The following is a 54,472-nucleotide window of genomic DNA, read 5'->3' as shown; positions in this document are numbered from 1 at the left end:
GCAGTGACGCGCTCGACCACCAGCGCCCGCCATGCCTTGTAGCCGCCCTCGATGCGCCCGACCCGCCAGCCGATCTGCTGGAGGATGGTGGCAAAGGCGCCCGAGCGCTGCCCGCCGCGCCAGCAATAGACCAGCGGCCGCCAGCCACCGCCGAAACCGGCCAGCGGCCCGGCGATATGGCGCGCGGCATTGGCGGCGACCATGGCACCGCCCAGCTTGCGGGCATCGAAGGGAGAGACCTGCTTGTAGATCGTGCCGACCTGCACGCGCTCCTCGTCCGAGAGCACCGGCAGGTTGATCGCGCCCGGCAAATGATCCTCGGCGAATTCGAGGGGCGAGCGCGTGTCGATGATGGTGTCGAACCCGGACAGCGCCGGATCCGACAGCGATTTCAGGCGGATGTCCACTTAGTAGACATAGACCGGCGTGCCGATTGGCACCTGCTCGAACAGGTCCATCACCGCCTCGTTGCGCATGCGGATGCAACCGTTCGAGACGGCGCGGCCGATCGAGTTCGGCTCGGTCGTGCCGTGGATGCGGATCGAGGTGTCGTTGCCCTTGGCGTCGTAAAGATACAGCGCCCGCGCACCCAGCGGGTTGGTCGGGCCGCCCGGCATGCCGTCCGCCCAGCGGGCATATTGCCCGGGATTGCGCTTGATCATCGCCGGCGTGGGGGTCCAGCTGGGCCATTCGGTCTTGCGCCCGACGGTGGCGCGGCCTTTCCAGACCAGTTCAGCCTTGCCGACGGCGACGCCGTAGCGGACCGCCCGGCCCGGTGCAACGACGTGGTAAAGGAAGAAGTCCTTCGAGACCACGACGATGCTGCCGACCTCGAAATCGTTGCGGATCGAGACTTCGGTCGGGGCATAGGGGTCGCGCTTGGGCTCGGCCTGCGTGGTCAGCGCCGCGGGCTGCGCCTGTGCCAGAGCCAGCGAGGGCACGGCCACCAGCGGCAAGGCGGCCATCAGCATCTGTCTGCGGTTCATCTGTCCGTCCTGAATCCTTGCGTTTCTTGATCATGCGCCTAACCGCTTGGGCGCCCGGGATCAACTCAAAGCGCCGTGACGCGGTTGAAACGCGCGGCAAGCGTGCCTAGCTTGCATCGGGAAAGGACCCCCCGCCATGACCTGTGCGACCTGTGCCGCCATTCCCCGCCCGCCGCGCCGGGCCGCCACGCGCGCCCCGCATCTGTGCCGGGGCCGGGGCGGGCGCGGGTGCCGCTGCCATGTCGCGGCCCGTCCGCATCTGGCCCGCCCCGTGCTGGCCGGCGACGGCCATCCGCTGCGCTGGCGCCGGGAACCAGGCGACGGGCCGCAGCCCGGGCAGATCCTGCACCATCCGCCGCAATATCCGCAGGCTCCGCCGATCCCTGTCTGAATCGCGTCTTTTTCGCCATTCTGACAGGACAATCCGATGAAACATCACCAGAACGATGCCGAGCTGACCGTCACCGGCATGAGTTGCGCCTCTTGCGTGGGCCGCGTCGAAAAGGCGTTGGCCGCCGTGCCGGGCGTCGAAGAGCCGCGGGTCAACCTGGCCACCGGCCGGGCGCATTTCCGCCTGACCGCGCCCGAGGCCCTGCCCCGCGCCGTCGAGGCGCTGGCGGGCGCCGGCTATCCCGCCGCACCGCTTGAAACCCGCCTGAGCATCGAGGGCATGAGCTGCGCCTCTTGCGTGGGCCGCGTCGAAAAGGCGCTGGCGGCGCTGCCCGGCGTGACCTCGGCGCAGGTCAACCTGGCCACCGCCAGCGCCACCATCCATCATTCGCCCGGCGTCTCGCCGCAGGCGCTGGCCGATACCGTGACCGCCAAGGGCTATCCCGCCGAGCTGCAGGCCGAGGCCGGCCATCACATGCACGACCATGGCGGCGATGCGGCGAGCATGAAGCGCAACTTCCTGGTCGCGCTGGTGCTGACCCTGCCGGTCTTTGTCGCCGAGATGGGCGGCCATGCCTTTCCGGCCTTCCATCACTGGCTGCACATGGCGCTTGGCCAACAGACGCTCTGGGTGCTGGAGTTCCTGCTGACCACCGCCGTCCTGGCCGGGCCGGGACGGGTGTTCTTCCGCGTCGGCTTTCCCGCGCTCATGCGCCGCGCGCCCGAGATGAACAGCCTTGTCGCGCTTGGCGCCTCGGCGGCGTGGCTTTACTCGACCGTGGCGACCTTTGCACCAGGCGTGCTGCCGGCGGATTCGGTGCATGTCTATTTCGAGGCCGCCGCCGTCATCGTCACGCTGATCCTGCTGGGCCGCTGGCTGGAGGCGCGCGCCAAGGGCCGCGCCGGCGACGCCATCCGCCGGTTGATCGAACTGGCCCCCGACAGCGCCCATGTCCAGCGCGACGGCCGGATCGTGGAAATCCCGGTGGCCGAACTGCGCCCCGGCGACATCGTGCACCTGCGCCCCGGCGAACGGGTGGCCGTGGACGGCGTGCTGACCGAAGGCAGCGGCGTCATCGACGAATCCATGCTGACGGGCGAGCCGGTCCCGGTCGCCAAGCAGCCCGGCGACACGGTCACCGGCGGCACGGTGAACGGCAATGCAGCACTGGCCTATCGCGTGACCGCGACCGGCGGCGACACGGTGCTGGCCCGCATCATCCGCATGGTCGAGGACGCGCAGGCCACCAAGCTGCCGGTGCAGGCGCTGGTGGACCGGATCACCGCGGTCTTCGTCCCGGTGGTGATCGGGTTGGCGCTGCTGACCTTCGTGCTGTGGATGATCTTCGCCGGCTCGCTGGGACAGGCGCTGGTCGCGGCGATCTCGGTCCTGATCATCGCCTGCCCCTGCGCCATGGGGCTGGCGGTGCCGGTTTCGATCATGGTCGGCACCGGGCGCGGCGCCGAGTTGGGCGTGCTGTTCCGGCGCGGCGACGCGCTGCAAAGGCTGGCCGAGGCGCGCATCGTCGCCCTGGACAAGACCGGCACGCTGACCCAGGGAGCACCCGCCCTGACCGCCATCGAGGCCGAGGACATCGAGCCCCTGGACGCCCTGCGCCTTGCCGCCGCTGCCGAGGCGCGTTCCGAGCATCCGCTGGCGGCCGCCATCGTCGGCGCCGCCCGCGACAAGGGGCTGGACCTGCCCCCGGCCGAGGCGGTTCAGGCCGCGGTAGGGCGCGGACTTTCGGCGCGGGTCGAGGGGCGGGCGCTGCTTATCGGCAATGCCGCCGCGCTGACCGAGGCCGGCATCACCCCCTCGCCCACAATGATCGCCGCGGCCGAGGGCTGGGCGGCGAACGGCGCGACCCCCGTGCATCTGGCAGTGGACGGCCGGCACGCCGCGGCCATGGCGCTGGCCGATCCGATCCGCCCCGAGGCGGCAGAAACCATCGCCGCGTTGCACGCGCTTGGCCTGCAAACCGCGATGATCTCGGGCGACGTGCAGGCCACGGCCGAGGCGGTCGGGCGCAAGCTGGGCATCGACACGGTGACGGCGGGCGTCCTGCCCGAAGGCAAGCTGGCCGCCATCCGCGAGATGGGGGGCGGCACGGTCTTTGTCGGCGACGGCATCAACGACGCCCCGGCGCTTGCCGCGGCCGAAACCGGCATCGCCATCGGCACCGGCACGGACGTCGCCATCGAATCGGCCGAGGTGGTGCTGGTCGGCGGCGATCCGATGGGTGTCGCGCGGGCTATCCGCCTGTCACGCAGCGTCATGCGCAATATCCGGCAGAATCTGTTCTGGGCCTTCGGCTACAATGTCGCCCTGATTCCCGTGGCCATGGGGGCGCTGGTGCCCTTTGGCGGGCCGCAGATGTCACCCATGCTGGGGGCCGGGGCGATGGCGCTTTCCTCGGTCTTCGTGGTCAGTAACGCGTTGCGATTGAGGCGTGCCGCATGATGCTGAGAACCCTTGTCCTGATCCTGGCCCTTGCGGCCATGCCGGCGGCAGCGACGCCGCTGCGCATCCTGGCCTTCGGCGACAGCCTGACCGAAGGCTACGGCCTGCCCCGCAAGGACGGGCTGGTGCCGCAATTGCAGGACTGGCTGAGGGCACGCGGCCATGACGTGCTGGTGCTGAACGGCGGGCTCTCGGGCGACACCACGGCGGGCGGGCGGGTGCGGATCGGCTATTCGCTGGCCCGCCACAAGCCCGATGCGGTGATCGTCGAGCTGGGCGGCAACGACCTGCTGATGGGCTTTGCCCCGCAGATGGTCGAGGGCAACCTGGATTCGATCCTGGGCCAGGCCGGCAGGGGCGGCCGGCCGCTGCTGCTGGTCGGCATCGCCTCGCCCGACCACGACGACCCCCTGCGCCGCGACTGGGCCGGGATCTGGCCGCGCATGGCCACGCAGCACGATGCCCTGCTGATGGAGAACCTGTACCAGCCGCTTTTCGACCTGCCGGGCGACGGCTACAAGGCCATGCTGCAACCCGACGGGCTGCATGCCTCGGCCAAGGGCGTCGGCCTGATCGTGCGATCGCTGGGCCCCAAGGTCGAGGCGCTGATCGAAAAGGCCGAAGCCCGCCGCTAATGCGCGTGGCCGGGCATGCGCTTGTTGTCCACCGGCAGGTGGGCCTGAACCTCGCCGCAGGAACCGAAATCCAGCGTCAGCGCCAGCTGATCGCCATCCGCAAGCGGATGCTTCAGTCCCATCAGCATCACATGATCACCGCCCCGCACCAATTCGTGCCGGGCACCGGCGGGGATCTGGATCGGATCGGCCTTGACCATCCGCATCACGCCCCCTTCGTCGCGATGCGTGTGCAGCTCTGCGCGCTCGGCCGCGTCCGAGGCGACCGAGGAAAGCGTGCAGGCAGCGGCGCCGCGATTCTCGATCACCATGAAGGCGGCGCCGGATCGGGGATTGGCGGCGCGGGCATAGCCGTCATGGACCGCCAGCGCCGCATCCTGCGCCGGCGCGGCAAGGGGGATCAGGCCAAGGCAAAGGGCGGGCAGCAGCGGTTTCATCTCTTCATCCTCGCGCATCGGGCCAAGCCTAGCGCCGGATGAGGCCGGCCGCATCCCCATTCCGCCGCGAGGGGTGCGCGCCATGGAAAAGGCCCGCCGGTCGGGGCGGGCCTTGATGCGATGCCTTGCCGGGGATCAGAGGCGCGAGGCCACGTTTTCCCAGTTCACCAGGTTGTTCAGGAAATTTTCCAGGTATTTCGGCCGGGCGTTGCGGAAGTCGATGTAATAGCTGTGCTCCCACACGTCGCAGCCCAGAAGCGCGGTCTGGCCGAAGCAAAGCGGGTTCACGCCGTTCTCGGTCTTGGTGACCTTCAGGCTGCCGTCCTTGTCCTTGACGAGCCAGGCCCAGCCCGAACCGAACTGGCCGACGCCGGCCTCGGCGAATTTCTTCTTGAATTCGTCCACCGAACCGAAGGCTTCGGTCAGGGCCTTTTCCAGCTCGCCCGGGATGGCGCCGGGGTTCGGGCCCATCATTTCCCAGAACTGGGCATGGTTCCAGTGCTGGCTGGCATTGTTGAAGATGCCGTTCTGCGCCACGGCGCCCGACTGGTAGGTGCCCTTGACGATGTCCTCGAGGCTCTTGCCTTCCCATTCGGTGCCTGCCACCAGCTCGTTCAGCTTGTCGACATAGGCCTTGTGGTGCTTGTCGTGGTGGTATTCCAGCGTCTCCTTGGACATGCCGCCAGCAGCCAGCGCGTCGTGAGCATAGGGAAGATCGGGAAGCGTGAAGGCCATTTTCGATTTCCTTTCCAACGGTTTCGGATTGTTGTTCTGGCACAGCTGCCAAACGGGGAAAAGCCCTGTCGGCCGCTAAACGCCTTCAACGCGGCGCGGGTTCCTGCCCTATCCACCGCCGGGAGAGCCGCAGACCCCGGTTCCGGTCATGACGTTGTCGTAGCCAAGCGCCGTCGCCGTCACCCGCGCGCTGCCATCGGCCTTTTGCACCGTCAGCCGATAGTCCAGCCGGTCGGTCCGCTGCCCCGAGGCATTGCGCACCCCGGCCAGCGCCCAGCCATAGCTGCGGCTGGTGCGGTCGTCGGTGGTGATCCGCGCCTCGATCGGCTGGCCGACGAGCCGTTGCAGGATCGGGTCGAAAACCTCGATCCGGCCCTGGCGCGGGCCGGCGGTCTGGCGGGTCAGCATGATGAACTCGGGCACCCAGCCGGTGCCGCTTTCATCGACCATCTGGCACATCATCACCACCGGCGGCTCTTGCCCCCAGTCCTGCGCCCGGACGGCGGGAACCGGCATCACGAGGCCGGCAAGCAGAAGGGCGGGCAGAAGCAGGGCGGAACGCATGGAATCAACCGGATGGAATTTCACCCTCCATCCATACGCCGCCCTGCCGCAGCCACAAGCCCCGGCGCGGCCCTAGCGCGGGTCGAGCTGCGTGCCCGGCACCGCCGCGCCGGTCAGGATGCCGCGCAGGTAGTCGGTGACCGAGCGAAAGCCGATCAGCACATAGCCGTCCGCCTCGCGCCAGATGCCGCAGGCGACCTGCGCCGCGCGGGTGCGGCGCAGCCCGTCCTGGGGCATCGCCGCCAGATCGGCCGGGCACAGCTTCATCAGCACGTCCAGCGCCTTGGCGCCCTGGATGCGGAACACCGCGCGCATGTCGCTGACATCCAGCACCAGCGCATGCTCGGTCGCAAGCGCGTCCTGCAACGCGGCCAGCGCCTCGGCCGTCTCGGCCCGGGGCAGCACCAGCAACAGCTCGTCCGGCGACATCCAGCCCAGGGTCCGGCTGCCGTCGGTGGTGATGCGGCCCTGTCCGGGCAGCGCAACCCCTGCCGCCTCGGCGATGGCATCGCCCGCGCGTGTCAGGTCGGCGCGGATCTGGATCATGCCCCAGTCCTGCACCTGCGAGATCCTTGCCAGTGCCTCAGCCATTCGCCCGGCTCCCTTCCTTGTCGTAGAAGACCGGATCGACGATCCGCGCCTTGTAGCTTTCCTGACCCGCGACGGGGAACTCCAGCACCTCGCCCATGCGTTCGGGGCCCTGCCGCACCAGCCCCATGGCGATGGGCCGGTCCAGGGTCGGCGACATGTAGGTCGAGGTCACGCGGCCCTGCACCTTGCGCTGGCCGTTGGCATTCGCGCCCTGATCGACCGCATAGACGCCGTCGGGCAGCACCCGTCCATCCAGGCTTTCCAGGCCCACCAGCTTCCAGCGGCCGGGATCGGTCATAAAGCTGCGCTCTTGCGCGCGCTTGCCGATATAGTCGGCCTTCTTCTTGCTGATCGCCCAGGACATGCCCAGATCCTGCGGGATCACCGTGCCGTCGGTTTCGTCGCCGATCATGATGAACCCCTTTTCGGCGCGCATGACGTGCATGGCCTCGGTGCCGTAGGGAGTGACGTTCAGGTCGCGGCCGGCCTCATGCAGCTTTTCCCAAAGCTCCAGGCCCCGGTTCGCCGGCACCGCCACCTCGAAGCTGAGCTCGCCCGAAAAGCTGATGCGATAGACGCGGGCGGGGATGCCGGCGATCTCGCCCTCGATCCAGCCCATGAAGGGCAGCGCCTCGGGCGAAAGGTCGATCTTGCCGCCCAGCCGTTCCAGCAGCACGCGGGCCTTGGGGCCGACCACGGCGACCTGCGCCCATTGCTCGGTGACGTTGGCGGTCCAGACCTTCCAGTCCCACCATTCGCATTGCAGCCAGTCCTCGAAATGGCCGTGCATGCGCTCGGCGCCGCCGGTGGTGGTGTGGACAAGCCAGGTGTCCTCGGACAGCCGCGCGGCCACGCCGTCGTCGATGAGAAAGCCGTTCTCGCTGCAGATCAGGCCATAGCGGCACTTGCCGATGGGCAGGCTGGACATCATGCCGGTATACATCATGTCGAGGAACCTGCCCGCATCGGGCCCCTTGACGATGATCTTGCCCAGCGTCGAGGCGTCGAGCGTGCCGACCGAGGCGCGCACCGCCCGGATCTCGCGCGCCACCGCGTCGCCATGGCTTTCGCTGCCCTTCGGATAGCAATAGGGGCGGCGCCAATGGCCGACCGGCTCGAAGAACGCGCCCTGCGCTTCGTGCCAGCCATGCATGGGCGTCTTGCGCAAGGGCTGGAAGATCTCGCCCCGCGCCTCGCCGGCGATGGTGCCCAGGGTCAGCGGCGTATAGGGCGGGCGGAAGGTCGTCGTGCCCGTGGCCGGGATCGGCTGGTTCAGCGCATTGGACAGAACGGCGAGGCCATTGATATTGCTTACCTTTCCCTGGTCGGTCGCCATGCCCAGCGTGGTGTAGCGCTTGGTATGCTCGACGCTGTGATAGCCTTCCTGCGCGGCCAGTTCGACATCCGAGACCTTCACGTCGTTCTGGAAGTCGAGCCACATCTTGAATTTCATCTTGCGCGTGGCGTGGGCCGGCATGACCCAGACCGGCATGGTGGCCGATTCCGCCTGCGCGCCGGTCAGTTCCGGGACCAGCAGGTCGCCCGCCGCCGCACCCACGCAGCTTGCCATCGCCTTGCCGTCCGCGCCGGTCGGCGGGCGGTTCGGGTCCGGGGCGAACATCGACTGCGCGTCGGACCAGTTCAGCTTGCCGCCGCAATGGCTCCACAGATGCACCACCGGGGACCAGCCGCCGGACATGGCGACGCAATCGGCATCGATGGTTTCGGTGACCTGACCCGAGCCGGAATGCGCGCAAAGCTTGACCGCCTCGACGCCGTGGCCGCCCTTGACGCCGGCGATGGCGCTGCCGGTCAGCACGCGCACGCCCCGCGCGCGCACCGCCGCGGGCAATGCGCCCTCGGCCGTGCTGCGGGCATCGATCACCGCGGCCACGTCCAGCCCCGCATCCAGCGCCACCAGCGCGGTGCGATAGGCGTCGTCGTTATTGGTCACCACGACGATCCTGCGGCCCGGCGCGACGCCGTAATCGTTGATGTAGTCGCGCACGGCCGAGGCCAGGATCACGCCCGGCACGTCGTTGCCGGCAAAGCTCAGCGGCCGTTCCAGCGCGCCGGTGGCGACGACCACATGGCCGGCGCGGATGCGCCACAGGCGCTGGCGCGGAATGCCGGCGTTCGGGTCGTGATCGGCCAGCGATTCCCGCACCAGCAGATAGCCATGGTCGTAAAGCCCCGTCGCCTGGGTCGAGCGACGCAGGGTGACGTTGGCCATGCCCTGCAGTTCCGCCAGCAACGCGTCGACGCGGGCCTGGCCGTCGGCATGGTCGGTGGGGGTGCGGCCGCCGAAATGCGGGGTCTGCTCGACCAGCCAGACCGACCTGCCGGCGCGGGCCGCGTCGCGCGCCGCGGTCAGCCCGGCGATGCCGCCGCCGACGACCACGACATCCACATGGGCATAGGCCTGTTCGTATTTGTCCGGGTCGGCCTCGGTCGGCGCCTTGCCCAGGCCGGCCGAGCGGCGGATGATCGGCTCGAACACATGCTTCCAGAACGGGCGCGGATGCATGAAGGTCTTATAGTAGAAGCCCGCCGGGAAGAAGCGATAGAGCCAGTTGTTGATCGCGCCGATATCAGCGTTCAGGCTGGGCCAGGCGTTCTGGCTGGCGGTGACCATGCCGCCAACCAGCGGCGTGGTGGTGGCGCGCTGGTTCGGCTCGAACCGGCCGCCCTGGCCCAGGCCGAGCAGCGCGTTCGGCTCTTCGGCACCCGAGGCGATGGGGCCGCGCGGGCGGTGATACTTGAAGCTGCGGCCCATCATCAGCTGGCCGTTCGCCAGCAAGGCCGAGGCAAGCGTGTCGCCCGCGACCCCGCGCATCTGGCGGCCGTCGAAGCGAAAGGGCAACTGATAGGCGCGGTCGATCAGGCGGCCGCCGCGCGGCAGGCGAAAGGGTCCGGTCTCGGTCATGCGTTCAGGCTTTCGGCGGAAGTGTCAGCAGGGGTCTGGGTCGTGGGCTCGGCCAGCCAGTCGGGCTGCCAGTCCGGGCGATGCGCCTGGATGGCGGCGACGATCTCGGGCGTGGGATGCGGGGTCTGGGCGCTGTAGGTCCCAAAGACCTGAAGCGTCGCCGTGTCGCGCGCGGCCATGAACCACTTGCCGCAGCCATAGGCATGGCGCCAGCGTTCGAAATGCACCCCCTTGGGGTTCTTGCGGGCGAAAAGATAGGCCTCGAACTCCGCATCCGTCGAGCCGGGGCCAAAGCGCTTCAGATGCGCCTCGCCGCCGGGCTGGAGTTCGGTTTCCTCGGCCGCGATGCCGCAATAGGGACAGGTCAGGGTCAGCATGGATCACTCCTTGGGCGGCAGGTCGCGCAGGCAGGCCGGCGTCCCGATGGACGGCCGGACGCGCAGAAGGTCGATGGAAAGCTGGGAGGCGTCGGGAAACCCGCGGCCGGGACTCGCCCGCAGATACGCAAGGCCGCTGCGGCTGGCGCGGATCGCGGGGGCGGCTTGCGCAGGGGAATAGGGCTGCGCGTTCAGTCGCAGGGATGCCGGGCCCGGATGGCGGCGCGGCACGGCATGGCAAGGAACCGAGGGGCGAAACGCCCCCCGGCCCTCGGGAGAAGGGGCGTCCGAAGACGCCGGGACAAGCGCCTTAGTTGGTGGAAGGCGCCGCAGGCTCGGCCGGAGCCGGAGCAGCGGGATCAGCCGGAGCAGCGTCGACCGGCGGTTCGACCGAGACAGCGCCGTCGTCAACAGGCGCGGGTTCGGACGAGACGGCCGGCGCGGCCGGCGGTTCGGTCGCAGTCGGCTCGGTGCCCGAGGACACGAACCAGTAAATGACGACCAGCACGACGACGACGACGCCGACGATGAGCCAGAGGTTGCTCTTGTTCTGTTCGGCCATGAAGAAAGCTCCTTGGTCATGGTGACGTAACTAAACAATTCACCAAACAAGAAAGAGTTTCCCATAGGTTGCAGGGAATTTTCTGCGGCCGGAGCGGGATGGGCAAAAATCGGGCCAAAACCCGGGGTTGCCGGCAGGATCATGCCCGCACCGCCCATCAATGCGCCACCCCCGCGGCGACGCTTTCGTCGATGAAGCGGCCTTCGGCAAAGCGGCTGAGCCCGAAATCGGCGGCCAGCGGGCCGGGCTGGCCCTTGGCGACCAGCTCGGCCATGGCCCAGCCCGAGCCGGGGATGGCCTTGAAACCGCCGGTGCCCCAGCCGCAGTTGACGAAGATGTTGCCGACCGGCGTGGTCGACAGGATCGGCGAGCGGTCGCCGGTCATGTCCACGATACCGCCCCATTGCCGCAGCATCTTGAGCCGCGAGAGCATCGGGAAGGTCTCGATCAGCGCACGCACCGTTTCTTCGACATGGTGCCAGGAACCGCGCTGGGTATAGTTGTTGAAGCCGTCGGTGCCGCCGCCGATCACCATCTCGCCCTTGTCGGATTGCGACAGGTAGCCGTGGACGGTGTTGGCCATGATGACGATGTCGCAGCAGGGCTTGATCGGCTCGGAAACCAGCGCCTGCAGCGCCAGCGATTCGATGGGCAGGCGGAAGCCGGCCATCTCGGCCAGCACCGAGCTGTGCCCGGCGGCGATCAGCGCCAGCTTGTCGCATTCGATCCGGCCCTTGCCGGTGTTCACCGCGACGACCTGACCGCCCTGGGTCTCGACCCCCGTCACTTCGCAGTTCTGGATGATGTGCATGCCCATGGCCGAGCAGGCGCGGGCATAGCCCCAGGCCACGGCATCGTGCCGCGCGGTGCCGCCGCGCTCCTGATAGAGCCCGCCCAGGACCGGATAGCGCGGCCCCTCGATATTGATGATCGGCAACATGTCCTTGATGCGCTTGGGGCTGACCCATTCGGTCGCCACACCCTGCAACTGGTTCGCGTAGACCGTGCGCTTGTAGCCGCGCACCTCATGCTCGGTCTGCGCCAGCATCAGAAGGCCGCGCGGGCTGAACATGATGTTGTAGTTCAGGTCCTGGGACAGATTCTCATAGAGCTTCAGCGCCTTGTCATAGATCGCCGCCGAAGGATCCTGCAGATAGTTCGAGCGGATGATGGTGGTGTTGCGGCCGGTATTGCCGCCGCCCAGCCAGCCCTTTTCGATCACCGCGACATCGGTGATGCCGAAGTTCCTGCCCAGGTAATAGGCGGTGGCGAGGCCATGGCCGCCGGCGCCGACGATGACGACCTGGTATTTCTTCTTGGGCTCGGGACTGGCCCAGGCGCGTTTCCAGCCGGTATGCAGCCGCATCGCCTCGCGCGCGATGGCGAAGACCGAATAGCGGCCGGTGCTGGAACTTGCAGATGCGGGCATGGCGGAACCTCTTGCGACTCGACCCTTGCAGAGTGAAGCGAGGGCGGTTTTCGGGCAAGCCGCGTTGCGACGGGCCGATTGTCGAATTGCGTCAGAACCCGGCGCAGATGTCCCGCAGCCGGTTCGCGATTTGTCGCAGGGCTTTGACTTTCTCGCCCTGCCGAAAACCGCTATCACCGGGCCAGCCAAAGAGAGGAAGCCGATGTTCTGGATCATCTGCGCCGCACTGGCGGGGGTGGTGGCCGTGGCCATCGCCGCGCCGCTTCTGCGCCGGCAGGACGAGGGGGCTGAGCCCGCAGCCGCCTATGACCTGCGAATCTATCGCGACCAACTGCGCGAGGTCGAGCGCGATCTGGAACGCGGCGTGATCGACGCGGCGGATGCCGAACGGCTGCGGATCGAGATCGGGCGCAAGGTGCTGGCCGCCGACCGCGCGCTGGAACGCACCGGCAGCACCCGGCGCAGCGCCGGCGGCTGGGCGGCTCTGGTGGGGCTGGCCCTGCTGCTGGGCGGCGCCTTCCTGACCTATCAGCGCCTTGGCCAGCCCGACCGCCCCGATGCCCCCATCGCGGAACGCATCGCCCAGGCGCAGGCGCTTTACGACAGCCGCCCCAGCCAGGCCGAGGCCGAGGCGCAGACCCCCAGACCCGCACGCCCCGAACCGGACGCCGATTATGTCCTGCTGATCGAGCGGCTGCGCGAGGCGGTGCAGAAGAATCCCAACGACCCGCGCGGGCTTGAGCTTCTGGCCGAGCACGAGGAGCGGCTGGGCAATCTGGTCGCCGCCAAGGATGCGCAGCGCCGGCTGGTCGCCCTGCGCGGCGACGAGGCCAGCGCCGAGGACCTGTCGCGGCTGGCCGGCCTGACGATCGAGGCGGCGGGCGGCATCATCACCCGCGACGGCGAAGAGGCCGTGGCCCGGGCGCTGGCGCGCGATGCCCGCAATCCGCAGGCGCGCTTCATGGCAGGGCTGCTGCACCTGCAGAACGGCCGCCCCGACCAGGCCTTTCCGGTCTGGGCCCGGCTGCTGGCCGAGGGGCCGGAGGACGCGCCCTGGATCGCGCCGATCCGCGGCTCGATCCAGGACCTGGCCTGGTTCGCCGGCCACCCGGACTATACCCCGCCCGAACCCGCCGCCTCCGGCACGCCGGGCATGCCCAGCCTGCCCGCCATGCCCGGCCCGGATGCCGATGCCATGGCCGCGGCCGAGGATATGACGGCCGAAGAGCGCCAGCAGATGGTCGAGGGCATGGTCAAGGGGCTGGAGACCCGGCTTGCCACGCAGGGGGGCACGCCCGAGGAATGGGCGCGGCTGATCTCGTCCCTGCCGGTGATCGGGCAAAAGGACCATGCCGCCGATATCCTGGGCGAAGCGCGCAAGCTGTTCGCCGGCGACCCCACGGGGCTGGAGGTGATCGAGGCGGCGGCAAGACAGGCCGGGCTGGAATGATCTGCGAGAACGTCGAAACCTTCGCCGAGGCCCTGCCCCGCACCGGCGCCGTGGCCGGGCTGGACCTGGGCACCAAGACCATCGGCGTCGCGGTCAGCGACGGGCTGCGCGGCGTCGCCTCGCCGCTGACGGTGATCCGGCGCACGAAATTCACCGCCGATGCGCAGGCGCTGCTGAAAATCGTGCAGGACCGGGCGCTGGTCGGGCTGGTGCTGGGCCTGCCGCGCAACATGGACGGCAGCGAGGGACCGCGGGCGCAATCGACCCGCGCCTTTGCCCGCAACCTGGAGCGGCTGACGCCGCTGCCGATCACCTTCTGGGACGAGCGGCTTTCGACGGTCGCGGCCGAACGGGCGCTGCTGGAGGGGGATACCTCGCGCAAGCGCCGCGCCGAGGTCATCGACCAGGTGGCGGCCGGCTATATCCTGCAAGGCGCGCTGGACCGGCTGCGCTTCCTGGGCCGGACGGAATGAAGCCCTCGACCCCCTGCGTCGATATCTGCCGCATCGACCCGGCCAGCCGGCTTTGCACCGGCTGCCTGCGCAGCATCGACGAGATCGCGGGTTGGGGCCGCATGACCGAGGCCGAGCGGCTGGCCATCATGGCCGAACTGCCCGCCCGCCGACCGGCGGATTAACGCGTCACCACCCGCACCTCGCGGATCGCTGCCTTGAGCCGCACCCGCGTCTCGACCGGCTCGCGCGCCACGGCATCCAGGATCGCCCGCATGTCGCCGCGCAGCCCGTGCAACTGGTCGACCAGCGACAGCACCAGGGCCAGCGCCTCTTCGTCGAGATGATAGCCCTCGGCCAGATCGACGACCAGGTTCAGCCGCGCCAGGTCGATCTCGCGAAACAGCGGACCCTGTTCGGATTGCACCGGCACGACGACGCCGGCGCTGATATAGCGTTCCAGTTGCTCGGACGTCAGGCCCCCGACCGACTCCAGCGTCTGGGTCAGGGTGTAATGGGGCTGGGTCATTTTCCCCTCCTCGGATCATAGGCATGGTTCTGGCGCCAGTCCTCCATGAAGCGCGCCAATTCGCTGTCGATCTGGGGCGGCATGACGATCTTCAAGACGACATGCTGGTCGCCGCGCCGCCCGTCCGCGCCCTTGATGCCGCGCCCCTTCAGGCGCAGCTTGCGGCCGGAACTGGCGCCGCGCGGAACGGTCAGCATGACCGGGCCGTCGATGGTCTGCGCCTCGACCTTGCCGCCCAGCACCGCCTCGTCGATGGTGATGGGCAGCGTGGTTTCCACGTCGTTGCCGTCCCGGTGCCAGTCGGGATCCTCGGCCACGATCAGGGTCAGCAGCGCATCGCCCGGCTCGCCATTGCCCATGCCGGGGCCGCCCTTGCCGCGCAGCCGGATCACCTGGTCGTCATGCGCGCCCTCGGGGATCTTGACCTCCAGCACGCTGCCGTCGGGCATGGTGATCCGGGTCGAGCCGCCGCGCGCCGCGGTCATGAAGTCGATCTCCAGCGTGAATCGCTGGTCGGGACCGCGCATGTCGAAGCTGCGCGCACCGCCGCGCCGCCCTCCACCGCCGCCGCCGCGCCCGCCGAACAGGTCCGAGAACACGTCGGACAGATCGTCGAAACCGTGATGCTGGCGATAAGGATTGTCGCCCGATTCGGCATATTCGCGATAGTAATGCCGCTGCGGCTGCTCCTGCCCCTGGGCATCGATCTCGCCCCGGTCGAAACGGGCACGCTGTTCGGGGTCCTTGAGCAGGTCATAGGCCGAGGAAGCGGCCTTGAAGCGTTCATGCGCGGCAGGGTCGGGATTCAGGTCCGGGTGGTCGGTCTTGGCGATCCGGCGATAGGCCTTCTTGATGTCGTCCTGGCTGGCGTTCTTGCCCAGCCCCAGCGCCTTGTATGGATCGTCGGCCATGGCCGCGCCTTCCTTTCTTCACCTGTCGTCACGGGAACGCGGGCGCGCGTCCCGGGTTTCATGCCCGTCCCGGCCCGGTCGCGGGGCCGAGAAACTGCCGCCCGGCAGAAAACCCGCGCCAAGCGGCAGCGCCGCGGCCCCCAGCGTGCGGGCGCGGCGGCCAAGGGTTCCGGCGCGCACCTCGGGCAAGGTGACGCCGTGGTGGCGCATCGCAGCCAGGCTGGCGGCGGTCGCCTGGACCAGCGCAGCCCGCAGGGCGGCCGGCATGGCACCGTCGATCACCACCAGCGGCAGGTCCAGCACCGCCACTGCCCCCAGCGCCGCATGGGACAGCACCCGCGCCGATTCGTCCAGCCATTCCCGGGCGATGGCCGGCGGCACCTGCCAGTCGGCATCATCCAGCGGCAGGTCGCCGCCCAGCGCCGCCTCAAGCACCGAGATCGAGGCAACGTCCAGCACCTGCCGGCCGCCCGGCACCGGATAAGAGCCCATCGCGCCGGCATTGCGCGATGGCCCCATCCGCAGCCGCCCCTCCAGCACCACGCCGCCGCCGGCGAAATGCGCGATGTAGAAATACAGGAAATCCTGCGGCAATTCGTCGGTGCCGAACATCATCTCGGCCCCGCAGGCGCAGGAGCCGTCATTCTCCAGCCAGACCGGCAGGTCCAGCGCCTCGGCCAGTTCGGTGCGCAGATCGCGGCCGCGCCAGGGCTGCATCTCCTCGGCCCAGTCCCACAGGTAGAAGGGGCTGGCGATGCCCATGCCCGCCAGCCGCGCATGTTGCGCATCGGTCAGACCCGCCAGGATCTCGGCCACGCCGGCGATGGCGAAATCGCGAATCGCGTCGGGATGCGGATAGGCATGGGGCAGCATCCGGATCTGCCGGATCCGGCCGGCGAAATCGACCAGCACCAGTTCCGCCACCCGGCGCCCGACCTTGAGGCCCAGGAACAGCGCCCCCTCCGGTGCCAGCGCCAGCGGCAGCAGCGGCTGGCCCACCTTGCCGCGCCGACGCTCGCCCCCCGCATCCAGCAGGCCCGCGGCGATCAGCTCGCGCGTGATGTTGGTGACGGCCTGCGCCGACAGGCCGGTGGCCTGAGCCAGCGCGGCCCGCGGCATCGGTCCATTGCGGCGAATCAACCACAGGATCTGCCGCTCGTTCTGGCTGCGGACCCCCTGCGGCGTCGCCGCCGGATTGGTGTTCGGCATGATCGCTTCCTCCCCCTCCATATAAATCAACGAAATTGATTTATTGACAAGCCCCCGTTTCTTCGGCAGCCTTTTGCAAGGAGGCGGCGGTCAGACCCGCCCAGAGGAGGAAGGACATCATGACCAAGACCAAACTGCTGCGCGCGGCGCTGGCGGGCTCGGCCCTGACCCTGATCGCCGGCATGGCGCAGGCGGACAGTGCCTGTCTGATCACCAAGACCGACACCAACCCCTTTTTCGTGAAGATGAAGGAAGGCGCGCAGGCCAAGGCCGCCGAACTGGGGATCGAACTGAAATCCTATGCCGGCCGCATCGACGGCGATCACGAAAGCCAGGTTTCGGCGGTCGAGGCCTGCATCGCCGACGGCGCCAAGGGCATCCTGATCACCGCCTCGGACACCAAGGCCATCGTGGATTCGGTCAAGGCGGCGCGGGATGCCGGGCTGCTGGTCATCGCGCTGGACACGCCGCTGGACCCGATCGACGCGGCGGACGCGACCTTCGCCACCGACAACTTCAAGGCAGGCGAGCTGATCGGCCAATGGGCCAAGGCCACCATGGGCGACGCGGCGGCCGAGGCCAGGATCGCCCTGCTGGACCTGGCGATCTCGCAGCCTTCGGTCGACGTGCTGCGCGACCAGGGCTTCCTGCAGGGCTTCGGCGTCGAACTGGGCGACCCCGAGAAATGGGGCGACGAGACCGATCCGCGCATCGTCGGCCACGAGGTCACCTCGGGCAACGAGGAAGGCGGGCTGAAGGCGATGGAGACGCTGCTGGCCAAGGATCCCGACATCAACCTGGTCTATACCATCAACGAACCCGCCGCCGCCGGAGCCTATGAGGCGCTGAAGGCCGTCGGGCGCGAGGGCGACGTGCTGATCGTCTCGGTCGATGGCGGCTGCCCGGGCGTGGAGAACGTCAAGGACGGCGTGATCGGCGCCACCTCGCAGCAATATCCGCTGGACATGGCGTCGCGGGGGATCGAGGCCATCGCCGCCTTCGCCAAGGACGGCACCAGGCCCGAGCCGACCGAGGGCAAGGATTTCGTCGATACCGGCGTGCAGCTTGTCACCGACAAGCCCGCCGAGGGCGTCGAATCCATCGACAGCGCCAAGGGCACCGAGCTCTGCTGGGGCTGAGCCTCGACTGAACCGCAGGGCGGGACATCGTCCCGCCCTGGCCACAGGCAGCGGCGCCCGGCGTGGCGTCTTGCAAGGGAGGAAGACCGTCCATGTCATCCGACGCAAAGACGGCCGCCAGCTACGAGGAGGGCCTGCAAGGCGCCTCGGACAAGGTTGCCGAGTTCCAAGAACAGAAAACCGCCCTGAAGCGCCTGCAACATTGGTTGCACATGACGCCCTCGGCGGTGCCGATGATCGTGCTGGTCGCGGCGATCGTCGTCTTCGGCCTGCTGTCGCCGAACTTCTTCAAGGCGGTGACGCTGTCCACCATCCTGCAACAGATCGCCATCGTCGGCATCCTGGGCTGCGCGCAGTCGCTGGTGGTGCTGACGGCCGGGATCGACCTTTCGGTCGGCGCCATCGCGGTGTTTTCCTCGGTGCTGATGGGGCAGTTCACCTTTCGCTACGGCATCCCGGCGCCGCTTGCCATCGCGCTGGGGCTGGCGGCGGGCACGGCCATGGGCTTTGCCAACGGCTGGCTGGTCGCCCGCATCAAGCTGCCACCCTTTATCGTGACGCTGGGCACCTGGCAGATCATCCTGGCGGCGAACTACATCTATTCCGCGAACGAGACGATCCGCTCCTCGGCCATCGCTGCCGAGGCGCCGGCGCTGCAATTCTGGGGCTATTCCATCCAGCCCGGAGGGGTGAAGGTCCTCTATGCCGTCTTCCTGATGGTCGCGCTGGTCGCCCTGCTCGCCTATGTCCTGCGCCATACCGCCTGGGGCCGCCATGTCTATGCCGTGGGCGACGACCCGGAAGCGGCGGAACTGGCCGGCGTGCGCACCAAGCGGGTGCTGATCCAGGTCTATGCGCTGGCCGGGCTTTTCTGCGCCATCGCCGGCTGGGTGATGATCGGCCGCTTCGGCTCGGTCTCGCCTTCGGCCTCGACCGGGCAGCTGGGCAACATCCAGTCCATCACCGCCGTGGTAATCGGGGGGATCAGCCTGTTCGGCGGGCGCGGCTCGATCGTCGGCATGTTCTTCGGCGCGCTGATCGTCGGCGTGTTCGAGATGGGCCTCAAGATGGTCGGCACCGATCCGCAATGGACCTTCTTCCTCATCGGCCTGCTCATCATCCTCGCCGTGGCGGTGGATCAATGGATCAGAAAGGCATCGGCATGACCGCGAACATTTCCGGGGAACCGCTTCTGAAGGCCCGTGGCCTGGTCAAGCGCTATGGCAAGGTCACCGCGCTGGATCATTGCGACTTCGACCTGCTGCCGGGCGAGATCCTGGCCGTCATCGGCGACAACGGCGCCGGCAAGTCCTCGCTGATCAAGGCGCTTTCCGGCGCGGTCCAGCCCGACGAGGGCGAGATCACGCTGGAGGGCAAGCCGGTGCGCTTTGCCAGCCCGCTGGATGCGCGCGGCTATGGCATCGAATGCGTCTACCAGACGCTGGCCATGTCGCCTGCCCTTTCCATCGCCGACAACATGTTCATGGGGCGCGAATTGCGCAAGCCGGGCATCATGGGCCAGTGGTTCCGCAAGCTGGACCGCCCGGCGATGGAGAAGTTCGCCCGCGAAAAGCTGACCGAGCTGGGGCTGATGACGATCCAGAACATCAACCAGGCGGTCGAGACGCTTTCCGGCGGCCAGCGCCAGGGCGTCGCGGTGGCGCGGGCAGCCGCTTTCGGGTCAAAGGTGGTGATCCTGGACGAGCCGACGGCGGCACTTGGCGTCAAGGAAAGCCGCCGCGTGCTGGAACTGATCCGCGACGTGCGCTCGCGCGGCATCCCGATCATCCTGATCAGCCACAACATGCCGCATGTCTTCGAGGTGGCGGACCGCATCCATATCCACCGGCTGGGGCGGCGGCTCTGCGTGATCCGGCCGGACGACTATTCCATGTCGGATGCGGTGGCCTTCATGACCGGCGCCAAGCTGCCGGAAGAGGCGGCGACGGCAGCCTGAACCGCGCAAACGCCCTTATGCCTTCCCGGGGATATCTTGCATGGAAGAAATACTGGATCGGATTGCGGGACTTGGGCCCGGGCGGCGGGTGCTGGCGGTCCTGGGCGCACCCGGGTCGGGGAAGTCCACCCTGGCCGCGCAGTTGGCGGCGGGGCTCGACGATGCGGTGCTGGTGCCGATGGACGGGTTCCATCTGGACAACCGGCTGCTGGAGGCGGACGGGCTGCGCGGCTGCAAGGGCGCGCCCGAAACCTTCGACGCTGCAGGGTTCGTCGCGCTGGTGCAGCGGTTGAAGGCGGGGGGCGAGGTGATCCACCCGATCTTCGACCGCGCGCTGGACCTGGCCATCGCCGGCGCCGGCCGGGTCGAGGCAGAAACCCGGCTGGTGGTGGTCGAGGGCAATTACCTGCTGCTGGACCGCGACCCCTGGCGCGAACTGGCCGGGCTTTGGGACCTGTCGGTCATCCTGGACGTGCCGATGGAGGAATTACGCCGCCGCCTGACCGCCCGCTGGCAGGGGCTGGGCCGCTCGCCCGCCAAAGTGATGGCGCATCTGGAAAACGACCTCGGCAATGCCGAGCTGGTGCTGCGCGAATCGCTGCCCGCCGATCTGGTGGTGCGGGCTGGACCTATTTCTTCGGCCGAAACGCCTTGATGCGGGCCGGGTCGGTTTCGATATAGGCCGCGCCGATCAGGTCGAGGCAATAGGGCACCGCCGCAAAGACCGCATCGAGGCAGGTGGCGATGGCCGAGGGCTTGCCGGGAATGGTGATCATCAGCGTCGCGCCACGGATGCCCGCCGTCTGGCGCGACAGGATGGCGGTCGGCACCTCGCGCAGGCTGGCGCGGCGCATCTCCTCGCCAAAGCCGGGCAACTCCTTTTCGATGACATCGGCCATCGCCTCGGGCGTCTGGTCGCGTGGCGCCGGGCCGGTGCCGCCGGTGATCAGGATCAGGTCGGCGCCCTGTTCGTCGGCAAGGTCGCGCAGGCAATCCGCGACGATCTCGCGCCCGTCGGGGATGATGCGGCGCGTGATGTCCATGGGCGAGGTGATGGTGGCGTGCAGCCAGTCCTCGGCCCCCGGGCCACCCTTGTCCTCGTATTCGCCGCTGGCGGCACGGTCCGAGACGGTGACGATGGCGACATGGGCGGGGCGATCGGCGGCGGGGTTCTGGGTCATGGCCGCATCTTGGCGCAGACGACGCGCGAAGGAAAGCGCGGCTCAACCGCGCCGGGCCGCCTCGATGGCCGCAACGTCGATCCTGGTCATCTCCATCATCGCATCGAAGGCACGTTTCGCCTCATCGCCGCCGGCGGCCAGCGCGTCGGTCAGCACGCGCGGGGTGATCTGCCACGAGACGCCCCACTTGTCCTTGCACCAGCCGCAGGCGCTTTCCTGGCCGCCATTGCCGACGATCGCATTCCAGTAGCGGTCGGTTTCCTCCTGGTCGTCGGTGGCGATCTGGAACGAGAACGCCTCGTTATGCCGGAATGTCGGGCCGCCGTTCAGGCCGAGGCAGGGTATGCCTGCGACAGTGAATTCGACCAGCAGCACATCGCCCGCCTTGCCCGAGGGAAAGTCGCTGGGCGCATGGCGCACCGCGGTGACTGCGCTGTCGGGAAAGGTCTCGGCATAGAAACGGGCGGCCGCCTCGGCATCCTTGTCATACCAAAGGCAGATGGTGTTCTTGGCCATGGTCATTTCCGGTTCCTCCTCGGGCATTGCCTGCGGCCGAACGCGCCATGGCCGCGGCGGTTCCCCGTGCCGGGGTCCGTCGCGGCCAGCAAGAAAGGCCGCAGGACTTGCCCGCGGCCTTTGGCATGGAATGATGCTGGCGGTTACTTGAAGCGCGCGTTGCGGTTCGCGACCAGCTTCAGCCGCAGCGCGTTCAGGCGGATGAAGCCCGCCGCGTCCTTCTGGTCATAGGCGCCGGCGTCGTCCTCGAAGGTGACGTGCTTTTCGCTGTAAAGCGAGTGCTCCGACCAGCGGCCGACCGTATGAACGCCGCCCTTGTAGAGCTTGAGCCGCACGGTGCCGGTCACATGCTCCTGGCTCTTGTCGATCAGCGCCTGCAACATCTCGCGCTCGGGCGAATACCAGAAGCCGTTATAGATCAGCTCGGCATAGCGCGGCATGATCGAATCCTTGAGGTGGCCGGCGCCGCTGTCCAGCGTGATCTGCTCGATGCCGCGATGCGCCTCCAGCAGGATGGTGCCGCCGGGGGTCTCGTAGATGCCGCGCGACTTCATGCCGACAAAGCGGTTTTCCACGAAATCGAGCCGGCCGATGCCGTGCTTGCGGCCGTATTCGTTCAGCGCCGTCAGGATGGTCGCGGGCGACAGCGCCTCGCCGTTGATCGCCACCGCATCGCCCCGCTCGAAGCTTACTTCGATATATTCGGGCTGGTCCGGCGCATCCTCGGGGCTGACGGTGCGCTGATAGACGTAATCGGGCGCCTCGTCGGCCGGATTCTCCAGCGCCTTGCCCTCGGAAGAGGTGTGCAGCAGGTTCGCATCGACCGAGAACGGCGCCTCGCCGCGCTTGTCCTTGGCGATCGGGATCTGGTTCTGCTCGGCGAACTCGATCAGCTTGGTGCGCGAGGTCAGATCCCATTCCCGCCAGGGCGCGATCACCTTGATCGACGGGTCGAGCGCATAGGCCGACAACTCGAAGCGGACCTGGTCGTTGCCCTTGCCGGTCGCGCCATGGGCCACGGCATCGGCGCCGTGCTGATGCGCGATCTCGACCAGATGCTTGGAAATCAGCGGCCGGGCGATCGAGGTGCCCAGCAGGTAAAGCCCCTCATAGACCGCATTGGCGCGGAACATCGGGAACACGAAATCGCGCACGAATTCCTCGCGCACGTCGACGATATGGATGTTTTCCGGCTTGATGCCCAGCAGTTCGGCCTTCTGGCGCGCCGGTTCCAGTTCCTCGCCCTGGCCCAGGTCGGCGGTAAAGGTGATGACCTCGCAGCCATATTCGGTCTGCAGCCATTTCAGGATGATCGAGGTGTCGAGCCCGCCCGAATAGGCAAGGACGACTTTCTTCGGCGCGTCGGACATGCGATATGGCCCCCGTTTTTGAGTTGATGTTGCAATAGGATGTTTTCCGATGACCGACAAGAGCGGGGCGCAACCCGGCCGCATGCAGGGCTTTTCCGGCAAACCAGGGGGCTTTCGACGCAGGGTCCGGTGCAGGGCTGCCCTTTGCAGGCGCGGGCTGCGGCGGTCCCGCGACGCTTTCATGGATCAGACGGGCGCGCTTTTGCGGCGCGTCTTTCGCGACTGCTGGTGGCTCAGCGCGATCGTCGCCATGACCGTTTTCCTGCCGCCGCTGCTGATGAAGCCACTGCCCGCCTGGCATGATCCCGTCGCCCTTGCCATATTGACGCTGGCCTTCGGCATCGCCGTCCTGGGCTGGACCATCGCGATCATGGGCAGCTTGCAGCGCTGGCCCGGTCTCAGGCTTGGCCTGACCCTCGCCATTCCCCTGAGCATGGTCATGCTTGCCCGCATGAACGCGCGCAGCATCCTGGCACACAGCTTTGGCGTTTCGCCCGACGCCTTTCCGATGACCCTGGACGTGCTGACCGCCGTCGAGAGCCTGTGGCTGACCTTCGCGGGGGTCGGGTTGCTTCTGTTGCTGCTGCTGTTCGGGCTGCTGATCTTGCAGATGCTGGCCGGTGCCGGCGGCGCAGCCCTGCGGTCGGCGGCACTTGTCCTGCCGCTCAGCGTGATGGCCGCGATGCCGCTGGCATCGTTCCTGGCGATCATGCCCGATCTGCCCAGACTCGCCCGCGCGCTGGATGGGCAGGCGACTTACCTGTGCGATTTCCCGACCATGCTGTCAAAGCCCGTCGCCGTCACCTTCCTTTCCGATACGCAGGTGCTTGCCTGGATGCCCGATCCCGCACAACCCATCGTCCTGCCCTGCGAGATGCGTTCCGGGCATTAGCCGGTCAAGGCGTCCCCGGCCCCGGACGGCAAGCCGTTCCCACTTGCCAATCGCCGCTTTTCGCGCCATTCGCCGGTTATGGAAAACTTTGCCGCCTCTGTCCGCCAGGCAGGGGTCGCGCTGCGCGACCTCTTCGAGCCGACGCCCCTGCAGAAGAACGACCACCTCTCGGCGAAATACGGAGCCGAGATCTGGCTGAAACGCGAAGACCTGACGCCGGTGCGCAGCTACAAGCTGCGCGGCGCCTTCAACGCCATGCGCAAGATCGGTGCCGGCTCGCAGGGCCATTTCGTCTGCGCCAGCGCCGGCAACCATGCCCAGGGCATGGCCTATGCCTGCCGCCATTTCGGCACCCGAGGCACCATCTTCATGCCCGTCACCACGCCGAAGCAAAAGATCGACAAGACCCGTATCTTCGGCAACGGCGTCATCGAGATCGTGCTGACCGGCGATTATTTCGACCAGACCCTGGCTGCGGCGCAGGATTTCGCCCGGGCTCAGGGCGCGACCTTCCTGTCGCCCTTCGACGATGCGGACATCATCGAGGGGCAGGCCACGGTCGGGCTGGAACTGCTCGACCAGATTGGCGCCGCGCCGGATCTCGTCGTCCTGCCGGTCGGCGGCGGCGGGCTCGCGGCCGGGGTCACACGCCTGCTTGCCGAACTGGCGCCCGCCACCCGCGCCGAGTTCGCCGAGCCGGAAGGCGGTGCCAGCCTGCGCGAGGCGCTGCTGGCCGGTGCCCCCGTGACGCTGCCCGTAGTGGACAATTTCGTCGACGGCGCCGCCGTGGCGCGGATCGGCGACCTGCCCTTTCGCACACTGGCCGGCTTTGACGCCGACCGGGTCCATACCGCGCCCGAGGATCGCATCTGCGCCACCATGCTGGAGATGCTGAACATCGAAGGCATCGTGCTGGAGCCCGCCGGGGCGCTGGCGGTGGACGTATTGCGCGACATTCCCGACCTGGCCGGCAAGCGCGTGGTCTGCATCTGCTCGGGCGGGAATTTCGACTTCGAGCGCCTGCCCGAAGTCAAGGAGCGCGCCCAGCGCTTCTCGGGGCTGAAGCGCTATTTCATCCTGCGCATGCCGCAGCGGCCGGGCGCCCTGCGCGACTTTCTGCAACTGCTCGGCCCCCAGGACGACATCGCGCGTTTCGAATACCTGAAGAAGTCGGCGCGCAACTTCGGCTCGGTCCTGATCGGCATCGAGACCACCGCTCCCGAGAATCTGGACCGGCTGCGCGAAAGGCTGGAAACGGCCGGAATCGGCTATCGCGACATCACCCACGACCCGGCGCTGGCGGAATTCCTGATCTGATCCGCGGTCAGGCACGGCGCCCACCCCGGCCGGGATGCAGCGCCGCATCCAGCCGGCCCATCAGCGCCCGCTTCGAGGCGGCATAGCTGGCCAGCAGGGATTCGATATCGACCTCGGCCGGCCTGCCGCCGGCTGCCTTGCGTTCGCAGGCATCGCAGAGATCGCCGAAATCGGCAAAGCCCAGGTTCGAGGCGCAACCCTTCAGGAAATGCAGGTCGGTTTCCAGCCGCAGCGCATCGCGGCGCGACAGGCGCATGATGACGCCTTCGACCTCGTCCAGAAACAGTTCCAGAATCAGCTGGAACTCGTCATCGCCGACCTCCCCGCGCAGTTCGTTGATGCGGCTCCAATCCAGCATGGACAACCCTTTGAAGAATCACGCCCCGTTCATAGCAGGGATTTCGTCTATAACGTGTTAATCGCAAAGATTGTCCGGATTAACGGAACCTTCATGGGCCGTGGTTTAGATCCCTGCGCATGATGATCATCGATGCACAGGCCCTAAGCTCCGTACCGCATGGCTGGCGGCTGGTCCTGCTTGTCGACGACAGCCGGGCGCAAAGGCGGACGCTGGCGGTGCAACTGATCCGCGCCGGCTATCATGTGGTCGAGGCGGCAAGCGGCGACGAAGCGATGCGCATCTGCCTGGAACGGCGGCCGGACATCGTGATCTCGGACTGGATGATGCCGGGGCAAAGCGGGCTGGAATTCTGCCGCCGCTTCCGCGAGATGCAGTCGGATCGCTATGGCTATTTCATCCTGCTGACCTCGCGCAACGACAAGAAGGACATTGCCGAAGGGTTGCGGGCCGGCGCCGACGAATTCCTGACCAAGCCGGTCTCGGGGGCCGAACTGCTGGCGCGGCTTTCGGCCAGCGAGCGCATCCTGCGCATGGAGGAAAGCCTGCGCAGCGCCAACGCCCGGCTCAACTCCACGCTGACCCGGCTGCGCGAGACCCAGGCGGCGATCGACCGCGACCTGCGCGAAGCGCAGCGGCTGCAACAGGGGCTGGTGCGGGAACGCCATGGCCGCTACGGCGATTTCGACCTCTCCCTCCTGATGCGCCCGGCCGGCCATATCGGCGGCGACCTGGTCGGGTTCTTCCCGATCAACGCCCGCCGCGTCGGATTGTTCGCGCTGGACGTGGCCGGGCATGGCGTCGCCTCGGCCCTGCTTTGCGCACGGCTCGCGGCGCTGCTTTCCGGGGCAGCGGACCAAAACATCGCGCTGCGGATCACCGAGCTGGGTCTTTGCGACGCCCGCCCCCCGGCCGAGATCCTGCACCACCTGAACACGCTGATGATCGAGGAATTGCGCACCGAATCCTATTTCACCATGGTCTATGCCGACCTGGATTTCCTGACCGGAGCGCTGCGGCTGGTGCAGGCGGGCCACCCCCACCCCGTGCTGCAACGCGCCGACGGCCGCATCGAGAGCATCGGACGCGGCGGCCTGCCCGTCGGCGTCTTTTCCCATGCCGCCTACGAAGAGGTGCAGCTGGTGCTCGACCCCGGCGACCGGCTGTTCATCAGCTCGGACGGGCTGTCCGAAAGCGAGAATGCCCGCGGCGAGCCGCTGGGCGAGGACGGGCTGCATGCCATCCTGCGCACCAATGCCACGCTGCGGGGCGACTCGCTGCTGGAATCGATCTGCTGGTCCGCGGCACATTACGCCGGTGGCCAGCGCAACGACGACATCTCGGCCGTGCTGATCGAGCGGCGGCAGGAAGCCGGTCAGACATGGGGTTGACGCCCGGCTCAGAGCCTGCGCAACGCCGCCCGCACGAAGGCGCGCGAGCCCGGGTCGGGCAGCAACCGCGCAACCTGCGGCAAGGGCACCCAATGCGCCTCATGCCCCGGCTCGGCCGGGGCGCCCCGCCGTGTCACCGGCCGAGCCAACCAGACGGTGCAGAGCTTTTCGGCCCAGAACCCGTAATCCGGCAGGTAGCAAAAGCGCCGATAGCTGCCGAAGCGACGCGGATTGCCGATGCTCCAGCCGGTCTCCTCGCGCACCTCGCGATGCAGGGCGGCCAGCGGCGATTCGCCGGGATCGATGCCGCCGCCAGGCAGCTGGAACTCGGGCTCGGGCGCCTGCTGGAAGGTCAGCAACGCCGCGCCGTCGCGGATCAGCAGCGCATAGGCCCCCGGACGCAAGCGATAGGCGCGACGCCCGGGCGGCAAGCCGAAACGCGGTATCATGCAGATCCCTTTCCTTCCTCGCGGACGCCCCGGTCGGCAGGCCCGCCCCCGAACCGGAAAGCCATGGCCGCACCCGGTGCCACCGCATGGCTTCTTCGTTCCCCAAATACTCATGCGGCCGGGCAACACGCAACCAGCCCGGCCTGTCCAGCGCGGTCATCGCAACGCAAAAGCCGCGCAAACCCAAGGGTTTGCGCGGCTTTTGTTTATGGTGCCCAGGAGAGGACTCGAACCTCCACGCCTTGCGGCACACGGACCTGAACCGTGCGCGTCTACCAATTCCGCCACCTGGGCAGGTCGCGTGAGCCGGGTGATTAAGCCCAGCCGCGGGGGGTGTCAACGGGGGATCGACAAAAATCTTCGCCGGGCTTCAAATCTTTTCCTGCCCCCGCTTCGACCGCCATTTCCGCCGCCGTTGCCGCCCTTGTCCCGGGCCGCGTTTCCCGGCCTGGCAGGACCGGAAAGGCTGCACGAACCGGACCGAATGCAAGCGTGACAGGCAATGCCCTGTCCTTTCGGTCAGCTTGCTGGGGGAAAGCGCGCGGGACTAGTAATCCTTACAGAAGTTATTAGTCACCAGTGCTCTGACAAGCGGATTTTTCATGGACGATCTCAAGACCCGCGAATGGGATGCCATCGTGATCGGCACGGGGATCGGCGGAGGAACCGCGGGCCGGCGGCTGGCCGAGGCAGGGCTTTCCGTCCTTTATGTCGAAAAGGGCCCGGACCTGGGCGATGCGCCGCTGTCCGCGCTGGACCTCGATACCCGCGACCCCGAGGAACGCATGTCCCATGGTGCCTGGCCGCGCCTGCTCGAGGCGCAGCTCGACGGCGCCTGGTGCGAATTCGACGGCATGATCGGCGCGGGCGTCGGCGGCACCTCGGCCTTTTACGCCGCGACGCTCGAGCGCCCCGAGCGGCACGACCTGGACACGTCCAACGAACTCCCGCATCCCACCGGCGGCTGGCCCGTCGGCTATGACGAGATGCGGCCCTGGTTCGAACTGGCCGAGGACTATTTCCACATCAATGGCGAGGTCGACCCCCTGGCCCCGGCCGGCGCGAAACTGCTGCCGCCGGTCCAGCCGCTGCCCGCCTCGGATGCGGCGCTGATGACGGCGCTGCGGCGTTCGGGCATGAATCCCTATCGTACGCATATGGCGGCGCGCTTCCTGCCCGGTTGCGAAAACTGCTTTGGCCGGCGTTGTCCGAGGCGCTGCAAGATGGACGGCCGCTCGGCTGGCGTGCTGCCGGCGCTGGACACCGGCCGCGCCGCGCTGGTCGACCGCTGCACCGTCACCCGGATCGAGGCCGACGGCCAGCGCATCCTGGGCCTGGCCTGCCGCCGCGAAGGACAGGAGTTCACCCTGCGCGCCCGGACCTATGTGCTGGCGGCGGGCGGGCTGGGCTCGCCCTCTCTGCTGCTCCGCTCGGCCAGCGAGACCTGGCCCGAGGGCTTGGGCAACCGCAACGGCCTGATCGGCCGCAACCTGATGTTCCATCTCAGCGAGATCATCGCCATCTGGGCCGGACAGGGTCGGCACGAGAACGGCGCCTCGCGCTCGATCAGCATGCGCGACCTGTATTTCATGGATGGTCAGCGCTTCGGCACGGTGCAGTCCATGGGCCTGACCGCCGGCTATGGCGAAATCCTGCATGCGCTGAACGGCCGCTTCGACCAATCGGCGCTGCGCCGCATCCGGCCGCTGCGGCACGGGCTGCGCTTTCCCGCCATGATTGCGGCGCGGATGCTGGGTCATGCCAAGCTGTTCGTCGGCGTGCTGGAGGACCTGCCCTATGCGCATAACCGCGTGCTGCCCGACCCGGACGATCCCGACCGGATGCGCTGCCGCTATGATATCTCGGACGAATTGCGCCGTCGCCGGGCCGCCTTTCGCAAGGCATTGCGCGCGGCGTTCCGGCCGCATCGGGCGATGTTCATGGGCGCAGCGCCGCAGCTGAACTTCGCCCATCCCTGCGGCACGCTGCGCTTTGGCACCGATCCGGCGACCAGCGTGCTGGACCGCGATTGCCGGATGCATGGGATCGACAACCTCTTCGTGGCCGATTCCTCGTTCATGCCGACCTCGAACGGGGTCAATCCCAGCCTGACCATCGCCGCCAATGCGCTGCGGGTGGCGGACGCGATCGTCGCAGGCCGGCAGCCACGGCTTGCCGCTGGCCGAAGCCTTGGGTATTGAACGGACGAGCACGCACGAAGGGAGCGCCGCATGTCCGCAGCCAAGCTTGTCACCATTTATGGCGGGTCTGGATTCCTGGGCCGGCAGATCGCCCGGACCATGGCCGCCCAGGGCTGGCGCATCCGGGTCGCCGTCCGCCGCCCGAACGAAGCCGGCGTGGTGCGCACCTATGGCGCACCCGGCCAGGTCGAGCCGGTGCCCTGCAACGTGCGCGACGACCTGTCGGTGACCGCCTGCATGGCCGATGCGGATGCGGTGATCAACTGCGTCGGCATCATGGTCCGCGAGGGCAAGAACACCTTCGACGCCATCCACGAAGAGGCTGCGGGCCGGATCGCCCGCATTGCCGCCGAGACCGGCGTCAAGCGCTTCGTGCATGTCTCGGCCATCGGCGCGGACCCGGATTCGGCCAGCCGCTATGCCGCCTCCAAGGGGCGGGGCGAGGCCGCCGTGCTGGCGCATCGCCCCGATGCGGTGATCCTGCGGCCCTCGGTCATCTTCGGGCCGGACGACCACTTCTACAACCGCATCGCGTCGATGACGCGGCTGGGACCGATCCTGTTCGTGCCCGGCGCGAACACCCTGATGCAGCCGGTCTATGTCGAGGACGTGGCCCGCGCCGCCGCCATGGGCGCCGAAGGAACGGCGCAGCCGGGCATCTATGAACTGGGCGGCCCGGACGTACTGACCATGCGCGAGGTGGCGCAGCAGGTGCTGGTCGCGACCGACCGCCGCCGCGCCATCGTCGGCCTGCCGCATTGGCTGGCCCGGGTGATGGGATCGGCGCTGGACGTCGTCCAGGCCGCGACCGGCGGGCTGCTGACCAACCGCATCCTGACCCGCGACCAGGCGCGACTGCTGCGCCTGCCGAACCGGGTCTCGGGCGAGGTCAAGACCTTTGCCGATCTGGACATCGAGCCGACCGCCGCCCCCGCCGTCATTGCGGACTATCTGTGGCGCTTCCGCTCCTCGGGGCAATATGAGGCGATCACCGCCTCGGCGAAGAACCTGCGCAACAGCTGATGGACCACAACACCATCGTTGCCGCCGCCCTTGGTCTGCTGGAGGGGCTGACCGAGTTCATTCCCGTGTCCTCGACCGGCCATGTGCTGCTGGCCGGGCATTTCCTGGGCTTCGATTCGCCCGGACGCGCCTTCGAGGTGCTGATCCAGCTTGGCGCCATCATGGCCATCCTGGGCGTCTATGCCGGGCGGCTGTGGCGGATCTTTTCCAGCGCGCCGCAGGACCCGCGCGCGCGGCGCTTCATCCTGGCGGTGCTGCTTGCCTTCCTGCCCGCGGTGGTGATCGGCGTGCTGGCGCACCGGATCATCAAGGAAGTCCTGTTCGAGACCCCTACCCTGATCGCCGTCATGCTGATCGTGGGCGGTGTGGTGCTGCTGTTCGTTGATCGGATGGCGAACCGGCCGCGCCATTTCTCGGCCGAGGATTTCCCGCTGCCCATGGCGCTGAAGATCGGCTTCATCCAGTGCCTGGCGATGATTCCCGGCGTCTCGCGTTCCGGCGCGACCATCGTCGGTGCCCTGCTGCTGGGCGCGGACAAGCGTTCTGCCGCCGAATTCAGCTTTTTCCTGTCCATGCCGACGATGCTGGGCGCTTTCGTCTATGACCTCTACAAGAACCGCGACATCCTGGACGCGGCGGCGACTGGCAATATCGTCATCGGCTTCGTCTGCGCATTCCTGGCCGCCGTCGTCGTGGTGCGCGGGCTGCTGAACTATGTCTCGACCTATGGCTACGGCCTGTTCGCCTGGTGGCGAATCGCGGTCGGGGTGGCGGTTCTGCTGGCTTTGCAGGCAGGTTGGTAAACTATGCTGACCTATTTTTCGCATATGCAGCATGGAATTTTCACCATCAGACAGGAAAATCGTTAATTAGGTCAACATAGCTGACTTTTCTTTGATGACGGCCTGACTTATCAGGCTGGGACCACCCTCGTCATCGAAGGACGCGCAGCCATGGCCACGCAGAAGATGCTCAAATTCGTCACCATCGGGCGCGAGATGCCCGAGAAACGTGACGCGGCATCCCGCTCGGAAGATTTCCACGAGATCTATCGCGAGTTCGCCGAGGCCAAGGCCAAGGAACAGGCCAGCCGGTGCAGCCAATGCGGCGTGCCCTATTGCCAGAGCCATTGCCCGCTGCACAACAACATCCCCGACTGGCTGCGCCTGACCGCCGAGGGCCGCACGCAGGAAGCCTATCTGCGCAGCCAGGAGACCAACACCTTCCCCGAGATCTGCGGCCGCATCTGCCCGCAGGACCGGCTGTGCGAGGGCAATTGCGTCATCGAGCAATCCGGCCACGGCACCGTCACCATCGGCGCCATCGAGAAATACATCACCGACACCGCCTGGGAAGAGGGCTGGATCACCCCGGTCGCCCCGACGCAGGAACGCCCCGAATCCATCGGCATCATCGGCGCCGGGCCGGGCGGGCTTGCCGCCGCCGACCGGCTGCGCCGCATGGGCTTCCAGGTCACGGTCTATGACCGTCACGACCGCGCCGGCGGGCTGCTGATCTATGGCATCCCCGGCTTCAAGCTGGAAAAGCAGGTGGTCGAGCGCCGCACGCAGCAGCTTGTCGAGGGCGGCGTGGATTTCGTGCTGAACGTGAGCGTCGGCGAAGACATCAGCTTCGACGCCATCCGCGGCAAGCATGACGCGGTGCTGATCGCGACCGGCGTCTACAAGACCCGCGACCTGGACATCGACAATGCCGCCGCCAAGGGCGTGGTGCGGGCGCTGGACTACCTGACCGCCTCGAACCGGGTCGATCTGGGCGACGAGATCCCCGATTACGAGGATGGCGAGCTGAATGCCAGGGGCAAGCGCGTCGTGGTCATCGGCGGCGGCGACACCGCCATGGACTGCGTGCGCACCGCCATCCGCCAGGGCGCGCAATCGGTGAAATGCCTTTACCGCCGCGACCGGGCCAACATGCCGGGCAGCCAGCGCGAGGTGCAGAATGCCGAGGAAGAAGGCGTCGAATTCGTCTGGCTTTCCGCACCCGGCGCCTTTACCGGCCATGTCACCGGCGAGGCCATGGTCGCGCAGGAACGCGACGTGGACGATACCGGCGAGATCCCGACCATCAGCGCGGTGCGCGTGCAGAAGATGCGGCTGGGCGCGCCGGATGTCTCGGGCCGTCAGTCGCCCGAACTGATCGAGGGCGCCGATTACGACGAGCCGGCGGAACTGGTCATCAAGGCGCTGGGTTTCGAACCCGAAGAACTGCCGCGCCTTTGGGGCGTGGACGGGCTGGAGGTGACGCGCTGGGGCACGATCAAGGCCGATTACCAGACGCACCAGACCAGCCTGCCCGGCGTCTATGCCGTGGGCGACATCGTGCGCGGCGCCAGCCTGGTGGTCTGGGCGATCCGCGACGGCCGCGAGGCTGCCGACAGCATCGCCGGCTACCTGTCCGGTGCCGCCCGGGTCGCCGCCGAGTAAGGGGAAAAGGCCATGGCATCTCGACCAAGCATCAACCCCATGGGGCGCGGCATGGCGCTGGCGGCAGGAACGGCAGCCATGCTGACCCTTCCCGTGCTGCCTGCCCAGGCGGCGAATTTCACCCCGCCCGCCGGCTGCAAGCTGGAGGTGACGGTGCAGAACCGCGGTTGCAGCGTCTCGCAGCATTACCGTTGCAGCGCCGATACGGCGGGCGACCAATGGGTGACCTATTTCACCCCCGAGGGTCCGACCTTCCAGTCGCGCATCGACCGCGAGACGCGCTGGATGGAAAGCACCGACCTGCGCACCGGCCTGACCGACGTGCTGGAGGATCAGGCGCAGGACCACGCCTCGTTCAGCACGCTGCTGGATAGCGGGCAGGACGATTTCGATTTCTGGACCCGCTCGAACAGCGGCGAGCGGCTGCATCATGTCGGCCATGACGAACTGACCGGCGAGACGGTGCAGGTCGACGGCGTGACGCTGGAGGTCACGCGCTTCGAGCTGACCACCTATAGCGAATCCGGCCAGGTGCTGATCCAGCGCCGGGGCCAGCAATTCATCAGCCGCGCGCAAGGGCGATTCTATGGCGGCGTCGAGACCTCCGAGGACTGGACCGGCGCCGTGCAGCAGACGAACGACAGCCCGGTGACGTTCTCGTTCCCGGGGCATCCCGGCTTTGGCTCGACCACGCCGGAATATGATTGCGACCTGCAGATGGTGGGCGGCCAAGGCGCCGGCGCCCTGTGGCAGCTTGTGAAGGAGGCACGGACGTGAAGGACAGCGACATGACGGGCTGGGAACAGCAGGAACAGGCCCGCCGCGACTGGATGGCGGAACATTCGCTTTACCGTGCCGAGGACGAGCATTCGTCCTGCGGCGTCGGGCTGGTCGTCAGCATCGACGGCAAGATCAGCCGCAAGGTCGTGGAAAGCGGCATCAACGCGCTGAAGGCGATCTGGCATCGCGGCGCCGTGGACGCGGACGGCAAGACCGGCGACGGCGCCGGCATCCATGTGCAGATCCCGGTGCCCTTCTTCTATGACCAGGTGCGTCGCACCGGGCACGAGCCCGACCACGACAAGCTGATCGCCGTGGGCCAGGTGTTCCTGCCGCGCACCGATTTCGCCGCGCAGGAACGCTGCCGGACCATCGTGGAATCCGAAGTGCTGCGCATGGGCCATTACATCTATGGCTGGCGGCACGTGCCGGTGAACACCGCAGTGCTGGGCGAAAAGGCCAACGCCACCCGCCCCGAGATCGAGCAGATCCTGATCCGCTGCGACAAGGACATCGACGACGAGCAGTTCGAGCGCGAACTCTACATCATCCGCCGCCGGATCGAGAAGGCGGCGGTGGCGGCGCAGATCGCCGGCATGTATATCTGTACGCTGTCGTGCCGCAGCATCATCTACAAGGGCATGATGCTGGCCGAGCAGGTGGCCGAGTTCTATCCCGACCTCAAGGACGAGCGCTTCGAGTCCGCCTTTGCCATCTATCACCAGCGCTATTCCACCAACACCTTCCCGCAATGGTGGCTGGCGCAACCCTTCCGCATGCTGGCCCATAACGGCGAGATCAACACGCTGAAGGGCAACTCGAACTGGATGCGCAGCCACGAGATCCGCATGGCGTCGCGGACCTTCGGCGAGATGGCCGAGGACATCAAGCCGATCATCCCCGGCGGCTCGTCCGACTCGGCGGCGCTGGATGCGGTGTTCGAGGTGCTGGTCCGGTCCGGCCGCAACGCACCGATGACCAAGACCATCCTGGTGCCGGAAGCCTGGTCCAAGGCCACCACCGACATGCCCAGGGCCTGGGCGGACATGTATGCCTATTGCAACTCGATCATGGAGCCCTGGGACGGGCCCGCCGCACTGGCGATGACCGACGGGCGCTGGGTCTGCGGCGGCCTGGACCGCAACGGGCTGCGGCCGCTGCGCTATGTGGTGACCGGCGACAACCTGCTGATCGCGGGTTCCGAGGCCGGCATGGTCCCGATCAACGAAACCGCGGTGCGCGAAAAGGGCGCGCTGGGTCCGGGCCAGATGATCGCCGTCGACATGGCCGAGGGCAAGCTTTACCACGACCGCGAGATCAAGGACCACCTGGCCGCCAGCCAGCCCTTTGGCGATTGGGTGGAAAAGGTCGTGCAGCCCTCGGAACTGATGGCGAAGCTGCCCGAGACCGCGCTTCACGACGGCGAGGAACTGCGCCGCCGCCAGATCGCGGTCGGCTATACCGTCGAACTGGTCGAGCAGATGCTGGTCCCGATGGCCGAGGATGCGAAAGAGGCGCTGGCCTCGATGGGCGACGACACGCCGCCCGCGGTGCTGTCGCGCCAGTTCCGGCCGCTGTCGCATTACTTCCGGCAGAACTTCAGCCAGGTCACCAACCCGCCCATCGACAGCTTGCGCGAAAGCCGGGTGATGAGCCTGCGCACCCGTTTCGGCAACCTCAAGAACGTGCTTGAGGAAAGCTCGACCCATGCCGAGATCACCATGCTGGAAAGCCCCTTCCTCGCCAATGGCGAGTTCGAGGAACTGACCCGCATGTTCGAGGGCCAGGCGACGCAGATCGACTGCACCTTCCCGGTCGATGGCGGCTCGGATGCCCTGGGCGATGCGCTGGCACGCATCCGCGCCGAGGCCGAGGATGCCGTGCGCTCGGGCAACGGCCATATCATCCTGACGGACGAGGGCATCTCGGCCAGCCGCATCGGCGTGCCGATGATCCTGGCGACCAGCGCGGTGCACAGCTGGCTGACCCGCAAGGGGCTGCGGACCTTCTGCTCGCTGAACGTGCGGGCCTCGGAATGCGTGGACCCGCATGATTTCGCGGTGCTGATCGGCTGCGGCGCGACCACGGTGAACCCCTATCTGGCGCAGGACACGCTGGCCGAGCGCATCGAGCGCGGCCTGCTGGACGGCAACCTCATCGACATCATGACCCGCTATCGCGAAGCCATCGACGCGGGCCTGCTGAAGATCATGGCCAAGATGGGCATTTCGGTCCTGTCCTCCTATCGCGGCGGGCTGAACTTCGAGGCGGTGGGGCTGTCGCGCGCCATGGTGGCCGAGTATTTCCCCGGCATGCAGTCGCGCATCTCGGGCATCGGCCTGCACGGGCTGCAAGCCAAGCTGGAAGAGGCCCATGCCAAGGGCTTCGGCGCGGCCCTGGTCGATCTTCTGCCGGTGGGCGGCTTCTTCAAGGCCCGCCGCTCGGGCGAAAAGCATGCCTGGGAAGCCAATACCATGCGGCTTTTGCAGTTGGCCTGCGAAAAGGCGTCCTACGACATCTGGAAGCAGTTCACCGCCACCATGCGGGCGAACCCGCCGATCCATATCCGCGACCTTCTGGACATCAAGCCCCTGGGCAAGCCGGTGCCCATCGAGGAAGTGGAATCGATCACCTCGATCCGCAAGCGCTTCGTGACGCCGGGCATGTCGCTGGGGGCGCTGTCGCCCGAGGCGCACATGACGCTGAACATCGCCATGAACCGGATCGGCGCCAAGTCCGATTCCGGCGAGGGCGGCGAGGATCCGGCGCATAGCAACCCGCTGCCCAACGGCGACAACCCCTGCGCCAAGATCAAGCAGGTCGCCTCGGGCCGCTTCGGCGTCACCGCCGAATACCTGAACGCCTGCGAGGAACTGGAGATCAAGGTCGCGCAAGGCGCCAAGCCCGGCGAGGGCGGCCAGCTGCCCGGCATGAAGGTCACCGACCTGATCGCCCGGCTGCGCCACTCGACCAAGGGCGTGACGCTGATCTCGCCGCCGCCGCATCACGACATCTACTCGATCGAGGATCTGGCGCAGCTGATCTACGACCTCAAGCAGATCAACCCGCGCGCCAAGATCACCGTGAAGCTGGTGGCGTCCTCGGGCGTCGGCACCATCGCGGCGGGCGTCGCCAAGGCCAAGGCCGACGTGATCCTGATCTCGGGCCACAACGGCGGCACCGGGGCCAGCCCGGCGACCTCGATCAAGTTCGCCGGCCTGCCCTGGGAGATGGGGTTGACCGAGGCGCATCAGGTGCTGGCGATGAACCGGCTGCGGGATCGCGTCACCTTGCGCACCGACGGGGGCCTGCGCACCGGCCGCGACATCGTCATGGCGGCGATGATGGGGGCCGAGGAATACGGCATCGGCACCGCCGCGCTGATCGCCATGGGCTGCATCATGGTGCGCCAGTGCCAGTCGAACACCTGCCCGGTGGGCGTCTGCACCCAGGACGAAAAGCTGCGCGCCATGTTCAACGGCTCGGCCGACAAGGTGGTGAACCTGATCACCTTCTACGCCACCGAGGTGCGCGAGATCCTGGCCAGCATCGGGGCGCGCAGCCTTGACGAAGTGATCGGGCGGGCCGACCTGCTGACCCAGGTCAGCCGGGGCGACAAGTCGCTGGACGACCTGGACCTGAACCCGCTGCTGATCACCGTCGATGGCTCGGAAAAGATCGTCTATGACCGTTCGAAACCGCGCAACGCGGTGCCCGACACGCTGGACGCCGAGATCATCCGCGACGCCGGCCGCTTCTTCTCGGATGGCGAGAAGATGCAGCTTTCCTATGCGGTCAGGAACACCCAGCGGACGGTGGGCACGCGCACCTCGTCGATGATCGTGCAGACCTTCGGCATGCGCAACACGCTGCAACCCGATCACCTGACCGTGCGGCTGACCGGCAGCGCGGGCCAGTCACTGGGCGCATTCGCCGCGCCGGGGCTGAAGATCGAGGTCTCGGGCGATGCCAACGACTATGTCGGCAAGGGCCTGTCCGGCGGCACCATCGTCGTTCGCCCGCCCATGGGCAGCCCGCTGAACGCGGCCGAGAACACCATCATCGGCAATACCGTGCTTTACGGCGCGACCGACGGCTATCTGTTCGCGGCCGGCCGCGCGGGCGAGCGTTTTGCGGTCCGCAACTCGGGCGCCAAGGTGGTGATCGAGGGTTGCGGCTCGAACGGCTGCGAATACATGACCGGCGGCGTCGCCGTGATCCTGGGCCGGATCGGCGCCAATTTCGGTGCCGGCATGACCGGGGGCATGGCCTATCTCTACGACCCCGAGGGCCTGGCACGCGACTATATCAACGACGAGACGCTGGTCCTGTGCCCGGTGACGCAGGCGCATTGGGAAGAGCAGCTGCGGGATCTGATCGAACGGCATCACAGGGAAACCCGCTCGCGCCGGGCCGAGGAGATCCTGCAAAACTGGGAGGACGAGAAGGCGAACTTCCTGCAAGTCTGTCCCAAGGAGATGCTGCCGCATCTGAAGCACCCCATCGCCCCGGTCGAGGACCTGGCGGCGGTGCCGGCCGAGTGACAGGAAGCGGGGGCCGAAAGGCCCCCGTTTCGGTTTCCGCGGTCGGGCCGGTGCCTCAAGCCCCCGGGAGCGCGCTGCATCCCCGTGGACATGTGCCCTGCATGCCCCAGACGGCTCGGGCTCTTTCATCCGGCTGCGCCCACGGCCCGCAGGTCATCTGCGCGAGACAGCACGGGATGAAGCATCGCCCGCCATGCCTCCGCTCGACCATTACGAAGATGGGTATCGACCACGGCCATGCCGCCACGCTGCGGCATCATGAATCCAAGCTGCGGGAAATCCATGTAAGCCCCGGCCGCACAGGAAGCATAGTAGCAAAAAAGGGGGGGACTATCGTGGCAATCTGGAAGTGCCTGGCAATAATCACAAAGATTTTCCGCTTGCGCGGAAAATTTCCGAACAATATCAACTACAGGCCGAGTGGATCGACAGTTCGTCCTGCCCTTTTTCTCAGATAGCGTTACCTCACCGCTGGTCGAGCACATCTACCAAGAGATATGACAATTACGGCACTCCTGCTAGGATCTGTAGTTTTCTCCCTTCTCGATTCACTGAACACAATTTGAGGAAAGGCCATGGAAAAAATCGAACTTCGCGCCATAGATGCACCGGCAGGGCATAAGCATCTATATATAGTATAAACAAACGACCTCGGCAGGGAGTTTATCGTTAGAGCAGGTCCCGGACCATTCACGGCGTTTGACTATATAGACGTCGAATGGGGACAGTACACATCGACATCCAGAGATTGGGTCCCACCAGAAAACAGGGTGCCACAGGACACATCGCTTATCACCGAGGGAAGCGACTTGTCCGATACTTTTCTAAAGATGGCTTTCTTTGCCCAATTGGTTGGGCTTTCGCGGATCTTCGCACCACTTCGCATCCGGGGTCTTCCGACGTCCTCCGATGTCTTCCGCCTTAGTGCAGATATTCGTGTCACACAACATCGGTCGCCGCGCCGCGGGCTGAGGCTTCGGCGCCGGCTCAGCCGGGCTGGCAGACGAAGGCCTCCAGCGTCTCGGGGTCGATGGGCTTGAAGAGGATCTGCAGCCCGGCCTGGCCGGCGGCGCGCCGGGTTTCGGGGCTGCGGTCGGCGGTGATGATGCGGGTCGGGCGCAAGCCGAAGCGGCGGTGCAGCGCCTGCGCCGTCTCGACGCCGCTGGGGCCGTCGCCCAGCTGCTGGTCCAAGAGGTAGATGTCGGGGATGACGCCCATCTCCTCGACCAGGGTCAGCGCCTCGCTGCCGCTGGCGGCCTCGACCACCTCGACGCCGCGGCGTTCCAGCAGCTGCGCGATGGCGCTGCGCAGGTCTTCGTCATTCTCGACCAGCAGCACGATGCGGTCCATGCCCGCCTCGGGCGGGGGCGTGGCGGCGGGGGCCTTGCTGCCGGCGCGGGGCAGGTCATGCGCCAGGGGCAGCTCGACCGAGAAGCGGGTGCCGCGGCCCGGCACCGAATGCAGCCGCAGCCGGTGGTCCAGCAGCGCGCAGGCGCGCTCGACGATGGCCAGGCCCAGCCCCATGCCCTGCGCGGCCGAGGCGGTGCCCTCGACGCGGTGGAACTCGCGGAAGATCGCCTGCTGGTGCTCGGGCGCGATGCCGGGGCCGGTGTCGTGGACCTCGATGCGCAGGCTGCCGCCCTGGCGGCGCACGCCGACCAGCACCCGCCCGGCTTGCGTGTAGCGGATGGCATTGCCGATCAGGTTCTGCAGGATGCGCCGCAGATAGGCCGCGTCGCTTTCCACCGCCAGTTGGCAGGGCATGATGCGCAGTCCCAGGCCCTTGGCGGCGGCCAGCGGCGCGAATTCGTCGGTCAGCTGCGCCAGCAGCAGCTCCATCGACAGGGGCGCGATCTCGATCTCGGTGCCGCCGGATTCCAGCCGCGACAGGTCCAGCAGCGCTCCCAGGATGCCCTCGACGCTGAGAAGCGCGTTATGCGCCTTTTCCAGCGTGGCGCGCAGGGCGCTGTCGCCGGCATCGTCGCGGGCCGAGGCGACGAAGAGCTTGGCGGCCGAGAGCGGCTGCAGCAGGTCGTGGCTGGCCGCCGCGACGAAGCGCACGCGGGCGGAATTCGCGCGCTCGGCATTGGCCAGCGCCGCGGCCAACTCCTCGGTCCGGGCGGTGACGCGGGCTTCCAGCGTGGCCTTGGCCCGCAGCATGGAATGGATCGCCAGCCGTTCGCGCGTGACATCGGTAAAGGACATCACGAAGCCGCGCTCGGGCATCTCGCGGCCATGCACGTCCAGGATGACCCCCGAGGCGTGCCAGAGCTCGAAGGACAGGGGCAGGCGCGCGCCGCGCATCCGCACCCATTCGCGCAGCTGCGAGGCCGAGAAGCCTTCGTTGAAGCGGGCCTGATACAGCATCCGCACTGCCAGCCGCTCGAAGCTCAGCCCGCGATGCATCAGCGCCGCGGGGATCTCCAGCAGGTCCGCGAGCCGCTGGTTCCAGCCGATCAGCGCGCCATAGGCGTCGAAGATGCCGACGCCCTGGTTGATATGCTCCAGCGTCGCGCGGATCATCCGCGCCTGGTTGTCCAGCAGCTTGCCATGCTCGATACGCTCGGTGCGGATGATGCGGGTCACGTCGGTATGCAGGACCACCGTGCCGCCGTCGAGCGTGCGCTGCTCGCTGACCTGGATCCATCGGTCGCCGGTCAGGCCGATGTTGAAATGCTGCGGCTGCTCGTGGCGCCGCATCCGCTGGGCGATCCAGCCGTCGGCGGTCAGCCCCTCGGGCAGCAGCACCTGCCGCGACCGGCCCAGCAGCTCGACATAGGCCGCGAAGCCGATGCCGGGGACAAGCGCCGGGCGCACATCCGGCAGGTCGGCGCAGAAGCGGCTGTTGCACAGCACCAGCCGGTCCTCGGCGTCGAACAGCGCGAAGCCTTCCTCGATCGCCTCGATGGCCTGCGACAGGTCGCGGCGGGCGCGCTCGGCGGTGGCATTGGCGGCATTCAGCCGCTCCAGCGTCGCCTCGAGATCGCAGGTGCGCTGGCGGACGCGCTCCTCCAGCAGAGCGGCGCGGCGGAATTCCTCGAAGGCGGCGTTGTTCTCGTCCCGGCGCTCCTCGGAATGGCGCATCAGCACCTCGGCGATGACCAGCAGCTTCTCCAGGTTCTGCCCGGCATCGTCGTTACGGTCGATGAGCCAGTCCGAGATGCGCGCCATCAGCCGGGCTCCGCCAGTTGCGTCCCCGGCGGGTAGATCGCGCAGCCGGTCAGGGTGTGGTTGACATGCAGCGGGCCGAATTGCTCGCCATAGGTGGAAAAGCCCCAGACGCGATGCCGGCGCAGCACTTCCGAAACGGCACCGCCCAGCTGCTTCTGCTCGGCCTCGATGCGGCGCAGCACGCAGTCGAAGCCCAGCACCGCCACCGGCGGCACCGGCCCGGCCAGCTGCGACAGCCGCCGGTCCAGATGCGCGGGCAGGTCCTCGGGCTCGGTCAGCGCCAGCACCACGCCCGCGTCGATGGCCGAAAAGAACAGCAACTCGCCCGAAGGCAGCACGCGTTGCACCGCCCGCACGTGATAGCGGCCGCCGACCCGCACGGCGAGCGGATGCGCGGCAAAGGTCAGGTAGTCGATCAGCGCCGGATCCTTGCCCAGGATGCGGGCGTATTCACGCGCCGCCGGCTCGGCATTGATGCGCTGCACGATGCGGGCGGCGGGGTCGGCCCGGGTTACCACCATGCGCCGCTCGGTCGGGTGCAGGTGGTCCATGTTCAGCGCCCGCACCGGGCAAAGCCCGCGCAGCACCGACAGCACCGCCGCGTTGCGCAGCGCCCGGCCGCGATGCAGGACCAGCGTTTCCCGGAATCGCAGCCCGTCCCCGGCCGATCCGCCGATCAGCGGCACATGGCCCGAGCCGGCCGCCAGTGCCGAGGCCAGGTCGTCCTCGCAAAGCGACAGCCCGTCGACCAGCAGCAGGGCGAATTCATGCGGCAGATGCGCCTGCGCACCCGCGAGATCCTGGCGCAGTTGCAGGAAGGCCGCCGCCGCGGCGCTGCGCGACAGGCGGTCGAGGTCGGTCAGCTCCAGCACCTCAGCTGCGAAAAGTCGCGAGGGGAATCCCAGCGCCAGCACCGCGCCTTCGTCATAGCCCGCCTCCGAGATCTCGCCGGCGGTGGTACAGCCGACGACATGGGCGGCGGGCAGGCGCGCCGCGGTCTCGGCAGCGATGCGCGCGACGTCGGCCCGGGGCGAGACAAAGAGCATGACCAGCGCGAAGGGCCCGGGACCAAGGCCCCGCGCCAGCCGGCCGGTCACGTCGGCGTCCTGCGCCGGCGCGCTGGCCCGCGCGATGCAATCCTGCGCTGCGCTCACCCCGGCCTCCCTTCCGCTGTCGCGCCTCCTCCGTCAGGCTTAGCGGTTCACTCCCTCGCTGTCATGGCCTGCGATCTCGGCCCTCGCCTCGGCGGTCATGGCGTTGAAGCTGATGTCCTGGGCGAACAGCACCGCCTGGGTGCGGGTCTGCACCCGCAGCTTGCGCATGATGGCGGTGACATGCGCCTTGACCGTGGTCTCGGCGATCGACAGCTCATGCGCGATCTGCTTGTTCAGCAGCCCGGTGCTGATCAGCTGCAGGATCCGCGCCTGCTGCCGGGTCAGCGAGGCGAGCCGCGCCAGCGCCTCCTCGGCCAGGCTGGGGGTGGCATTGTCCAGCGCCAGCCGGCTGGCATGCACCTCGCCGCGGGCGATGGCGGCGAAGGCCTCGCGGAAGGCCTCGCGCGGGGCGTGCTTGGGCACATAGGCGCTGACCCCGGCCAGCAGCGCGCCGCGCACCACCCGGCGCTCGTCCATGGAGGAGACCACGATGATCGGCCGCTCGGCCGCCGCCTGGCGCATGCGCACCACGCCTTCCAGCCCGTTCACGTCGGGCAGGTGCAGGTCCAGCACGATCACGTCGGGCACCGGCTCGCGCGCCATGCGGTCCAGCGCCTCGGCCAGGCTGCCCACGGCCTCGACCCGGGCGATGCCCACCGGGCCGGTCAGCGTCATCGACAGCGCGTCGCAGAACAGCGGGTGATCGTCCACGATCAGCGCCGTGTTCAGCGGCCGGATCGGCGGCGGGGGTTGCTGGGCTTGTTCCATGGTTCTGCTCATCTGGCTGCCTCGGCTGGAATGGGTCGAGTCTAGGGGCGGGCGGCGGGGCCGTGAAGCGCGGGATGCCGTCGCCCCGGGTCCTCCAGCCGGATCAGCCAGCCGCCCGAGGCATTGACCTGGATGCCGTAGCGCCCCGGCCTCTCGATCAGGAACGAGCCCGAGCCGGCCCCAGCCTGATGCAGATTCTGGATCACCGCGCCCGATGCGTCCAGCAGATAGACCACCATGATAGCATCCATGCTTTCGAAGACCAGCCGCGCCGGCCCGTCCAGGTCGAAGCGCGGCAGCACCCGGTTGCCGGCGCCGCGATGCTCCAGCGCCGGCTTCCGCGCGGCGAGCCGGTCATAGCAGGCCAGCCGCAGGGCCGCGTCCGGCTCGGCCCGGCAGGCGCGAAGCGCGGCGGCCAGGTCGAGCCCCGGCGCCGGCGTGGCCGCCAGCGCTGCCGAGGCCAGGATCACCAGTCCACGGGGCATCCCGTGCAGTGCTCCATATGCACCCCCTCCCAGATGGCATAGGGGGCGTGGTTGCCCTCCAGCAGCGCCTCGGCGAAATCGGCGTTGTAGAACTTGCTCTCCATCAAGTTCGCGCCGATCAGCTTCGCGCCGACGAATTTCGACTTGGGCGCCATGGCCGCTTCGAGCGTGGCGGCGGTCAGGTTCGCGCCCGACAGGTCGGCGCCGGCCAGCCGGGTATAGTCCAGGTTGGCGCCGGTCAGGTCGGCGTCCCGCATGACCACGCCCTGCAGCTGGGCCATCTGCAGGTTGGCGCCGCGCAGGTCGGCGCCGGTCAGGTCGGCGCCCTTCAGCTCGGCCCCGAACAGGTTGGCGCGCATCAGGTTCGCGCCCTTCAGGTCGATGCCGTTCAGCTTCAGCCCGCGCAGGTCGGCGTGGCGGAGGTCGGCGCCGGGGCAGGCGGCGCCGGCGCGGATCTCGCAGGTGCCGATGACCAGCGGCCCTTCTCGCGGGGGCGGCTCGTCGACGATAACCGGCCAGCCGCCGCCGGTCTGTTCGGAATTGGCCGCATGGACCCCGGAGGCGAGGGCCAGGGCGGCTAGGATGGTCAGGCTTCTGAGCATGGGATTTTCCCTCGGTTCGGGGTGTGGGGACGGGCAGGGACGACCTGCCCGGCCGGTCAGTTGCCTGTCACTTCGAGGCAGTCAGCAGCTCGTCCGGGATCTCGAAGACCCAGAACGAACCGCCTTGGCTGACCTGGGTGGTCAGCGTCGCCATGTCGCCGCCCCAGAGTGGCACCGCGCCGCCATATCCCGAGGCGATGCCCAGGTATTGCTTGCCGTTCATTTCCCAGGTGATCGGGGACGACACGATCCCCGAGCCGGTGTTGAACTTCCACAGCTCCTCGCCCGTTTCGGCGTTGAAGCCCTTCACGAAACCGTCCGAGGTGCCGGTGAAGACCAGGTTGCCGGCCGTGGCCAGCGTGCCGGCCCATAGCGGGAATTCCTCCTTGTGCTCCCATTTCTTCTCGCCGGTGGTCGGGTCGAAGGCGCGCAGCGTGCCGATATGGTCGTCGTAAAGCCGCTTGATGCGGAAGCCCTGGCCCAGATAGGCGGCGCCGGCCTGATAGGTGACGTTCTCGGTCCAGTAATCCTCGGTCCAGTGGTTCGCCGGCACATAGAACAGCCCGGTCTTCTGGCTGTAGGACATCGGGTTCCAGTTCTTGCCGCCCAGGAAGGGGGGCGAGACCTCGATGCTGGCGCCCTTGGTCTCGCCCTCGGCGGGCAGGGGCGGGCGCTGGCCCTCGTTCTCGATCGGGCGGCCGGTCTTCAGGTCGATGCCCTTGGCCCAGGTGATGCCGTCGACGAAGGGGAAGGCGTTGAGCAGCGCCGTCGGCCGGTTGATCTCGCCGCCGCGCTTCGACAGCGCCTCGATGTCGGTGACATAGAAGAAGCCGTTGCGGTCGGCATGGGCGCCGGCGCGATGGGTCTTGCCGTCCTTGTCCTTGTAGTCGAACAGGATGATCTCGTTGTTGCCGGAAAAGTCCCAGGCGTCGTTCGGTGTGTGCTGGTAGAAGCCGACCAGCTCGCCGTTCGAGGGATCGACATAGGCCTGGCCCGAGGTATACAGGCTGTCGCCCGGCGTGCGCGCCCAGGTGTTCCAGGGGGCGGGGTTGCCGGCGCCGACGACGATGGTGTTGGTCTCGGGGTCGTAGCTGGCCGATTGCCAGGGCGCGCCGCCGCCGTGGCTCCAGGCCTCGACCTTGCTGCCGTCGGGATTGTTCGGCCAGCTCGGCGCGGCTGGATCGCCGGTGACGGTGCCCTCCGCGCCAGCCAGCGTGCCCTTGTGCCCCTCGACAAAGGGCCGCATCCAGATCTCCTCGCCGGTTTCGACATCGCGGGCATAGAGCTTGCCGACCACGCCGAACTCGTCGCCCGAGCTGCCGTGGATCAGCATGACGCGGCCGGTCTCCTTGTCCTTCACGATGGTCGGCGCGCCGGTCATCGTGTAGCCGATCTTGTGGTCCTCGAACTTCTTGCGCCAGACGACCTTGCCGGTGTCCTTGTTCAGCGCATAGATGCTGGCGTCCAGCGTGCCGAAAAAGACCTTGTCGCCATAGATCGCCGCGCCGCGGTTCACCACGTCGCAGCAGGGGCGGATGTCCTCGGGCAGGCGGGCCTCGAACTTCCACAGCCGCTTGCCGGTCCTGGCGTCCAGCGCCCACATCCGGGAATAGGACCCGGTGACGTAGATCACCCCGTCATGCACCAGCGCCTGGGTTTCCTGGCCGCGCTGCTTTTCGTCGCCAAAGGAAAACGACCAGGCCGGGCGCAGGTGCTTGACCGTCTCGGCATTGATCTGGTCGAGCGCGGAATAGCGCTGCGCACCCACCCCCAGCCCATACATCAGCACGTCGTCGGTGGTCTCGGCGTCGTTCAGGATGTCCTCCCAGGTGACGGGGCTGGTCTCGGCATGGGCCATCGCCGCGACGCAGGCGAGGGCCAGAACACTGGCCGAGGTCAGTTTCAGAAAGCGATTCATGCAGTCTCCTCCATATACATGAACGACGGGTTGCCCGCGTCTGATGCCTTGTCGGTCCTTGCTTCAGGCGCCGCCGACGACCGGCAGCGCCAGGGTTTCATGGTCGCCGAAGCGGCGGACGACCGAGCGCAGGTATTCCTCGGGATTGGCGCCCAGCCCGGCGAATTCGGGGACGGGGCCAGCGGCCATCGCCTCGATTGGCGTCAGCCCCAGATCGGCGGCCATCGCCAGCCGGTCGCGCGTCGCCCGCAGATAGGCGCGGGTCTGCGCGATGCCTTCGCCCGCGCGGTGGAAGCGGCCATGCCCCGGCACCACCCCGGCGGGGCCGAGCCCTTCCAGCCGGTCCAGCGCCGCCAGCCAGGTCGCGAAATCCGCGTCTGGCAGGCTGGTCGCGCGGTCCAGGAACACCAGATCCCCGGCGACCAGCACGCCGGTCGCCTCATCGAGGATGGCCAAATCGGCGGCGGTGTGGCCGGCCAGCGGGATCATCCGCAGGGTCCGGCCGCCGATGGCGCGCGGGCCGGCCTCGACCTCGCCGGTCGCGGGCATGGTCCGGGTCCCCGAGATCCAGCTGCCGAGGATCGAATACAGCGTCTCGGCATAATCCTGGGCATATTCGCGGCAGGTCGCGGATGTCGCCGCCAGCGCCAGAACCGGCCGGTCGGCCAGCGGCGCGTTGCCAAACCAGTGGTCCGGGTGATGGTGGGTGTTGATCGTCGCGACGAGCCCGCCCAGCCGCTGGTCGGCAAAGGCGCGGATCTCGGCCCCCATGGCGGCGGTCGAGCCGCTGTCGACGACCAGCGCGCCCTGATCGGTCGCCAGCAGCGCCACGTTGACGATGTCGCCGCCGTTCTCGCGGGTGAAGACCTCGCGCCGGCCCTCGATCATCCATATTCCGTCTGCAACTTCGACTGGCTGCAGGCCATATCTGCGCGGCTGCGCGAAGATGGGCAAGGGCAGCGTCAGGACGGCGGCCCCGGCCAGCAGCGCCCGGCGGGAAAGGCTCATGGCGCGTCCTCCACCCGGCCCGCGAAGGCATAGCCCAGGTTGTCGCGCGCCCGGATCGCGACCGGCCCGCGCGCCAGGTCGGGCGGCAGCAGGAAAGTCAGCGCCGGGTTCTCCTCCAGCGGCTCGTGCAGCTCCAGCGCGGCGATCTCGGCCCCGGCGGCGTCGAGCAGAGCCAGTTCGGTCAGGTGATGCGCCGGGATGCCGTCCGCCAGGCCGGTGTCCTGCGGATGGCGCAGCCGTAGCCGCAGTCGCCCGGTTTCGGCCCAGAGCCGGGCGCGCAATTCGCCGAAGCCCTGCTGCCAGTCGGGTCGGTGGTGCGCAGCGGCGGGCGCGCTGCATCCGCCGCCAAGCGCGCTGACATAGGCCGCGCCGACCAGCCATTCGCCCGCCCCCGTCTCGGCCCCGGTCTCGGCCGAGGCGCGCAGGGCGCCGCCGACCTCGTATTTCACGCCGAAGCCCAGCAGGGGCAGGGCGCGGCCGGGGCGAAAGACGATGGCCTTGGGAAAGGGGCTGTAGTCGATGGTGACGACGATGCGCCGGATCGGCTGCGCGACGGCGGTGGCGTCGATCAGGAAGGGCACATGGCGGGAATCCTCGGCCGCGCGCGGCGCCAGGACGGCGACGGCCGGATCGTTGCGCCAGGCCGCGGGGTCGCCCAGGAATTCCTGCCGGTGCGACGGCCACATGCCGCTGTCGAACGCATCGCCCCCCACGGCGGCCGGCCCGGTCCTGCCGGTCAGCAGCGGGGGCGAGGCGGCGCCGGGCAACCTGTCCGTCAGCAGCGCCATGGCCCTAGTTCCTCAGCACGCCACGGATCAGCTCGGCGGCCGCCGGCGCATGCGAGGCGCCGCTGCGCAGCATGTGCGCCGCCTGGTCCAGCACGGTCACGGCGCGCGGCGCGCCCGAAAGCGCCTCGAAGCCGCTGCCGGCGCTTTCCAGCTCGGCGGCCAGCGCCTGGGCCTGATCGGCCCCGGCATCGAGCGGCAGCGCCTTGACCTTGTCGTAAAGCGCCGCGATCTCGGTGCTTTTCTCCGCCAGCGCGTCGGCATCGGGGCGGGTCTCGATATAGGTGCGGATCGCCCAGATCGCCTGCTGGTTCAGGATGCCCTCGAAGGGCGGCATCTTCACCGCGCCGTTCTGCTCATAGCCGTGCAGGATGCGGTCCAGATACCATTCGTCGCCGAAGGCGCTGGCCTCGAGGAAGCGCAGGTCCGGCGCCAGCCCGCCCGAGATCGCCTCGAGCCCGTGGCAGCGCGCGCAATTGCTGTTGAAGCCCTTGGCACCGATCTCGACGGCCTTGAACAGCACCGCGCCGTCCGCCTCGCGCCAGGGGTTTTCGCTGGCCATCTCGGCCGGAAGTTCGGGCAGGCCGGCGGTGTCGACCGCCTGCGGGGCGGTGTCGCCATGGCCAAGCGCCATCGATGCCCAGAGAGCGAGTGAGACGGCAAGAGGAAAGGTCTTGCTTATCCTGCGGGTCATGTTCCAAAGTCCTTCGCGCGTATCCGTTGTGCGTTGCGTCCTGGTCAAATTTCCTTGAGATCGAGAAAGGGTAAATTGTGCCATGGTCGTATTGCGCACCCTCCGCAGGGCCCGGAGCCTGCGGTCCCGCCCCGGAATCGGGGCATTTCTCCTGCTTCTGGCGGGGGTTTTCCCCTTGGCCGTCGCGGCCGAGCAGCCAGTGCTGTTCGACGAAAGCGGCTATCGCCTGGACGGCTATCGCGCCCCGGTTCCCGAAGCGGTGCCGGGGGCGAGGACGCTCGACCTTGCGCAGGTGCGGGCGCTGATCGGCCAGGGCTGGATCCCGGTCGACGTGATGGGCGCCCGGGTTTTCGGGATCGGCGCCGACGGCACATGGATCCTGCCCGAGCGGCACCGCTCGATCCCCGGCGCGCGTTGGCTGCCGGTGGTCGGCTGGGGCCGGCTGGAGCCATGGCAGAGCGATTATCTGGATGCGAGCCTGGAGCGGATCACCGGCGGCGACCGCAAGGCGGGGCTGATCCTGTTCTGCAAGTCGGATTGCTGGCTCAGCTGGAACGCCGCCAGGCGCATCGCCGGGCGCGGCTATGTCAACCTGGGCTGGTTCCCCGGCGGGGTCGATGCCTGGGCGGATGCCGGCCTGCCGCTGGTCGAGATCCGGCCCGAGCCGCATCGCGGCAGCTGGTCGCGCTGATCGCCGCCGCCCGGCGGGGGGTCAGCCATGCGCGACGGTCACGGTCTTGAGGCGGGTGAAGCCGTAGAGCGCCTCGAAACCCTTCTCGCGGCCATGGCCGGATTTGCCGACCCCGCCGAAGGGCAGCTCGATGCCGCCGCCGGCGCCGTAATTGTTCACGAAGACTTGGCCGCTGCGGATCTTGCGCGCCAGCCGCAGCTGGCGCGCGCCGTCGCGGGTCCAGATGCCGGCGACCAGCCCGTATTCGGTACCGTTGGCGATGCGGACCGCCTCGGCCTCGTCCTGGAAGGGGATCAGCACCTGCACGGGGCCGAAGATCTCCTGCTGGGCCAGCGCATGGCCGGGATCGACCTCGGAAAACAGCGTCGGCAGCACGAAATGCCCGCCCGGCGCGGCATCGGGATGCAGCCTGCCCTCGGCCGCCAGGGTCAGCTCGGCCTTGCCGCGGTCGATGAAGCCTATGAGGCCGAGGGCGGGCGCGTCACCACCGACCTCTTTGCCGACCAGTCCTATTTCGAGGACGAGGCCCTGCTGCACGAACTGTTCACGGCCAAGCTGGAAGCTCACGCCGGCACCATCATTGCCGATGGCTGGAAATGGGCCGAGCCGATCCGGGACAGCTATGTCGGCTATTACGAGATCGAGCAACGCAAGCTGGATCGCATCTATGCGCAGGAAGGCGAACTGTCCGAAGCCGAGGCCGAGCGTTATGATGAACTGGCCGAACTGGCGAACGGCGACGTCCTCGATGACGAGGGCGAGGCAGAACTGGCCGCGCTGCAAGCCATTCTGGACGGCGGTTTCACCGACGAGCAAAAGGCCGTGTCGGGCGTCCTGTTCTATGTGGACCAGAGCGGCACACTGAAAACCCTCGAAGGGCTGGTGACGCGCGAGGACCGCGCCGCCGCCATCGAGGCCGGATTCCTGCGCCCATCGGTTCATAACGAGAGCGGCAGCGACACCCCGAAATCGCCCATCAGCAACGCGCTGCGCGACGACCTCGGCCGCGTTGCCATGGGTGCGCGGCAACATGCCATCCTGCGCGATCCTGACCTGCTGCTGGACCTGCTGGCCTATCAGTTGAGCCACAGCCTGCAATGGCGCAAGCCGTTCGGGCTTGCCGCCGAGGCCGTGCCGAACTGGCCGACCACCGAGGCGGAAGGCTATGACCTCGACGAGCGGCTGGCGGGTAAGGAGCCGCGCGAGATGTATGGCAAGGACCTGGCCAAGTCCTTCCGGACCTTCCGTCAGAAGGGGCAGGATCACACGCGCGGCGAGTTGATCCGTTGCCTTGCCGCCCTGTTTCGGGGCGGCGACGAGCAGCTTTCCGCCCTGATCGACAAGGCCATAGCCCCGCAAATCCGCGAAGTCTGGACCCCGACCGCCGCCAATTTCTTCAGCCGCGTCGGCGGGCCTTACCTGAACGAACTCTGGCGCGACCTGCTGGACCTGCCGGAAGATCACCCGACCGCAACAACCTTCGCCAAGCTGAAAAAGGCCGAGAAGGCCGCGAAGCTGGAAACCCTGTTCAGTGACGATGCCACCCGCAAGGCCCATGGCGTCACCGAGGCGCAGGCCGCGCGGATCGACGCTTGGCGGCCCGAAGGTATGGAGTGACCGAGGCGCGGGGCGCGCAAGCGCCCCGCTCATCGAGGGTGAGAAACATGCGCTTTATCAGGTATCCCCGCCATCCCTTCACCGATAGCAGCCGCAAGCGCGCTGCACTGCGCCGCAAGCAGCGTCTCGAACGCGATGCCCTGCCCCTCTTCGCCGAACAGATCGCGGAGGAACAGCCCGGCGAGGATGAGGTTATGCAGGACCGTGCCATCCGGTGGGCGGAAAGCCAGCAGCGAACCCGTGATGCCCGCGCCGCCCGCTGGCGCGAGGCCCGGCGCAGGCTTGCCGCCCTGACCGACAAGGAGCGCGCGGTCCTGCTGGCCGCATGGAACCGCGCGCCCTACCCCGCCGACCCGACATATCTGCTGGATTTCCTGCACGGCTATTCTGTCGGGTGCTTCACGCTGGACACAATCCCCTTCGACCAGGTGCCGCGCAACAAGCACGGGCACCGGATGCAAGAGCATCAGGAAAGGACGTAAGACATGGCCGATTTCACCGCCTTCCGACACCCTGTCCTTGCCGTTGCCTGCCCGGCCTGTGGCGCGGCCGCCGGCACCTGGTGCCGCCGGCCGAGCGGCCACCGCGCGGCCGATCTGCACCGCGCGCGCGGCATCGAGGCCGACCGGGTTTTCATCGACCAGCACGGCCCGGACGCCTCGATCATTCGCATTGCGTCTGGCTGGCAGGTCGATCCCCGAGGGCGAGCCAGAGATTGAACATGCCTGCACAACCATGGAGACGCCTTGACTGGACCCTGCCCGAGTGGATCGCCCTTGCGTGGAAGCTGGAACGCACGTTGCGGTGCAGCCGGCAGCACTACGACGCCTGCACCCGCCATGTGCAGCGGTTTCCCGGCCAACTGGTCGCGGTCGAGCTGGATAGGGCTGTCCTGCTATCCCTGCGCCAGCTCATGCTTGATGGACACCCTAACCGCTTCGGGCGGCCGGGCCGAGGCAATCGCGTCGGGGACTGGACGACCCGCGCCTTGATGGACGTGAATAATCAGCTTGCCCGGCTCGATCGCATCGAGCGCCGCAACACGCTCTGAAATATCCTTGTGGTGAGGATGACTGGCCGCCCCCTTGGGGCGGCTCTTTTCTTTGCCCTGTTCCTAGTGTTCGCCGGCGGCGTCGCCCTGGCAAGCCAGAACGCCGGCGACGGCGCGGCGCTAAGGCCGCGCCGGGCCCGCTGCATGGCCAGAAGCAGGGCATTGCCGTGTTGCATTTGGTTCGAAATATGGTATCAATTTTAGCATGAAAAGAGGCTTGATATGACGGATTCTGAAAAAGGTGCGCTAGCAAAGCTCGCGCTGTTTGCTCTGGGAGCATTCGCCATCCTTCGCCTGACGTATACAGACGGCTGGAGGTTTGACACGGTCCTGGGGTCAGCGGCGAATGCGGCGTTGATCGTGGGCGTCCTCGCCCAGATCGCACTGGAAATGCTGGTGCGCTTCGCTCCGGATAGCTGGCTTCCGGACGATTTGCTCGCCGAATTGCCGAGATGGCAAACAGGGGTGGTCTTGCTGTCCTTGATCGCTGCCTCGGTCAGCCTGCTCATCGCTCAATGAATGACCTTGTGGAGATTGAATATGCAACGTGTTGAAGCCCAGATTGCGGTCAGTGTCTCTGATCTGAAGAAAAGCCCGACCGCAATCATGGATCAGGCGCAAGGCGAGGCCGTCGCCGTGCTGAACCACAATCGCGTCATGGCTTATATGGTCCCGGCCGATGTTTACGAGGCGATGATGGAGCGGCTGGACGACCTGGCGCTTGTCGATGTCATTAAGGCCCGGGCGGATGAAACGCCGATCAGCGTGGGCCTCGATGACCTTTGAGCTTAAGTTCCTGCCATCCGCACTGAAGGAGTGGAAAAAGCTCGGTGCCACGCTTCGGGAGCAGTTTCGGAAGAAGCTGGCCGAACGTCTGGAGCAGCCCCGTGTTCCTGCTGATGCGCTGCATGGTCTGGAAGATCATTACAAGATCAAGCTCCGCAGCGCCGGCTACCGACTCGTCTATCGCGTAGAGGATGCAGAAATTACCGTCACAGTGGTCGCAGTTGGTCGTCGCGAACGAAGCGAGGTGTATAAAGCTGCAAGCGCACGGCGCGATGATCGACCCAAAAGCTGACGTCCATTCTGGACCTTGAGAAGCGGCAGATAGTTTCGGGAGGATCCACGCAGGATCATCAGACCAGGCGCAGCGTGGCCGCCCCCTCGGGGCGGCTCTTTCTTTGCCCTGTTCCTGGTGTTCGCCGGCGCCGTCGCCCTGGCAAGCCAGAACGCCGGCAACGGCGCGGCGCTAAGGCCGCGCCGGGCCCGCTGCGCGGCAGAACCGTCGCGCCATCGGTCGCGTCCGGCTGCTAACCCGGCCAGCGTCAGGCGCCGGCCGGGGCCGGACCTATCCACCACCACACGGATCTTGTCATTCTACCACACTGGTCAAGGACGGCGGCCGCGCGAGCGCGGCCTTGCAAGCGGCCCGTGCCGGGCCGTCCCTGACTCAGCGTGTTCGCATGCCTGCGACCGTTCGGGGCGGCTAGAGCCTCGCAATCTTCGGTCTCATCGCTTACATTTCACAAGGAGCATCCAATGAGCGACGCCGACATGACCACCGCCGAACAGTCCCTTGCCGATGATAAGATGCGGGCCGAGATCGCCAAGCTGATCGCGGAAACCTCGAAGATCAATGCCGAGGCCCGCTGGTATCCGCTGGCCGTCGCCACCGGCCTCGTCGGCGCCATCGCTGGCCTGACAGCCTTCATCATCAAGCTTTTCGGTCTCTGACCAATGCGGCCCCTTCGGGGGCCGCTTTAACTTCAACCGGCCGCAGCCTGGTCGTTCTCTTCCCCGCCAGTAATGCGGAATCGGCCGCGACCGAGGCGGCGCGGAACGGCCGCGGATCATCGTGCAGATCGGCCCAGGCATGGCCCGTCCAGAACGTCGCAACGTAGAGCTTCATGGCTGATCCCTCACGCCATATCGGTTTCCGAAAAATCCCCGCCCTTGTAAAGCAAGGGCAAACGGTAGGCTTTGGCGCAGGCGTAGGACAGGGCGTCGCCCATGTTCAGCTGCGCCGGGTGGCCGACCTGCTTGCCGTAGATCGACAACGCCCGGATCGCTTCCTTCCCCATCCCCGTGGTGACGTGCATCTCTTGCGCCTCCGCCGCCTCGATGAACCCGTCCACCAGCTCGGCCGCCGCGGCAAAGTCCTCGGCTGCCGCCGGGCCCTTGCCGCGAGCCTGCACCATACCTGATCTGGTCGCTCGATCGCCAGATTCCGTAGCAGGTAGGGATAGATGCGGTGCTGCGGATGCGGCTCGCTGGTCCTCGGTGCCTGGTAGATCGGCGACAGGCCGATCTTGCGCATCA

57 protein-coding genes, 1 tRNA gene and 2 pseudogenes (1 of these 60 cut by a window edge) are annotated in these 54,472 nt (G+C 67.7%); 28 read left to right on the top strand and 32 right to left on the bottom strand.

The genetic code is table 11. The features are described 5' to 3' along the window. Window positions 1–407, bottom strand: partial view of a tRNA 2-selenouridine(34) synthase MnmH gene (mnmH, locus tag QPR87_RS05520; RefSeq protein ID WP_285048703.1) — the 5' end (the start) only. The gene continues 691 nt to the left of window position 1, outside the view; only the first 407 of its 1,098 coding nucleotides appear in the window; it begins with the start codon at window positions 405–407; its stop codon lies off the left edge, out of view. Continuing rightward, on the bottom strand, window positions 408–986 hold the full coding sequence (locus QPR87_RS05515; RefSeq protein ID WP_011746867.1) for a L,D-transpeptidase: 579 nt from the start codon (window positions 984–986) through the stop codon (window positions 408–410). A 136-nt stretch (window positions 987–1,122) separates the two neighbouring features. Between QPR87_RS05515 and QPR87_RS05510 the strand changes: the two genes are divergently transcribed. The 3 genes from QPR87_RS05510 to QPR87_RS05500 are packed head-to-tail and all read left to right on the top strand — an operon-like array spanning window position 1,123 to window position 4,472. Beyond that, window positions 1,123–1,377 (top strand): hypothetical protein, encoded by a 255-nt coding sequence (locus tag QPR87_RS05510; protein WP_230998515.1) that lies wholly within the window; start codon window positions 1,123–1,125, stop codon window positions 1,375–1,377. A 36-nt stretch (window positions 1,378–1,413) separates the two neighbouring features. Further along, window positions 1,414–3,837, top strand: a complete 2,424-nt coding sequence (locus QPR87_RS05505; protein ID WP_285048702.1) for a heavy metal translocating P-type ATPase — start codon at window positions 1,414–1,416, stop codon at window positions 3,835–3,837. After that, window positions 3,834–4,472 (top strand): arylesterase, encoded by a 639-nt coding sequence (locus QPR87_RS05500; RefSeq protein ID WP_285048701.1) that lies wholly within the window; start codon window positions 3,834–3,836, stop codon window positions 4,470–4,472. The genes QPR87_RS05505 and QPR87_RS05500 overlap by 4 nt, the downstream gene beginning before the upstream one ends. Here QPR87_RS05500 and QPR87_RS05495 read toward each other — a convergent pair. From QPR87_RS05495 to QPR87_RS05460, 8 genes are all read right to left on the bottom strand, one after another. Then, a complete protein-coding gene (locus QPR87_RS05495) occupies window positions 4,469–4,909 on the bottom strand; it encodes a copper chaperone PCu(A)C (protein WP_049792348.1) in 441 nt (146 codons plus the stop codon). The genes QPR87_RS05500 and QPR87_RS05495 overlap by 4 nt on opposite strands. A gap of 135 nt (window positions 4,910–5,044) precedes the next feature. Beyond that, complete coding sequence (locus tag QPR87_RS05490; protein ID WP_011746863.1) at window positions 5,045–5,644, bottom strand: superoxide dismutase; 600 nt, start codon at window positions 5,642–5,644, stop codon at window positions 5,045–5,047. Between the two features lie 108 nt (window positions 5,645–5,752). Continuing rightward, entirely contained in the window at window positions 5,753–6,208 is a 456-nt protein-coding gene (locus QPR87_RS05485; RefSeq protein WP_285048700.1) for a hypothetical protein, read from the bottom strand. A 72-nt stretch (window positions 6,209–6,280) separates the two neighbouring features. Then, the gene (locus tag QPR87_RS05480) at window positions 6,281–6,799 is read right to left on the bottom strand and encodes a sarcosine oxidase subunit gamma (RefSeq protein WP_285048699.1); all 519 of its coding nucleotides are present in this window, start codon (window positions 6,797–6,799) and stop codon (window positions 6,281–6,283) included. Next, complete coding sequence (locus QPR87_RS05475; RefSeq protein WP_285048698.1) at window positions 6,792–9,725, bottom strand: sarcosine oxidase subunit alpha family protein; 2,934 nt, start codon at window positions 9,723–9,725, stop codon at window positions 6,792–6,794. Before QPR87_RS05475 ends, QPR87_RS05480 begins: the two co-directional genes overlap by 8 nt. Next, a complete protein-coding gene (locus QPR87_RS05470; protein WP_011746859.1) occupies window positions 9,722–10,102 on the bottom strand; it encodes a sarcosine oxidase subunit delta in 381 nt (126 codons plus the stop codon). Before QPR87_RS05470 ends, QPR87_RS05475 begins: the two co-directional genes overlap by 4 nt. Before the next feature lie 310 nt (window positions 10,103–10,412). After that, window positions 10,413–10,664 carry a hypothetical protein gene (locus tag QPR87_RS05465; protein WP_011746858.1) on the bottom strand — a complete coding sequence of 84 codons (252 nt, stop codon included), beginning with the start codon at window positions 10,662–10,664 and terminating at the stop codon, window positions 10,413–10,415. A 157-nt stretch (window positions 10,665–10,821) separates the two neighbouring features. Continuing rightward, a complete protein-coding gene (locus tag QPR87_RS05460; protein ID WP_285048697.1) occupies window positions 10,822–12,093 on the bottom strand; it encodes a sarcosine oxidase subunit beta family protein in 1,272 nt (423 codons plus the stop codon). Between the two features lie 202 nt (window positions 12,094–12,295). On the opposite strand from QPR87_RS05460, the gene ccmI reads away from it, so the two are divergent. Genes ccmI through QPR87_RS05445 form a run of 3 tightly spaced genes read left to right on the top strand, consistent with a single transcriptional unit; the run spans window position 12,296 to window position 14,180 of the window. After that, on the top strand, window positions 12,296–13,543 hold the full coding sequence (gene ccmI / locus QPR87_RS05455; protein WP_285048696.1) for a c-type cytochrome biogenesis protein CcmI: 1,248 nt from the start codon (window positions 12,296–12,298) through the stop codon (window positions 13,541–13,543). Next, window positions 13,540–14,016, top strand: coding sequence for a Holliday junction resolvase RuvX (ruvX, locus tag QPR87_RS05450; protein ID WP_011746855.1), 477 nt, complete (start codon window positions 13,540–13,542; stop codon window positions 14,014–14,016). The genes ccmI and ruvX overlap by 4 nt, the downstream gene beginning before the upstream one ends. Continuing rightward, window positions 14,013–14,180: a DUF1289 domain-containing protein gene (locus tag QPR87_RS05445; RefSeq protein ID WP_230998508.1), complete on the top strand. Its 168-nt coding sequence runs from the start codon at window positions 14,013–14,015 to the stop codon at window positions 14,178–14,180. The genes ruvX and QPR87_RS05445 overlap by 4 nt, the downstream gene beginning before the upstream one ends. Here QPR87_RS05445 and QPR87_RS05440 read toward each other — a convergent pair. Genes QPR87_RS05440 through QPR87_RS05430 form a run of 3 tightly spaced genes read right to left on the bottom strand, consistent with a single transcriptional unit; the run spans window position 14,177 to window position 16,644 of the window. Beyond that, entirely contained in the window at window positions 14,177–14,524 is a 348-nt protein-coding gene (locus QPR87_RS05440) for a hypothetical protein (protein WP_011746853.1), read from the bottom strand. The genes QPR87_RS05445 and QPR87_RS05440 overlap by 4 nt on opposite strands. Beyond that, a complete protein-coding gene (locus QPR87_RS05435; protein ID WP_285048695.1) occupies window positions 14,521–15,435 on the bottom strand; it encodes a DnaJ C-terminal domain-containing protein in 915 nt (304 codons plus the stop codon). Before QPR87_RS05435 ends, QPR87_RS05440 begins: the two co-directional genes overlap by 4 nt. 18 nt (window positions 15,436–15,453) lie before the next feature. After that, complete coding sequence (locus QPR87_RS05430; RefSeq protein ID WP_285048694.1) at window positions 15,454–16,644, bottom strand: ROK family transcriptional regulator; 1,191 nt, start codon at window positions 16,642–16,644, stop codon at window positions 15,454–15,456. Between the two features lie 119 nt (window positions 16,645–16,763). Here QPR87_RS05430 and QPR87_RS05425 point away from each other — a divergent pair, with 119 nt between their 5' ends. The 4 genes from QPR87_RS05425 to QPR87_RS05410 all read left to right on the top strand — a co-directional run bounded on the left by QPR87_RS05425 (window position 16,764) and on the right by QPR87_RS05410 (window position 20,395). Then, window positions 16,764–17,783: a sugar ABC transporter substrate-binding protein gene (locus QPR87_RS05425; protein ID WP_011746850.1), complete on the top strand. Its 1,020-nt coding sequence runs from the start codon at window positions 16,764–16,766 to the stop codon at window positions 17,781–17,783. Window positions 17,784–17,875: 92 nt separating this feature from the next. Beyond that, window positions 17,876–18,949: an ABC transporter permease gene (locus tag QPR87_RS05420; RefSeq protein WP_285048693.1), complete on the top strand. Its 1,074-nt coding sequence runs from the start codon at window positions 17,876–17,878 to the stop codon at window positions 18,947–18,949. Next, window positions 18,946–19,740, top strand: a complete 795-nt coding sequence (locus QPR87_RS05415; protein WP_199766605.1) for an ATP-binding cassette domain-containing protein — start codon at window positions 18,946–18,948, stop codon at window positions 19,738–19,740. The genes QPR87_RS05420 and QPR87_RS05415 overlap by 4 nt, the downstream gene beginning before the upstream one ends. Before the next feature lie 40 nt (window positions 19,741–19,780). Further along, window positions 19,781–20,395, top strand: coding sequence for a nucleoside/nucleotide kinase family protein (locus QPR87_RS05410; protein WP_285048692.1), 615 nt, complete (start codon window positions 19,781–19,783; stop codon window positions 20,393–20,395). On the opposite strand, the gene mog is transcribed toward QPR87_RS05410, so the two are convergent. The 3 genes from mog to QPR87_RS05395 form a co-directional block, all read right to left on the bottom strand. After that, a complete protein-coding gene (gene mog / locus QPR87_RS05405) occupies window positions 20,370–20,921 on the bottom strand; it encodes a molybdopterin adenylyltransferase (protein ID WP_011746846.1) in 552 nt (183 codons plus the stop codon). The two genes, QPR87_RS05410 and mog, sit on opposite strands and share 26 nt — an antisense overlap. Before the next feature lie 42 nt (window positions 20,922–20,963). Then, window positions 20,964–21,443 carry a VOC family protein gene (locus tag QPR87_RS05400; RefSeq protein ID WP_011746845.1) on the bottom strand — a complete coding sequence of 160 codons (480 nt, stop codon included), beginning with the start codon at window positions 21,441–21,443 and terminating at the stop codon, window positions 20,964–20,966. A 137-nt stretch (window positions 21,444–21,580) separates the two neighbouring features. Beyond that, window positions 21,581–22,807, bottom strand: coding sequence for an argininosuccinate synthase (locus tag QPR87_RS05395; RefSeq protein WP_011746844.1), 1,227 nt, complete (start codon window positions 22,805–22,807; stop codon window positions 21,581–21,583). Window positions 22,808–22,988: 181 nt separating this feature from the next. Between QPR87_RS05395 and QPR87_RS05390 the strand changes: the two genes are divergently transcribed. Next, on the top strand, window positions 22,989–23,699 hold the full coding sequence (locus tag QPR87_RS05390) for a hypothetical protein (protein ID WP_230998504.1): 711 nt from the start codon (window positions 22,989–22,991) through the stop codon (window positions 23,697–23,699). A gap of 78 nt (window positions 23,700–23,777) precedes the next feature. Beyond that, window positions 23,778–25,016, top strand: a complete 1,239-nt coding sequence (ilvA, locus tag QPR87_RS05385) for a threonine ammonia-lyase IlvA (protein ID WP_285048691.1) — start codon at window positions 23,778–23,780, stop codon at window positions 25,014–25,016. Window positions 25,017–25,023: 7 nt separating this feature from the next. Here the strand turns inward: ilvA and QPR87_RS05380 are convergent, their stop codons facing one another. After that, window positions 25,024–25,374: an Hpt domain-containing protein gene (locus QPR87_RS05380; RefSeq protein WP_011746841.1), complete on the bottom strand. Its 351-nt coding sequence runs from the start codon at window positions 25,372–25,374 to the stop codon at window positions 25,024–25,026. 119 nt (window positions 25,375–25,493) lie between these two features. On the opposite strand from QPR87_RS05380, the gene QPR87_RS05375 reads away from it, so the two are divergent. Beyond that, the gene (locus QPR87_RS05375; protein WP_011746840.1) at window positions 25,494–26,765 is read left to right on the top strand and encodes a PP2C family protein-serine/threonine phosphatase; all 1,272 of its coding nucleotides are present in this window, start codon (window positions 25,494–25,496) and stop codon (window positions 26,763–26,765) included. 8 nt (window positions 26,766–26,773) lie between these two features. On the opposite strand, the gene QPR87_RS05370 is transcribed toward QPR87_RS05375, so the two are convergent. Then, on the bottom strand, window positions 26,774–27,214 hold the full coding sequence (locus QPR87_RS05370) for an NUDIX domain-containing protein (RefSeq protein WP_011746839.1): 441 nt from the start codon (window positions 27,212–27,214) through the stop codon (window positions 26,774–26,776). A 209-nt stretch (window positions 27,215–27,423) separates the two neighbouring features. Then, window positions 27,424–27,508 (bottom strand) — tRNA-Leu (locus QPR87_RS05365). Between the two features lie 308 nt (window positions 27,509–27,816). On the opposite strand from QPR87_RS05365, the gene QPR87_RS05360 reads away from it, so the two are divergent. The 6 genes from QPR87_RS05360 (at window position 27,817) to gltB (ending at window position 38,209) form a co-directional block, all read left to right on the top strand. Beyond that, window positions 27,817–29,415, top strand: coding sequence for a GMC oxidoreductase (locus QPR87_RS05360; protein ID WP_285048690.1), 1,599 nt, complete (start codon window positions 27,817–27,819; stop codon window positions 29,413–29,415). A 30-nt stretch (window positions 29,416–29,445) separates the two neighbouring features. Beyond that, window positions 29,446–30,438, top strand: coding sequence for a complex I NDUFA9 subunit family protein (locus QPR87_RS05355; protein ID WP_285048689.1), 993 nt, complete (start codon window positions 29,446–29,448; stop codon window positions 30,436–30,438). Further along, the gene (locus QPR87_RS05350) at window positions 30,438–31,241 is read left to right on the top strand and encodes an undecaprenyl-diphosphate phosphatase (RefSeq protein ID WP_011746836.1); all 804 of its coding nucleotides are present in this window, start codon (window positions 30,438–30,440) and stop codon (window positions 31,239–31,241) included. The genes QPR87_RS05355 and QPR87_RS05350 overlap by 1 nt, the downstream gene beginning before the upstream one ends. Window positions 31,242–31,391: 150 nt before the next feature. Beyond that, a complete protein-coding gene (locus tag QPR87_RS05345; RefSeq protein WP_011746835.1) occupies window positions 31,392–32,885 on the top strand; it encodes an NAD(P)-dependent oxidoreductase in 1,494 nt (497 codons plus the stop codon). A 12-nt stretch (window positions 32,886–32,897) separates the two neighbouring features. After that, window positions 32,898–33,662, top strand: coding sequence for a hypothetical protein (locus QPR87_RS05340; protein ID WP_011746834.1), 765 nt, complete (start codon window positions 32,898–32,900; stop codon window positions 33,660–33,662). Window positions 33,663–33,673: 11 nt separating this feature from the next. After that, on the top strand, window positions 33,674–38,209 hold the full coding sequence (gltB, locus tag QPR87_RS05335; protein WP_285048812.1) for a glutamate synthase large subunit: 4,536 nt from the start codon (window positions 33,674–33,676) through the stop codon (window positions 38,207–38,209). A gap of 987 nt (window positions 38,210–39,196) precedes the next feature. On the opposite strand, the gene QPR87_RS05330 is transcribed toward gltB, so the two are convergent. From QPR87_RS05330 to pedF, 9 genes are all read right to left on the bottom strand, one after another. Then, window positions 39,197–41,380 (bottom strand): PAS-domain containing protein, encoded by a 2,184-nt coding sequence (locus tag QPR87_RS05330; protein WP_083539296.1) that lies wholly within the window; start codon window positions 41,378–41,380, stop codon window positions 39,197–39,199. Next, entirely contained in the window at window positions 41,380–42,534 is a 1,155-nt protein-coding gene (locus QPR87_RS05325; RefSeq protein WP_104491161.1) for an FIST signal transduction protein, read from the bottom strand. Before QPR87_RS05325 ends, QPR87_RS05330 begins: the two co-directional genes overlap by 1 nt. A 39-nt stretch (window positions 42,535–42,573) precedes the next feature. Then, a complete protein-coding gene (locus QPR87_RS05320) occupies window positions 42,574–43,302 on the bottom strand; it encodes a response regulator (protein WP_072463926.1) in 729 nt (242 codons plus the stop codon). Window positions 43,303–43,343: 41 nt separating this feature from the next. Continuing rightward, window positions 43,344–43,787, bottom strand: a complete 444-nt coding sequence (locus QPR87_RS05315) for a hypothetical protein (protein WP_104491160.1) — start codon at window positions 43,785–43,787, stop codon at window positions 43,344–43,346. Continuing rightward, window positions 43,769–44,389, bottom strand: coding sequence for a pentapeptide repeat-containing protein (locus QPR87_RS05310; protein ID WP_072463924.1), 621 nt, complete (start codon window positions 44,387–44,389; stop codon window positions 43,769–43,771). Before QPR87_RS05310 ends, QPR87_RS05315 begins: the two co-directional genes overlap by 19 nt. 67 nt (window positions 44,390–44,456) lie before the next feature. Next, entirely contained in the window at window positions 44,457–46,307 is a 1,851-nt protein-coding gene (locus QPR87_RS05305; RefSeq protein WP_072463923.1) for a PQQ-dependent methanol/ethanol family dehydrogenase, read from the bottom strand. A 63-nt stretch (window positions 46,308–46,370) separates the two neighbouring features. Then, window positions 46,371–47,315, bottom strand: coding sequence for a quinoprotein relay system zinc metallohydrolase 1 (locus QPR87_RS05300; RefSeq protein ID WP_230377650.1), 945 nt, complete (start codon window positions 47,313–47,315; stop codon window positions 46,371–46,373). After that, the gene (locus QPR87_RS05295; RefSeq protein WP_072463921.1) at window positions 47,312–48,103 is read right to left on the bottom strand and encodes a quinoprotein dehydrogenase-associated SoxYZ-like carrier; all 792 of its coding nucleotides are present in this window, start codon (window positions 48,101–48,103) and stop codon (window positions 47,312–47,314) included. Before QPR87_RS05295 ends, QPR87_RS05300 begins: the two co-directional genes overlap by 4 nt. A gap of 4 nt (window positions 48,104–48,107) precedes the next feature. Beyond that, window positions 48,108–48,794, bottom strand: coding sequence for a cytochrome c-550 PedF (gene pedF, locus QPR87_RS05290; RefSeq protein WP_285048688.1), 687 nt, complete (start codon window positions 48,792–48,794; stop codon window positions 48,108–48,110). A gap of 175 nt (window positions 48,795–48,969) precedes the next feature. Between pedF and QPR87_RS05285 the strand changes: the two genes are divergently transcribed. Then, the gene (locus tag QPR87_RS05285; RefSeq protein WP_051416320.1) at window positions 48,970–49,485 is read left to right on the top strand and encodes a rhodanese-like domain-containing protein; all 516 of its coding nucleotides are present in this window, start codon (window positions 48,970–48,972) and stop codon (window positions 49,483–49,485) included. 21 nt (window positions 49,486–49,506) lie between these two features. Here the strand turns inward: QPR87_RS05285 and QPR87_RS05280 are convergent. Next, window positions 49,507–49,923 (bottom strand): annotated as a pseudogene (locus tag QPR87_RS05280) (aldehyde dehydrogenase family protein); the annotation flags it as partial. Between QPR87_RS05280 and QPR87_RS05275 the strand changes: the two are divergent. From QPR87_RS05275 to QPR87_RS05240, 8 genes are all read left to right on the top strand, one after another. Further along, window positions 49,864–51,102, top strand: coding sequence for a hypothetical protein (locus tag QPR87_RS05275; protein ID WP_285048815.1), 1,239 nt, complete (start codon window positions 49,864–49,866; stop codon window positions 51,100–51,102). The pseudogene QPR87_RS05280 and the gene QPR87_RS05275 sit on opposite strands and share 60 nt — an antisense overlap. Continuing rightward, the gene (locus tag QPR87_RS05270) at window positions 51,099–51,584 is read left to right on the top strand and encodes a hypothetical protein (protein WP_230377652.1); all 486 of its coding nucleotides are present in this window, start codon (window positions 51,099–51,101) and stop codon (window positions 51,582–51,584) included. The genes QPR87_RS05275 and QPR87_RS05270 overlap by 4 nt, the downstream gene beginning before the upstream one ends. Window positions 51,585–51,587: 3 nt before the next feature. Then, a complete protein-coding gene (locus QPR87_RS05265; protein ID WP_104491154.1) occupies window positions 51,588–51,821 on the top strand; it encodes a zinc finger domain-containing protein in 234 nt (77 codons plus the stop codon). A 2-nt stretch (window positions 51,822–51,823) separates the two neighbouring features. Beyond that, on the top strand, window positions 51,824–52,153 hold the full coding sequence (locus QPR87_RS05260) for a hypothetical protein (protein WP_285048687.1): 330 nt from the start codon (window positions 51,824–51,826) through the stop codon (window positions 52,151–52,153). A 222-nt stretch (window positions 52,154–52,375) separates the two neighbouring features. Continuing rightward, window positions 52,376–52,672 carry a hypothetical protein gene (locus tag QPR87_RS05255; protein WP_104491152.1) on the top strand — a complete coding sequence of 99 codons (297 nt, stop codon included), beginning with the start codon at window positions 52,376–52,378 and terminating at the stop codon, window positions 52,670–52,672. 6 nt (window positions 52,673–52,678) lie between these two features. Beyond that, window positions 52,679–52,939, top strand: coding sequence for a type II toxin-antitoxin system Phd/YefM family antitoxin (locus QPR87_RS05250; RefSeq protein ID WP_285048686.1), 261 nt, complete (start codon window positions 52,679–52,681; stop codon window positions 52,937–52,939). Beyond that, window positions 52,929–53,231 (top strand): type II toxin-antitoxin system RelE family toxin, encoded by a 303-nt coding sequence (locus QPR87_RS05245; protein ID WP_104491150.1) that lies wholly within the window; start codon window positions 52,929–52,931, stop codon window positions 53,229–53,231. Before QPR87_RS05250 ends, QPR87_RS05245 begins: the two co-directional genes overlap by 11 nt. 461 nt (window positions 53,232–53,692) lie before the next feature. Beyond that, entirely contained in the window at window positions 53,693–53,887 is a 195-nt protein-coding gene (locus QPR87_RS05240; RefSeq protein ID WP_010400642.1) for a hypothetical protein, read from the top strand. Here QPR87_RS05240 and QPR87_RS05235 read toward each other — a convergent pair. The 3 genes and pseudogenes from QPR87_RS05235 to QPR87_RS05225 form a co-directional block, all read right to left on the bottom strand. Further along, the gene (locus tag QPR87_RS05235) at window positions 53,868–54,062 is read right to left on the bottom strand and encodes a hypothetical protein (RefSeq protein WP_230377654.1); all 195 of its coding nucleotides are present in this window, start codon (window positions 54,060–54,062) and stop codon (window positions 53,868–53,870) included. The genes QPR87_RS05240 and QPR87_RS05235 overlap by 20 nt on opposite strands. 10 nt (window positions 54,063–54,072) lie before the next feature. After that, window positions 54,073–54,351: a PIN domain-containing protein gene (locus QPR87_RS23610; RefSeq protein WP_350310446.1), complete on the bottom strand. Its 279-nt coding sequence runs from the start codon at window positions 54,349–54,351 to the stop codon at window positions 54,073–54,075. Further along, window positions 54,345–54,472, bottom strand: a pseudogene (locus QPR87_RS05225) (IS3 family transposase); the annotation flags it as partial. The pseudogene QPR87_RS05225 and the gene QPR87_RS23610, both read right to left, overlap by 7 nt.

The sequence above is a fragment of the Paracoccus sp. SSJ genome, from assembly GCF_030234105.1.
Classification (GTDB): domain Bacteria; phylum Pseudomonadota; class Alphaproteobacteria; order Rhodobacterales; family Rhodobacteraceae; genus Paracoccus; species Paracoccus denitrificans.
Note: the sequence above shows the minus strand (reverse complement) of the source record. Positions and strands in the feature narration are given on the sequence as shown.

Excerpts from the sequence above, each read along its gene's own strand:
- QPR87_RS23610 (WP_350310446.1), bottom strand. The coding sequence starts at position 54,351 with ATGGTGCAGGCTCGCGGCAAGGGCCCGGCGGCAGCCGAGGACTTTGCC.
- QPR87_RS05400 (WP_011746845.1), bottom strand. The coding sequence starts at position 21,443 with ATGACCATGGCCAAGAACACCATCTGCCTTTGGTATGACAAGGATGCC.
- mog (WP_011746846.1), bottom strand. The coding sequence starts at position 20,921 with ATGACCCAGAACCCCGCCGCCGATCGCCCCGCCCATGTCGCCATCGTC.
- QPR87_RS05440 (WP_011746853.1), bottom strand. The coding sequence starts at position 14,524 with ATGACCCAGCCCCATTACACCCTGACCCAGACGCTGGAGTCGGTCGGG.
- QPR87_RS05490 (WP_011746863.1), bottom strand. The coding sequence starts at position 5,644 with ATGGCCTTCACGCTTCCCGATCTTCCCTATGCTCACGACGCGCTGGCT.
- ruvX (WP_011746855.1), top strand. The coding sequence starts at position 13,540 with ATGATCTGCGAGAACGTCGAAACCTTCGCCGAGGCCCTGCCCCGCACC.
- QPR87_RS05245 (WP_104491150.1), top strand. The coding sequence starts at position 52,929 with ATGACCTTTGAGCTTAAGTTCCTGCCATCCGCACTGAAGGAGTGGAAA.
- QPR87_RS05330 (WP_083539296.1), bottom strand. The coding sequence starts at position 41,380 with ATGGCGCGCATCTCGGACTGGCTCATCGACCGTAACGACGATGCCGGG.
- QPR87_RS05275 (WP_285048815.1), top strand. The coding sequence starts at position 49,864 with ATGCCCGCCCGGCGCGGCATCGGGATGCAGCCTGCCCTCGGCCGCCAG.
- QPR87_RS05395 (WP_011746844.1), bottom strand. The coding sequence starts at position 22,807 with ATGTCCGACGCGCCGAAGAAAGTCGTCCTTGCCTATTCGGGCGGGCTC.
- QPR87_RS05425 (WP_011746850.1), top strand. The coding sequence starts at position 16,764 with ATGACCAAGACCAAACTGCTGCGCGCGGCGCTGGCGGGCTCGGCCCTG.
- QPR87_RS05390 (WP_230998504.1), top strand. The coding sequence starts at position 22,989 with ATGGATCAGACGGGCGCGCTTTTGCGGCGCGTCTTTCGCGACTGCTGG.
- QPR87_RS05435 (WP_285048695.1), bottom strand. The coding sequence starts at position 15,435 with ATGGCCGACGATCCATACAAGGCGCTGGGGCTGGGCAAGAACGCCAGC.
- QPR87_RS05235 (WP_230377654.1), bottom strand. The coding sequence starts at position 54,062 with ATGAAGCTCTACGTTGCGACGTTCTGGACGGGCCATGCCTGGGCCGAT.
- QPR87_RS05470 (WP_011746859.1), bottom strand. The coding sequence starts at position 10,102 with ATGCTGACCCTGACCTGTCCCTATTGCGGCATCGCGGCCGAGGAAACC.
- QPR87_RS05320 (WP_072463926.1), bottom strand. The coding sequence starts at position 43,302 with ATGGAACAAGCCCAGCAACCCCCGCCGCCGATCCGGCCGCTGAACACG.
- QPR87_RS05510 (WP_230998515.1), top strand. The coding sequence starts at position 1,123 with ATGACCTGTGCGACCTGTGCCGCCATTCCCCGCCCGCCGCGCCGGGCC.
- QPR87_RS05420 (WP_285048693.1), top strand. The coding sequence starts at position 17,876 with ATGTCATCCGACGCAAAGACGGCCGCCAGCTACGAGGAGGGCCTGCAA.
- ccmI (WP_285048696.1), top strand. The coding sequence starts at position 12,296 with ATGTTCTGGATCATCTGCGCCGCACTGGCGGGGGTGGTGGCCGTGGCC.
- QPR87_RS05305 (WP_072463923.1), bottom strand. The coding sequence starts at position 46,307 with ATGAATCGCTTTCTGAAACTGACCTCGGCCAGTGTTCTGGCCCTCGCC.
- QPR87_RS05430 (WP_285048694.1), bottom strand. The coding sequence starts at position 16,644 with ATGCCGAACACCAATCCGGCGGCGACGCCGCAGGGGGTCCGCAGCCAG.
- QPR87_RS05515 (WP_011746867.1), bottom strand. The coding sequence starts at position 986 with ATGAACCGCAGACAGATGCTGATGGCCGCCTTGCCGCTGGTGGCCGTG.
- QPR87_RS05370 (WP_011746839.1), bottom strand. The coding sequence starts at position 27,214 with ATGATACCGCGTTTCGGCTTGCCGCCCGGGCGTCGCGCCTATCGCTTG.
- QPR87_RS05465 (WP_011746858.1), bottom strand. The coding sequence starts at position 10,664 with ATGGCCGAACAGAACAAGAGCAACCTCTGGCTCATCGTCGGCGTCGTC.
- QPR87_RS05310 (WP_072463924.1), bottom strand. The coding sequence starts at position 44,389 with ATGCTCAGAAGCCTGACCATCCTAGCCGCCCTGGCCCTCGCCTCCGGG.
- gltB (WP_285048812.1), top strand. The coding sequence starts at position 33,674 with ATGACGGGCTGGGAACAGCAGGAACAGGCCCGCCGCGACTGGATGGCG.
- QPR87_RS05445 (WP_230998508.1), top strand. The coding sequence starts at position 14,013 with ATGAAGCCCTCGACCCCCTGCGTCGATATCTGCCGCATCGACCCGGCC.
- QPR87_RS05505 (WP_285048702.1), top strand. The coding sequence starts at position 1,414 with ATGAAACATCACCAGAACGATGCCGAGCTGACCGTCACCGGCATGAGT.
- QPR87_RS05300 (WP_230377650.1), bottom strand. The coding sequence starts at position 47,315 with ATGAGCCTTTCCCGCCGGGCGCTGCTGGCCGGGGCCGCCGTCCTGACG.
- QPR87_RS05360 (WP_285048690.1), top strand. The coding sequence starts at position 27,817 with ATGGACGATCTCAAGACCCGCGAATGGGATGCCATCGTGATCGGCACG.
- QPR87_RS05260 (WP_285048687.1), top strand. The coding sequence starts at position 51,824 with ATGCCTGCACAACCATGGAGACGCCTTGACTGGACCCTGCCCGAGTGG.
- QPR87_RS05295 (WP_072463921.1), bottom strand. The coding sequence starts at position 48,103 with ATGGCGCTGCTGACGGACAGGTTGCCCGGCGCCGCCTCGCCCCCGCTG.
- QPR87_RS05350 (WP_011746836.1), top strand. The coding sequence starts at position 30,438 with ATGGACCACAACACCATCGTTGCCGCCGCCCTTGGTCTGCTGGAGGGG.
- QPR87_RS05345 (WP_011746835.1), top strand. The coding sequence starts at position 31,392 with ATGGCCACGCAGAAGATGCTCAAATTCGTCACCATCGGGCGCGAGATG.
- ilvA (WP_285048691.1), top strand. The coding sequence starts at position 23,778 with ATGGAAAACTTTGCCGCCTCTGTCCGCCAGGCAGGGGTCGCGCTGCGC.
- QPR87_RS05410 (WP_285048692.1), top strand. The coding sequence starts at position 19,781 with ATGGAAGAAATACTGGATCGGATTGCGGGACTTGGGCCCGGGCGGCGG.
- QPR87_RS05240 (WP_010400642.1), top strand. The coding sequence starts at position 53,693 with ATGAGCGACGCCGACATGACCACCGCCGAACAGTCCCTTGCCGATGAT.
- QPR87_RS05480 (WP_285048699.1), bottom strand. The coding sequence starts at position 6,799 with ATGGCTGAGGCACTGGCAAGGATCTCGCAGGTGCAGGACTGGGGCATG.
- QPR87_RS05500 (WP_285048701.1), top strand. The coding sequence starts at position 3,834 with ATGATGCTGAGAACCCTTGTCCTGATCCTGGCCCTTGCGGCCATGCCG.
- QPR87_RS05315 (WP_104491160.1), bottom strand. The coding sequence starts at position 43,787 with ATGCCCCGTGGACTGGTGATCCTGGCCTCGGCAGCGCTGGCGGCCACG.
- QPR87_RS05475 (WP_285048698.1), bottom strand. The coding sequence starts at position 9,725 with ATGACCGAGACCGGACCCTTTCGCCTGCCGCGCGGCGGCCGCCTGATC.
- QPR87_RS05340 (WP_011746834.1), top strand. The coding sequence starts at position 32,898 with ATGGCATCTCGACCAAGCATCAACCCCATGGGGCGCGGCATGGCGCTG.
- QPR87_RS05460 (WP_285048697.1), bottom strand. The coding sequence starts at position 12,093 with ATGCCCGCATCTGCAAGTTCCAGCACCGGCCGCTATTCGGTCTTCGCC.
- QPR87_RS05355 (WP_285048689.1), top strand. The coding sequence starts at position 29,446 with ATGTCCGCAGCCAAGCTTGTCACCATTTATGGCGGGTCTGGATTCCTG.
- QPR87_RS05375 (WP_011746840.1), top strand. The coding sequence starts at position 25,494 with ATGATGATCATCGATGCACAGGCCCTAAGCTCCGTACCGCATGGCTGG.
- QPR87_RS05380 (WP_011746841.1), bottom strand. The coding sequence starts at position 25,374 with ATGCTGGATTGGAGCCGCATCAACGAACTGCGCGGGGAGGTCGGCGAT.
- QPR87_RS05485 (WP_285048700.1), bottom strand. The coding sequence starts at position 6,208 with ATGCGTTCCGCCCTGCTTCTGCCCGCCCTTCTGCTTGCCGGCCTCGTG.
- QPR87_RS05255 (WP_104491152.1), top strand. The coding sequence starts at position 52,376 with ATGACGGATTCTGAAAAAGGTGCGCTAGCAAAGCTCGCGCTGTTTGCT.
- pedF (WP_285048688.1), bottom strand. The coding sequence starts at position 48,794 with ATGACCCGCAGGATAAGCAAGACCTTTCCTCTTGCCGTCTCACTCGCT.
- QPR87_RS05415 (WP_199766605.1), top strand. The coding sequence starts at position 18,946 with ATGACCGCGAACATTTCCGGGGAACCGCTTCTGAAGGCCCGTGGCCTG.
- QPR87_RS05495 (WP_049792348.1), bottom strand. The coding sequence starts at position 4,909 with ATGAAACCGCTGCTGCCCGCCCTTTGCCTTGGCCTGATCCCCCTTGCC.
- QPR87_RS05265 (WP_104491154.1), top strand. The coding sequence starts at position 51,588 with ATGGCCGATTTCACCGCCTTCCGACACCCTGTCCTTGCCGTTGCCTGC.